Here is a 57,178-nt window from a genome sequence, read left to right as displayed (position 1 = left end):
CAGGCGCGGGCGTAGACGGCTACGGCGTCGTCGGCCGTCTCGTGCAGCGTGCCCTCGGACCGCATCAGGTGCGCCAGGGCGTGGTTCCGGTCGCCGAGCAGCTGCTCGGACTCGCTGACCTCGCGGTCGTAGTCGAGGGTGCGACCCGCGAAGGCACCGAGGCCGGCGACGATGCGTGCCGTCCGCTCGTCGCACGAGTCGCCCGCCACGAGGTTCGCGGTCAGCAGGGCGCCCGCGTTCACCATCGGGTTCGGCGGACGTCCGGTGCCGGCCTCGAGTTCGAGCGCGTCGAACGCCTCGCCGGTCGGTTCGATGCCCACCGCGTCCAGGGCGTCGCCGCCCGTGTCGGCGAGGGCCAGCGCGAAGACGAACGGCTTCACCGCCGACTGGATCGAGAACGCGTGGGCCGAGTCGCCGGCGGCGACCGTCTCGCCGGTGGGCCGCACCACGGCGACCCCGAACAGCTCGGGGTCGGCCGCGGCGAGCTGCGGGATGCTGTCGTCCACCGCGCCTCCCCGGGTCGAGAGGACGGAGGCGCGCAGGGCCTCGAGGGCAGCGCGCTCGGACGACGCGGTGGGGGACGACATGCCCCCACCCTGACAGGCGCGGGCCCGGACGTCCGGGCCGCGGGCCCGCGCGAGCTCGACCCGTCGGGGTACGCGCAGCACGCCGGGCCCCCGGCGTCAACCCCGCCCGCTGTCAGGTCGCGTGTCTACCGTGCACCTCGTCGGAGCGCACAGGGGCGTGCCGAGAGGGAGGCGGCCATGCTGATCGACGGTGGGAGCGGCCGGTCGGGCACGGCCTGGCCCGGACACGGTCCGGTCGCGAGCGCACTCGACCTCCGGCTCGACGTCGTCGGTCGGGGCCGCTGGCGCGTCGTAGACGTCCGACGCTCGGAACGCGGCGCCGTGGTCGTCGTCGGCTCGGTGGCGCAGACCGAGGCCGGCTACGAACTCACGCTCTCCGCCGCGCCCGAACGTCGCTGGTGGTGCACCGACCTCTCGAGCGCCCTCGACGCCGTCGTCCGCGCCTCGTGGAACCGCCGCTAGTCGCCGTAGGTCGTACCCGGCCTGGGTCGAGTGGTCCCGAATCGTCGTTGAGGGGCGGTTGGAGGACGATCCGCGACCACTCGACCGCTCGACCGCTCGACCGCTCGACCGCTCGCGCGAGACGTCAGGAGGCGCGGGTCGTCACCGCGACGCGGGCGGGCGTGAACGAGAGGCGCACCGGCGACCCGGGCTCGCGTCGCTCGTCGGCCCGGTGGTCGACCACGAGCAGCGTCTCGGGGTCGACGCGCACGCGGGTGCGGCACACGGCCCCCAGGAACGAGACCGACTCGACGATCCCGGCGAGCCCGCCCTGCTCGACGAACGACACGTCCTCGGGTCGGACGTACGCCCAGACCGGCCCCTCGGCGGGTGATCCCACGACCGGCACCTCGGGGCAGCCCGCCAGGCGCACGAGCGTGCCGACGACCTCGCCCGACACCCGGTTGCTCGTGCCGACGAACTCGGCGACGAACGCGGTCGCGGGCGCCGAGTAGAGCTCTTCCGGCGTGCCGACCTGCTCGATCGAGCCGGCCCGCATGACGGCGACGCGGTCGGCGACGGCGAGGGCTTCCTCCTGGTCGTGCGTGACGAAGAGGGTCGTGATCGACAGCTCGCGCTGGATGCGGCGGATCTCGTCGCGCAGCTGCACGCGCACCTTGGCGTCGAGGGCGCTGAGGGGCTCGTCGAGCAGCAGCACCCGGGGTCGGGTCACGAGCGCCCGGGCCAGGGCGACCCGCTGCTGCTGGCCCCCCGAGAGCTGGTGCGCGTAGCGCTCGCCGAGGTCGCCGAGGCCCACCAGGTCGAGCATCTCGCCCGCGCGGGTGGCCCGCGAGGCCTTGTCGACGCGACGCATGCGCAGCCCGAACTCGACGTTCTGCCGCACGGTCAGGTGGGGGAAGAGCGAGTAGGCCTGGAACACCATGCCCACGTCGCGGCGGTGCGTCGGGACGGCGACGACGTCGCGCCCGTCGATCGTGATGCGTCCGGTCGTGACGTCCTCGAGCCCGGCGAGGCTGCGCAGCGCGGTCGTCTTGCCGCAGCCCGACGGGCCGAGCACGGCGACGAGCTCGCCGGGCTGCAGCTCGAGGTCGAGCCCGGTGAGCGCCCGGTGCCCGGCGAACTGCTTCGTCACGTCCCGGAAGGTCACGGCGGCACCCGCGACGGCGTCGGTCGGGCTCGTGACGGTGGGGCGGGGCAGCGTGGCGGTCACGAGAGGGCCTTTCGAGAGGGGATCGGGCGGGCGGCGCCGAGGGCGCCCACGCGGCCGATGACGAGCAGCAGCACGAACGCGAAGCCCAGGGCGAGCAGCGCGAAGATCACGGCGGCGTAGGGGTCGGAGCGCGAGACCTGCACGAGGGCGGTCTGCAGGTTCACGCGGTTGAGCAGCGAGGCGATGGTGAACTCGCCGAGCACGACGGCGACCGTGATGAAGGCGGCCGCGAGCAGCCCCCGGCGCAGGCTCGGCACGACCACGAGGACCATCGTCCGCAGCCAGCCCGAGCCGAGCGTGCGGGCGGCCTCGGTCAGCGTGCGCAGGTCGGTCGCCGCGAGGTCGGACTGCACCGCGCGGTACGCGTAGGGCAGCACCGTCACGCCGTAGGCGAGCGCGAGCGTCCAGGCACCCGACCCGGCGACCCGCGAGACGACCGAGTACACCGGCGCGAGTCCGACCACGAGCACGATCGCCGGCACCGTGATCGGCACGAGGCAGACGAACTCGAGCGGGCGCGCGAGACGTGGGTGGCGCAGGTGCACGAGCACCATGGCCGGCACGAGCAGCACCAGGACGAGCAGGGCCGACACGACCGCGAGCAGCAGCGAGTTCGTGACTCCCTCGACCAGGTTGCGGTACATCCGCTCGTTCTCGGGGTCGACGATCGCCAGCCAGTGGCCCAGGTCGTGCCCCGTGCCGTCCGCGCTGCGCAGCGAGAACGCGACCATCGCCGCGATCGGCACCGCGAACAGGGCGCCCACGACGACCAGGGCGGTGCGGCGCGCGACCGTGCTCGCGCCTCCCGCGCTCGTCGACCGCGGCGCCCTCGTCGACCGCGGCGCGCTCTCCGACGGGCGGGCGGTCATCGCTGCCACCGCTCGGTGCGGCGCTGCAGCAGCGAATAGCCGGTCATCAGCACGGCCATCACGACGACCATGCCGAGGGCGAGCGCCCCGGCGACGTTCTCGCGGCCGAGCACGGTCTCGCTGATCAGCGCCGCCCGGATCTGCAGCGGGACGATCTGGGCTCCCTGGCTGATGAGGGCCGCCGCGGTCGCGTACGACGAGAACGCGTTGGCGAACAGCAGCAGCAGGCTGCCGACGAAGGCGGGGGCGAGCACCGGGACGACCACGCGGACGAGGTGCTGCCACCGGGTGCCGCCGAGGGTGGCGGCGGCCTCGCTCCACTGCGGGCGCAGGCCGCTGACGGCGGGCATGAACGTGATCACCATGAGCGGCACCTGGAAGTAGAGGTAGGGCAGCAGCAGGCCGGGCACCTGGTAGAACCAGACGCCGTCCGCGTAGAGGTCGACGCCGGCGACGTCGAGCAGCAGCCGGGTCACGACGCCCTGGATGCCGATGGTGGCGATGAACGCGAAGGCCAGCATCACCCCGCCGAACTGGGCGAGCACGCTCGAGGCGGCGTCGACGGCGCTGCGGACGGCTCCGTCGGGACGCAGCGAGGTGAGCCCCCAGCAGACGACCGCGCCCACGACGGCTCCGGCCAGCGCGGTGACGGCCGAGACCGCGGCCGAGCTGGCGAAGGCCCGCACGATCAGGGGGTCGCCCAGGGCGGCCAGGTTGTCGAGGGTGGGGGTGCCGTCGCCGTCGACGAAGCCCGTGCCGAGCGCGAGCAGGCACGGCACGATCAGGAAGGCGAGCACCCACACGGCGAACGGGGTCAGGGCCCACCACGCCGCCGGACGGCGCCGCCCCCGCGAGGGGCCGACGCCGTCCGAGGACGAGGAGGCGCGGTTCGGCAGGTCGCCGCGGTCCCGTCCGTGCGCCGACCGCGCGTCGGCGGTCGTGTCCGCCGCGCGGGTCGACGTCGTCACCATCAGCCGATCGCCGTGGCCCAGGTGTCGGCCAGCACCTTCGAGGCGGCCTCGGTCTGCTCGGCCGTGAACTGCACGGTGTCGGCGGGCTGTTCACCGACCGCCTCGAGGGCGTCCTGGTCGACCGTGCCGGCCTCGGTCATCGCCGCGAGGCGCACGGGGTACGCGCCGGCGGCGAGGTAGAGGTTCTGCGCGTCGTCGCCCAGGACGAACTCCTGCCACAGGCGGGCCGCGGCGGGGTGCGGCGCGTCGACGTTGATCGCCTGGTTGTAGTAGCTGGCGAGGGCGGTGCCGGGCAGCACGGCCGTCTTCCAGTCGCGTCCGCCGGCGTCGGCCGCCGCGGCGAGGTTGTTGTAGCTCCAGTCGAAGACGACCGGCGTCTCGCCCGAGGCGATCGTCGCCGGGGTCGGGTCGGTCGGCAGGAAGGCGCCCGCGTCGGCGAGCTGCGAGAAGTAGTCGACGCCGGTGCTGACGTCGTCGGCGCTGCCGCCGGTCTGCAGCGCGGCCCACTCGACGGCCGCCGCCGCGGCGCCGGCCTGGGTCGGGTCGCCGTTGATCGCGACCTTGCCCTCGTAGTCGCTGCCGAGCAGGTCGTCGAGGCTCGTCGGGGCCGGCACGGCGTCGGCGTCGTAGCCGATCGACATCAGGCCGGTGTAGTCGTAGACCCACTTGCCGTCGGCGTCCTTGTGGTCGTCGGCGATGTCGTCCCAGGTCGACACCTTGTAGGGCGCGAACTGGTCGAGGTTCGCCAGCGCGACGGCCGAGCCGAGGTCGAACACGTCGGGGGCGGTGTCCTGCCCCTTCAGGTTCTGCGCGGCCGTGATCTCCTCGGCGCTCGAGACGTCGGGGCTGTCCGAGTTGACGGTGATGCCGTACTCCTCCTCGAACGCGTCGATGATCTCGCCGTAGTTGGCCCAGGTGTCGGGCAGGGCGATCACGTTGAGCTCGCCCTCGGCCTTCGCGGCCTCGACGAGGGCGTCCATGCCGCCGAAGTCCTCGGCGCTGGTGGCGGTGGCGGCGTCGGTGCCGTTCGACGCGCCTCCTGCGGCGTCGGCGTCGGCGCTCGCCGAGCAACCGGTCAGGGCGAGGGCGGCGATGCTGAGGGTCGCGGCCGAGACGAGCAGGCGCTTGTCGATCATGCGGTGGGGGTCCTTCGGGTGCGGGGCCGGGGTTCGCCGGGGACGGCGACGGGGGACCGGACGGCCCGCTGGGCACGCTAAGGAGGCGCGGCGACGTCCCGGGGGAGGTCGCGTGAACGAGGGGCGAACAGGTGGTGGCGGGGTGTGCGGCGGGTGCGGGCGGTGGCGGCGGGTGCGGGCGGTGGGCTCGGGTCCGCGGACGGCACCGCCGAGTGGACTGGGCGCCGCCGTGTGACGTGGTGTCGTGTCCACTCGACGGTGTTCTGGTGCGTCGGGTGGGGCGCGGGGTGCGGGGTGCGGGGTTTGGGGCGCGGGTCAGCGGGCGGCGGACGCGGCGGCGAGGGCGATGCGGGCGGCCTCGGCGACGAGGGCGTCGTCGTAGGTCGCGGCGGGGTCGTTGCGGGCGGTGAGCACGGAGATCACCACGGGGTCGCCCGCCGGGGGCGTGACGATCGCGACGTCGTTGCGGATGCCGCCCGCGCCTCCTGACTTGTCGGCCACCTGCCAGCCGTCGGGGGCGCCGGCGCGGATCAGGGTGTCGCCGGTGGCGTTGCCCGACATCCAGTCGAGCAGGGTGGCGCGGTCGTCGGCGGCGAGCCAGTCGCCGTCCGTGATGCGGGCGAGGGTCGCCGTGAATGCGGCGGGCGTGGTCGTGTCGGCCGTGCTGCCCGGGGTGAGCGTGTTCAGGTCGGGCTCGGTGTGGACGACTTCGGTCACGTCGTCGCCCTGTGCGGCAAGGGCGGCGTCGAGGGCCGCGGGGCCGCCGAGCTCGGCGAGCACGAGGTTCAGCGCCGTGTTGTCGCTCTGCCTCACGGCCGCCTCGGCCAGCTGTTGCAGCGGGAGCCCGTCGGCGACGTGCTGGCTCGTGAGCGGTGAGTAGCCGGCGGCGTCGACGTCGGCCTGGGTCCAGGTGACGACGCGGTCGAGGCCGGTGTCGTCCGTCGCGTCGAGCAGGGCCGCCGCGGCGAACGCCTTGAGGCTCGACGCGTAGCCGAAACGCTCGTCGGCGCGATGGTCGAGGGTCGCGCCCGAGCCGGTGTCGAGCACGCTGAGGCCGATCCGGGCGTCGTACCGGGACTCGAGCTCGGCCAGGGCGGCCTCGACCTCGGGGGTCGCGAGGTCGGGCGCGGCGACCGGGCTGGGCAGCGGGACCGGGGTGTCGCTCGCGCTCGGCGCGGTAGACGGCGTCGACCCGCCGGGCGACGCGCAGGCGGTCAGGCCGAGGCCGAGGGTGGCGGCGATCGCGAGGGAGGTCGAGAGGGTCCGGCGTGACATGCGGCTCGTTTCGTCGTCGGGCGGAGGAGCGGTCACCACGATAGGCGAGCCGGTCGGGCCGGGCCTCGGGGCGGACCTCGGGGCGGGGGCGCGCGGGGACGGTGGTGGCGTACCCCGTCGGGCGGCGGCGAGCGATCCGCCTAGGCAGGGGGTTCGCGCCGGTTCGGGGGTGGCGTCGGCGTGCGGCGGCAGGCACCCTCTCGGGCGGCGGCGAGCGATTTGCCTAGGCAGGGGGTTCGCGTCGGTTCGGGGGGTGGCGTCGGCGTGCGGCGGCAGGCACCCTCTCGGGCGGCGGCGGACGATTTGCCTAGGCAGGGGGTTTGCGCCGGTTCGGGGGGTGGCGTCGGCGGGGGTGGCGTCGGCGGGGCGAGCGCGGGCGGGGGTGGCGGCGGCGGGGCGAGCGCGGGCGGGGGTGGCGTCGGCAGGAGGGACGAGGAGGCGCGGATCGGCTCGACGTCGAGAGGTCGGGTTGCGGCGCCGGGGTGAGGTTAGGCTAACCTAAGCGCGTGACCCCAGACCTGTCCGGCGACCTGCCCGCCACGGCCACCGCACCGGCTCGGACCGCCCTGCGCGCCGACGACGTCTCGGTCGCCTACGACGGCGTCGACGTCGTCCGAGGGGCCCGCCTCGAGCTGCGCCCCGGCTGCGTCACCGCCCTCGTCGGCCCGAACGGCAGCGGCAAGTCGACCCTGCTGCGCACCCTCGCCCGTCTGCAGGAGCCGCGCACGGGCTCCTTGACCCTCGCCGCGCCTCCTACGGGCGTCGAGTGGTCCGAGAACGTCCTCCGCCGCGGCGGGAAGGACGATCCGGGACCACTCGACCGGTCGGGCGAGGGCGAGGGCGAGGGCGACTCGGTCGACGGGTTCGAGCTGTCGCTGCGCGAGTTCGCCCGGCGGGTCGCGCTGCTGACGCAGGGGCGCCCCACCCCCGGCGGGTTGAGCGTCCGCGACGTGGTCGAGTTCGGCCGCTACCCGCACCGCGGCCGGTGGGGGCGCGCCGACCCCGACGGCCGAGCCGCCGTCGACCGCGCGCTGGGGCTGACCGGCGTGGCCGACCTCGCCGACCGCGGCGTCGACCAGCTCTCGGGCGGCCAGCTGCAGCGCGTCTGGCTCGCCAGCTGCCTCGCGCAGGACACGGGCGTGCTGCTGCTCGACGAGCCCACGACGTACCTCGACCTCCGCTACCAGGTCGAGCTGCTCGACCTGGTCCGCGACCTGGCCGACTCGGGCCGCATCGCGGTCGGCGTCGTCCTGCACGACCTCGACCAGGCCGCCGCGCTCGCCGACCGCATCGTCGTGCTGAGCGAGGGCCGCATCGTCGCCGAGGGCGACCCCGGGGACGTGCTGACGCCGCGCCTCCTGACCGACGTCTGGGGCATCCGCATCGACGTCGACACCGACCCCACCACCGGCCACCTGCGCACCCGCGCGATCGGCCGACACCACACCCGGGCCGAGACGCCCGTCCGATGAGAGAGACACCACCCGTGACCCAGCGCCTTCTGACGACGCCCCGCCACACCCCGACCTCCGGCGGTCCCGCCCGCCGTCCCGCGGCCCGCCGACTGCTGACGGTCACCGCCGTCGCGGCCGCCGCGGCCCTGACCCTCGCCGGCTGCGGCACCACCGAGTCGGCCGACGCCGGTGCGACCCCGGGCAGCGGCGAGCAGATCACCCTCACCGACGGCACGGGGGCCGAGATCACGCTCGACGGCCCGGCGACGAAGGTCGTCGGCACCGAGTGGAACGTCGTCGAGGACCTCGTCGCCCTCGGCGTGGAGCCCGTGGGCGTCGCCGACGTGAAGGGCTACGGCGAGTGGGACTCGGCCGTGCCGCTGACCGGCGAGCCGACCGACATCGGCACCCGTGGCGAGCCGAGCCTCGACACGATCGCCTCGCTCGCACCCGACCTGATCGTCGCGACCGACGGCCTGAGCGCCGACGCGGTGACGCAGCTGAAGGAGATCGCGCCCGTGCTGCAGGTCACCTCGGCCGACGCCTCGCGTCAGATCGAGCACAGCATGGACAACCTCGACCTCATCGCGAAGGCGACCGGCACCGAGGACAGGGCGACCCAGGTGAAGGAGGAGTTCACCGACGCCGTCGCCGCGGGCAAGCAGGCGCTCGCCGACGCCGGTCTCGCGGGCCAGCCCTTCGCCTTCGCCGACGGCTACGTCGACGCCGGCCAGGTGAGCATCCGCCCCTACGCGAAGGGCTCGCTCGTGTCGGACGTCACCGAGGAGCTCGGCCTCACCAACGCCTGGACCGTCGAGGGCGACGAGGCGTACGGCCTCGCCACGACCGACGTCGAGGGCCTCACGCAGCTGCCGACCGACGTGCAGTTCCTCTACATCGACAACACCGCCGCCGGTGCGGACGACCCGTTCGCGGTGTCGCTCGCGTCGAACGCCGTGTGGCAGTCGCTGCCGTTCGTGCAGTCCGGTGACGTGCACCGCCTCGACGACGGCATCTGGATGTTCGGCGGGCCCGCGGCGATGACCGCCTACGTCGACTCGCTGGTGTCGACCCTGACGAAGTAGTCCGCACCGTGAGCACGACCGTCACCCCCACCGACCCCGTGCCGCCCCGGCTCGGCGAGCCCGCCGCACCGGGCCGCGACGAGCGCGCGCGTCGCGCGGCCCGAGCCGAGGAGGCGCGGCTCGCCGCCCCCCGCCGGCTCACGGCCGGGTCGGTGGGCGTGACGGTCGCGCTGGTCGCCGTCGTCGTGGTGCTCGCCCTCGTCGACGTCACGCAGGGCACCGCGGACGTCGGCGCCCGGCAGGTCTGGCAGGCGCTCACCGGCACCGCGACGGCCGGTGACTCGTCCGTGGTGGTCGCCTCGCGCCTCCCGCGGATGGTCGCCGGGCTCCTGGTCGGCGTCGCCCTCGGAGCCGCCGGCGCGGCCCTGCAGCAGACGAGCCGCAACGTGCTCGCCGCACCCGACACCCTCGCCGTCAACGCCGGCGCCTACGTCGCGCTCGCGATCGCGGCCGTCACGGGCCTCAGCCTGCCGCTGCTGGCCTCGTCCGGGGTGGCGTTCGTCGGCGGCCTGCTCGCCGCCGGACTGGTGCTCGCCCTGTCGGGGCTCGGTGCCGGCACCGTGCGACTCGTGCTCGCCGGCAGCGCCTTGGCCCTCGGCCTGGCGTCGGTGACGAGCGCACTGCTGCTGCTCTTCCCGCAACGGACCGCGGGCCTTTACGCCTGGGGCCAGGGCAGCATCTCGCAGAACGGCTTCGACGGCGTCGTGCAGCTCGCCCCGGTGATCGTCGTCGGCCTGCTCGTGCTCGTCGCCGTGAACGTCCGCGTCGACGCCCTCGCCCTCGGGGACGACGCGGCCCGCAGCGTCGGCGTCGACGTCCGCACCACCCGCGTGGTGACCGTGCTGGCCGCCGTGCTGCTCTCGGCCGCCGCCGTCACCCTCGCGGGCCCGATCGGCTTCGTCGGGCTCTGCGCCCCCGCCCTCGTGCGGCTGCTGCGCCGGGTCGTGCCCGCCGTCCGCCGCTTCGTCGTCCTGCTGCCGCTCGCCGGCCTCGCCGGGGCCGCCCTCGTGTTGGGCGCCGACGTGCTGCTGCGCGCGCTCGTCGGCGCCGAGACGTCGGTGCAGGTGCCGACCGGCGTCGTGACGTCGCTGCTCGGCGCGGTCTTCCTGGTCGTGCTGGCGTTCCGTGCCCGCGACCACGGCGGCGTCAGCCCCACCGACCGTCACCCCGTGGTCTCACGGCTGCGCTTCGTGGTGGTCGTCGCGGTCGTCGTGGCCCTGCTCGTGGCCGTCGTGCTCGGGTCGGTGCTGCTCGGCGACGCCAAGCTGCTGCTCGGCGACGTCGCCAACTGGGCGACCGGCCGGTCGGGCCGGGTCGTCAGCTACGTGCTCGACACCCGCGTGCCCCGGGTCGTCGCGGCCCTCGCCGCCGGAGCAGCCCTGGCCCTGGCCGGCACGCTCGTGCAGGCCGTGACCCGCAACCCGCTCGCCGAACCGGGCCTGCTCGGCGTGACCGGAGGCGCGGGCCTCGGCGCCGTGCTGCTCGTCACCACCGTGCCGCTGGCCACCGGCTGGGGCGTCGCCGGGGCCGCGTTCGTCGGGGCCGTTGCGGCCTCGGTGCTCGTGTTCGGCCTCGCCTCACGGGGAGGGTTCCCGCAGAACCGCCTGGTGCTGATCGGCATCGGCGTCTCGACGGCGACCACGGCGGCGATCAGCCTGCTGATCGTCCTGACCGATCCGTTCGACGGGGCCAAGGCGCTCACCTGGCTGTCGGGGTCCACCTACGGCCGCACCCTGGACGACGTCGTGCCGGTGTCGCTGGTGCTGGCGGCGGCGCTCGTCGTCGTCGTGCTGCTGCGTCGCCGCCTCGACCTGCTCGCCGTGGACGACGACACGCCGCGCCTCCTCGGGGTGTCGCTCTCGCGGTCGCGCCTGGTCTTCCTGTCGCTCGCGGTGCTGCTGACGGCGACGGCCGTCGCCGCGGTCGGGGTGGTCGGGTTCGTCGGGCTCGTCGCCCCGCACGCGGCCCGCTCGCTCGTCGGGCGGCGCCACGCTCGCGTGCTGCCCGTCGCCGTGCTGCTCGGCGCCGTGCTGGTCTGCGCCGCCGACGTGCTCGGCCGCACCGTCATCGCCCCCGCCCAGCTCGGCGCCGGCTTGTTGACCGCCGTCATCGGGACGCCGTACTTCGTCTGGCTGCTCTGGCGCGGACGGGCCGCCGCGCGCTGACGCCCCCACCCGCCCGCCCCGCCCTCGTCCCGGCCGGGGTCGAGTGGTCCGAGATCGTGGTTCGCGCCTCGGCGAAGGACGTTTCGCGACCACTCGACCCGCGCCTCCTGGGGGAAGGGAGGGCGCGGGGGCGGGAGGCGCGGGTGGGGTCCGTCGGACGGCGGAGTCGGGTCGGCGGCGAGGATGAGATCGGGGTGCCGTGACCGCGCCCGGCCGACCCCCCGTGCCAGGCTGGTCGATCGGCGCCCGGTGCGGGCGGGTCGGTTCGTCGAAGGGGTCAGGCGTGGATCGTCGGTCGTTCCTGTCGGTCTCGGGGGCGTCGCTCGCCCTCGCCCTCGCGGGGTGTGCGTCGGCACCCGACGAGGTCGTCCCGTCGGCCCGGGCGAGCGCCACCGCGGGTCCGACGAGCCCCGCCGGCGCGATGCCGACGCCGACCCCGACCCCCACGCCGACCCCGACCCCGACGCCGACGCCGACGGCGCCCGTGCTGACGCGCGTGCCCCTCCCGTCCGGCACCCTGACCGGTCTGCCCGGCGACGGGAACCTGCTCGCCTGGACGGTCGACGACGGAGCCGACAGCGAGGTCGTGCGGCTCTACGCCGAGTTCGCGGCGGCGACGGGGACGAGGCTGACGTTCTTCGTCAACGGCTCTCAGCCCGGCTGGACCGACCACGCCGACCTGCTGCGCCCCCTCGTCACGTCGGGGCAGGTGCAGCTGGCGAACCACACCTGGAGCCACCCCGCCCTCACGAAGTGCAGCGACGCCGAGATCGTCTCGCAGCTGCAGCGCGACCACGACTTCGTGCAGCAGACCTACGGGGTCGACATGCGCCCCTACTTCAGGCCGCCCTTCGGCTACCACGACGCCCGGGTCGACGCGGCGGCCGCGAGCATCGGCTACACGTCACCGGTGCTCTGGTACGGCTCGCTGTCGGACTCGGGCCTCATCACACCCGAACAGGTCGTGCAGTTCGCGACCGAGTGGTTCCTGCCGCAGCACATCGTCATCGGCCACGCGAACCACCCGCCCGTGACGACGGTCTTCGACCAGCTGGCCGCACTGATCGCCGAGCGGGGCCTGCAGACGGTCACGCTCGACGACGTCTTCACGACCTGACCGCGTCGTCCCCTCCGGTCGAGGGGTCAGGAGGCGCGGGTCGCGCGACCGCCGTCGCCCCCCGCGCCTCCTTCACGGGAGGCACCTCGTCCGGACGCCGAACGACAAGCCCTCGGCCGTGCCCCGGATGCTCGCCGACTCGATGCCGTCGGAACGGCCCGGAGGCGCGGACCAGTGGTCGCGGCCCATCGCGCGATCGGTCTGACGGAATCCGTCGGCCGACCACCCGTCGACGACCGCGTCGAACGGCACCTGCGCGTCCTCCATGACGGTGAACACGGGCACGAGCACCGACCCGACCACCCGCGTGCCGTACTCGGTCTCGCACAGCTCGCTCCGGGTCTCGACCTCGGCCGGCACGCCCGTCGCCGCCACGGACGCCTCGACGTACGCGCGCACGGCGGCCTCCTGCTCGGGCAGCTCGGCGAGGGGGCCCTCGTTGACGAACGGGTCCTCACCGACGTCACCCGGCTGCGGCTCCGGGCCGTCGTCGGGTTCGGGTGCGCCGGGGGGCAGACCGACCCAGCCCGTCTGCGGCGTGGCCGCGTCGGGCCGTCCCACCGAGAACTCGGTGCGGCGGGCGATCCCGGCGTCGGCCTGCTCGTCCACCGCACCCTGCAGGGCGGCGACCACGGCGTCGGGGGCGGAGGTCGAGACGCGCAGCGACGGTCGGGTGCCGGCCGTGTCGTCACCGGGGACGGAGGCCAGCTCGGCGACGCCGTCGAGGGCGAGGACGGAGTCGATGGTCGCGAGCATCGTCGGTGCCGGCGAGGTCGGGGTCAGAGCCACGGACGGCGGGAGGGACGCCGCGGTCACGGCGTCGCCGAGGCGCACGACGAAGGGCGGGTCGGCCGTGCCGAGGTGGGGCTGGACGGCGGCTGCGGCATCAGCGAACGAGTAGCCGGGAGCCAGGATCCCCGTTAAGGCGTGGCGCGTCGTGTCGACGGAGGCGAGGGCCCCTTCGGCACGAAGGGCACCGGCCAGCTCGACGCGGATCGTCGACGTCGGGTCGACGGTCACGGCGGCGAGTCCCGGGCCGCCGGGGACGACGAGGTCGATTCCGAGGACGGCGCCCGTGACGCCCTCGCCCACCGCATCGTCGACGAGGGTGGCGACCGTCAGGTCGGGGTCGTGGGCCACGACGTCGACGTGGGCGTCCCAGGTGAACGGGTCGTCCTTCGCGTCACGCTGCTGCAGCCGGGTCTCGACCGAGGCCACGCCGTCGACGGCCGAGATCCGGTCGGCGAGCTCGGCCAGCGAGGCCTCGGAACCCTCGGGTGGCGGTTCGGCGAGGAAGCAGGACGTCAGCCCGCAGGCGACGACGGCAGCCACCACCGCTGCCGCGACGAGCCGTTGCAGGGGTCGACGGGCCATCCTTCGAGCGTACGAACCAGCCACCACCTGACGCGTCCCTCGCGGGGACCAGACGGTGGAACCAGAGGAGGACCCCTCCACGACCCGGCCACCAGGGGCCCGCGCCAGGGAGGCACCGTCGACGACGCGACCCGCGCCTCCTGGGTCCTGTGCCCCCTCGGGTTCGGGCTCAGGAGGCGCGGGTCGCGTCGAGCGGGTCAGGCCGCGTCGACGACGCGCGAGACGTCGGCCCCGACGCGCTCGCCCGCGACGGCGCCCGACAGCCCGGCACTCGCGAGGAAGCGGTCGGCGGTGCGGAGGCCGAGGGCCATGATCGTCAGCGCGGGGTTGGCGACGACGGCACTCGGGAAGACCGAGTTGTCGGCGATCCACAGGTTCGGCACGTCGAAGCTGCGCCCGTCGGGGTCGACCACGGCCGTCGCCGGGTCGGTGCCCATGCGGCAGGTGCCGATCGTGTGGGCGGTGCGCGCCAACACGCGGATGTCGCGGCCGCCGGCCGCCTCGACGATGGCCGTCATCGTCGCGACGGCGTGCTCGTCGATGGCCTTCTCGTTCTCGCCCGGGGTGAAGGTGACGACGACCTTGGGCATGCCGTTCTCGTCGAGTTCGTCCGACAGCGTGAGCCGGTTCTGTTCGCTCGGCAGGCACTCGGCGTTGATGCCGACGCCGGCCATGAAGCGGTAGTCGTCGAGGGCCTTCACCAACTCGGGACCCCAGAGGCCGGCGCCACGGGCGAGGGTCGTCGCCAGCGTCAGCGGCATCGCGCCCAGGCTCTGGATGAGGTAACCGCCGGCGAAGTCGACGCCGTCGGGTCGCATGGTGTCTTCGGTGATGATCGACGACGGGTAGCCGCGGTAGCCCCGCATCTCGGTGTCGAAGGTGCCCCAGACCTGGGTGGCGCCGTGGGCCATGAAGTTGCGGCCGACCTGATCGCTGCTGTTGGCGATGCCGGCGTGCAACAGCAGTCGCGGCGTCTCGACGCCGCCCGCGCAGAGGAACAGCGCGGCCGTGCGCTGGCGGTGCTCGACGCCGTCACGGACGTAGACGACGGCCGAGACCTCGCCGGCCTCGTCGAGCTCGATGCCCGTCACCATCGACTCGGGGCGGATCTCGGCCCCGTTCGCGACCGCCATGGGCAGGTAGCTGGTGTCCATGCTGACCTTGGCGCCGCTGCGGCAACCCTGGTGGCAGCTGCCGCAGCCGACGCAGGCGGGGCGCGTGCCGACGTGCTCTTGACGCCAGTCCCGACTGACGAGCGCGGCCGGGGCGTCGGTCGCCCGGATGCCGAGGGCCTCGCAACCGCGGATCATCATGTCGCTCGACGCGTTGCGTGCGGGCGGCGGCATGAGGTACGAGCGCTGAGGGTCCCACGGGTAGTCGGCGGGGCCCGAGACGCCGACGAAGTTCTCGACCTCCTCGATGTACCCGATCAACTCGGCGTGGTCGACGGGCCAGTCCTCGCCCTTGCCCGTGAGGGTCTTGAGCTTGAGGTCGCGCTCGTCGGGGCGCGGTGTGAAAGCACCCCAGTGCAGGGTCGAACCGCCGACGCCCTTGCCGCTGTTGTTCTGACCGAACGCGGTCGGGGTCTCGCCGCCGCTCAGGCGTTCGTCCATCCAGTTGATCTTGACGGCCTCGACCTCGTCCTGCGTGTACTCGTCGGGCTCGAAGTTCGGGCCGGCCTCGAGGGCGACGACCTTGAGCCCCTGCAGGGCCAGCTTGGCGAGGATCGGGGCGCCACCAGCACCGGTGCCGATCACGACCGCGTCGACGACCTCGGACTCGTCGTAGGTGCGCTGCGCGTCGAGCTTCATCGGGTGACCTCCATGGCTGGTTCCCAGCCCTCTCGTTGGCCGGCACCGAGCCGGCTGAATCCTTGCAGGGCGCGACCGGCACGGCCGTTCGCGAAACCGTCGAAGCCGATGCGCTCCATCGTCGCCGGGTGGGCGAGCCAGGCCTTCACCAGGTCGACCCGGCAGTCCTCGAACCACGCGGTGAGCTGCTCGACCGAGAACGGGTGGGCCTCGGCGTCGCTGGGCCGAGCGGTGTCGTCGGACGTGCCACCGGTGAGGCCCGCGTCACCCTGGTCGCCTCCGTGGTGCGAGTCGCCGCCACCGCTGTCGCCGACCGTCTCGAGGGTGTCGTCGGGGTCGCCCGCGACGATAGCGGCGAGACGTTCGTCTCGCTGCTCGGGCGTCAGGTCGGTGAAGTCGGCCAGGGCGTCCAGCCCGAGGGCGTAGGCCTCGGGGTCGCTCGGCAGGTCGGCGTTGCGCCACCCGTCGCCCTGACCCGCCGCGAGCTGGGCGTCGACGCGGGCGGCGAGGTCGACGGCGTGGTCGGGGTCGTCCTGGGGCACCACGCGGGCGGCGACGGCCCGCAGGGTGGCCAGCTGTGCCTCGGTCAGCACCTGCGGCGCGTAGCGCGGGTCGTCGGCCACGGCCCGCTTCGCGAGGATGCCACGGGTGTTCGACGCGGTGCGGCTCGAGGCGATGACCCGGGCGAAGTCGTCCGACATGACGGGTGCGCGCCCGGCGTCGTCGCGCCAGAACGAGGTGATCGCCTCGGCGACCTCGGTGGGGCGCTCGAGCGGCAGGAGGTGGCCGGCACCGTCGAGGGTCAGGTGCGTGGCGCGGGGGTACACGGCGCCGTTCAGGCGGCGTTGGGCCTCTTCGCCGAGCGGCCCGTCGGCACCGCCGGCGACGACGAGGGCGGGCAGGTCGAGGGTGCCGACCTCGGCCGACCAGTCCTCGCGGCTGCCGCGGTCGAACCAGGCCGTCCAGGCCTCGGGGGAGGTGCGGTGCAGGTCGGCGAGGGCCTGGTCGTCGAGCGCCGTCGGCAGCGGGGCCCCGACGTTGTCGTCGACGAACGCGCGCCGCGTGTCGGCGTCGAGCGGGCCGTCGACCGCCGCGGCGATCATCTGCTCGCGGTTCTCGTCGTCCATCGGCTCGGGCGACGGGGGCGACGCCGCGAGCAGCACGACGCCGGCCAGGCCGAACAGGCCGCCCTGCCCCGCGAGCGTGCGCGCGGCGACGATCGAGGCGATCTTGCCGCCCATGCTGTGGCCGACCAGCAGCCAGCGCGTGGCGCCGTGCCGGCGGATCTGTCGGGTGACCTGGCGCACCATGTCGTCGACGGTCACGCCGTCGGCCGTCGTGGCGTCGCCGAAGCCGGGCAGGTCGAGCGCGACGACCTCGAAGGCGTCGCCGAGCGCGTCGGCGACGGGGCCGTACTCGAGCCGACTCATGCCGAGGGCGTGCAGGCAGAACAGGGTGGGGCGTGTGGTGGTGGTGTCGCTGGTCACTCGGACTCCTCGGAGAAGACGGGGGCCGGGCGACGTCCCCCGTCGCACCGGCGACCTCGACGCTACGTCCGGCCACCGACATCGGGCCAGATGAGGGCGTGCGGACCGTGGCGGTGGTACGACTGTCTGCCCGCCCCCCGGTGCCCGGACGCTGGGAGGCGTACCCCGCCGCCCCGCGCCTCCTGGTCCGTGGCGGGCACCGAGGGGGCACGAGACGTGGTCCGGCCCCGTCGGGAGGAACGCCCCGAGCCAGGTCGCCGGACGGGGACCGGGGAGGCGCGGGCAGGGGATGCTCAGCGGTCGCGCCTTGTGCGCACCCCGCCCGCCCGGGAGGATGGGCGGATGGAAACCGTCATCATCGCCCTCATGGTCATCGGGTCGATCGTCGTCGTCTTCGGCATCGTCTTCTTCTTGGTCGCGGCGGTGCTGCCCTCGCGTGCGCCGCGTGCCGACCGTCGGGGCCGCGGCGGACGCCCCGCCGCCCGCACCCGCTAGGGCCGTTCCGTGGCACCGACGGACGAGGGCATCGCGGTCCACCTGCAGCGCTGCGCCGCGCAGCTGGTGACCCGCAACCAGCTCCGTGACCGGTTCGACCTGCCGCGGGCCGTCACGCACTCGGCCGACTTCCCGCGCAGGGCAGCCGCCGAACGGGCGGCCGACGAGCTGCGCACGTCGGGCTACGACGTGACGCTCACGCGCCGGGGCGTGCTCGGCGCCTCACTCGAGGCGGGTCGCGAGGACGCGCTCGACGACGACCGCGCCGTCACCTTCACCCGTGAGGTCTTCGACGTCGTGCAGCGGGCCGGTGGTCGGTACGACGGCTGGAGCGCCGAGGTCATCGCCGAAGCGCAGGCCTGAGCCGGGGGCTCCACGCCGCCGCGGGGAGGTCGCACCACCCGCGCGGGGGGGGGGGGCCCCCCCCCGGCGGGGGGGGGGGGCGCGCCGGGGGGGGGGCGCGGCCCCCCCCCCCCCCGCCGCGCCCCCCCCCCCCCCCCGGGGGGGGGGGCCCCCCCCCGGCGCGGGTGGTGCGACCGCGCGACGCGACGCGACGCGACGCGACGCGACGCGACGCGACGCGACGCGACGCGACGCGACGCGGCAGGTCCGCCACTCGGACGTCAGCGGCGGCGCGGCACGACCATCGGCGACCCCGTCACGGGGTCGGGCACGACGACGCAGGGCAGGTCGAACACGTCGGTGACGAGCTGCTCGGTCAGCACCTCGGCCGGGGTCCCCGTCGCCACCACGTCGCCGTCGGCCATCACGATCAGGTCGGTCGCGTACCGCGCGGCCTGGTTCAGGTCGTGCAGCACCGCCACCACGGTCGTGCCCTGCCCGTGCAGCCGCGCGAAGAGGTCGAGCAGGTCGTACTGGTGGGCGATGTCGAGGTAGGTCGTCGGTTCGTCGAGCAGCAGCACCGGCGTCTGCTGCGCGAGCGCCATCGCGACCCAGACCCGCTGCCGCTGTCCGCCCGACAGCTCGTCGACCGGCACGTCGACCAGGTCGGTCAGGTCGGTCTCGGCGAGGGCGGCGTCGACCGCCTCGCGGTCGTTCGCGGTCCACTGCCGGAACAGCCCCTGGTGCGGGTAGCGACCGCGAGCCACCAGTTCGGCGACCGTGATGCCGTCCGGAGCGGTCGACGTCTGGGGCAGCAGGCCCACGATGCGCGCCGCCTCCTTCGCCGGGACGCCCGCGAGCTCGCGTCCGTCGAGCAGCACCGACCCCGACCGGGGCTTCAGGAGGCGCGCGAAGGCCCTCAGCAGCGTCGACTTGCCACAGGCGTTCGGCCCGACGATCACCGTGAACGAGCCCTCGCGGACGTCCGCGTCGACGGCCTCGCTGACCGTGCGGCGGTCGTACGCGAGGTGGGCCCGCCGTGCCGACAGGCGGGAGGCGCGGGTCGCGTCGGCGGCACGGCTCGCGTCCGGTGCGGGCGGGCGGGTGGCGTCGGCGTTCACGCGGACCTCCGGGATTCCGAGACGAGCAACGTGATGAGGTAGACCCCGCCGATCACGAGGGTGACGAGGCCGACCGGCACGGGGGTGGGGGCCACGTGCTGGGCGACCAGGTCGGCGACGAGCAGCAGCACCGCGCCGACGAGACCGCCGCCGACGAGCGGCACCCCGGCCGAGCGCACGAGGCGCCGGGCGAGCTGGGGTGCGGCCAGGGCGACGAACGCGATGGGCCCGGTGCTCGCGGTCACCACGGCGGTCAGCGCGACGCCGACCACGACGAGCGCCAGCCGCGACCCCTCGGTGCGCAGCCCGTGCGACCGGGCGGTGTCGTCGCCGAGCTCGAGCTGCCGCAGGGGCCGGGACAGGGCCGTGACGAACGGGGTCAGCACGACGAGCAGCACGAGGGCCGGCACGAGCTGCTGCCACCCGACGAGCGCGAGCGACCCCGCGCCCCAGAACGACGCGGTCAGGGCGACCTCGGCCTGGGCGCGCAACAGCAGCCAGCTGTTGACCGAGTGCAGCAGGGCCGTGACGCCGATGCCCACGATGATCAGTCGCAGCCCGTGGACGCCGCGGCGGTAGGCCAGCAGGTAGACGACCAGCGCCGTCGCCAGCCCGCCGACCAGGGCGCCGGCCGCGGTGCCGATCGTCGACGCGGCGCCCGACACGATGACGACGATCGCCCCCGTGTAGGCCCCGGTCGAGAAGCCGATCACGTCGGGCGAACCCAACGGGTTGCGGGTCAGCGACTGGAAGATCGCGCCCGAGACTCCGAGGGCGGCGCCGAAGACGAGGGCGGCGAGCACGCGCGGCAGCCGCCAGTTCAGCACGATGGTCGACGCGAACCCGTCACCGCCGAACAGGGCCCGTACGACCTGGGGCGGGCTGAGCGGGTAGTCGCCGATGCCGAGGGCGACGATCGCGACGACGACGGCCACCACGACCAGCACGAGCGTCGCGGTGCGGCGCCGCCCGCCGGTCGAACGCCACGAGCGCAGGAGGCGCGGGCCGGCACCCGGCGCGGCGGTCGTCCTCGGCGTACCCGGCCGGGTGTCCGCCCGCGTCATGCGCCGCCCACCCGTCGGCGGCGGGCGATCGCGATGAGCACGGGTGCGCCGACGGCCGCCGTCACGAGTCCCGCCGCGAGTTCGCCGGGGGGAGCCACCACCCGTCCGAGAACGTCGGCGAGCAGCAGCAGCACGGGCCCGAGCACGGCCGACAGGCCGGTGACCCAGGGCTGGCTGGGGCCGACCAGGCCGCGGGCGGCGTGCGCGACCATGAGGCCCACGAAGGCGACGGGCCCGACCACCGCGGTCGCGCCTCCGGCCAGCAGGGTGACGACGACCAACGAGACGACCCGCACGGCGGGCACCGACACGCCGACCGACGCGGCGTGCTCGTCGCCGAGGGCGACGGCGTCGAGGGGGCGCGAGGCGACCATCGCGACGACGACCCCGGCCGCGACGAAGGGCAGCACCGTCAGCACGGGGTCCCAGCCGCGGTCGGCGAGGGAGCCGACCTCCCACGCGCGCACGGCGTCGAAGCGGCGGGGGTCGGCCAGCACGATCGACGAGGTGATGCCCGCGAGCACCGACCCGAGCGCGAGGCCGGCGAGGGTCAGGCGGGCCGGGCCACCGCCTCCTCGTCCGGCGCCGCCGATCAGGGCGACCGCCACGGTCGCGACGCCCGCGCCGACGAACGAGAACCAGACCCAGCCGCTCGCCGAGGTGACCCCGGCGAAGCCGACCGCGAGGGCGACGGCGAAGGCGCTGCCCGAGGTCACGCCGAGGATGCCCGGGTCGGCCAGCGGGTTGCGCGTGACGGCCTGCACGACGGCCCCGGCCACCCCGAGGCCGGCACCGGCGACGATCGCGGCGACGGTGCGTGGCAGGCGCAGGTCGAGCACGGCGGTGGCGTCGGCCGTGTCGCGGCTCGCGGCGCCGGTCAGGACGCGCAGCACCTCGTCGAAGGCGACCGGCCGCGCGCCGACGGCGAGACCCAGCACGACGGCGAGGGCCAGCAGGGCCAGCGCGGCCACGAGGGCGAGGAGGCGCGTGCGGGTGCGCCGGGAGCCTCGCGTCGGTCGCGGGGCACCGCCGACCGTGTGCGCTCGGGGCATCGCCATGATGATTAGCTTAGGCTACCCTCACTTGGAGTCGTGCCCGATGTCCCCGGCACCGACCCCTGCACCCCACCTTCCGCCCGACACCACGTCACAGCACCGACGTCACAGCCCTGAGGAACCCATGCGCACCACACTCTCGATCGCCGCCGCCGTCGCGGTCGCCACCCTCGCCCTGGCCGGCTGTTCGGCCGACTCCGGCTCCGGTTCCGACAGCCCCTCGGGCGCGGCCTCCGGCGGGTCGGGGGCGTTCCCGGTGTCGATCGACACGAAGTTCGGCGAGGTCACCATCGAGAAGAAGCCGACGCGGGTCGTCGCGCTCGGCTGGGGCGACGCCGAGGCGGCGCTGGCCCTGGGCGTGCAGCCCGTCGGGGCGTCCGACTGGCTGGCCTTCGGCGACGCGGCCGACGGCGTGGGCCCGTGGGCGCAGGGCCTCTACGACCAGGCCCCCGAGATCATCGGCACCCTCGAGCCCTCGTACGAGGCGATCGCGGCCCTCGAGCCCGACGTGATCCTCGACACGAAGAGCTCGGGCGACCAGGACCGCTACGACCGCCTGTCGAGCATCGCCCCGACCGTCGGCGCGCCCGAGGGCGGCGAGAACTACCTGACCGACTTCGACGACCAGATGGAGCTCGTGTCGGAGGCCCTCGGCGAAGAGGCGAAGGGCGAGCAGCTCGTCGACGAGAACGAGAAGGCGGTCGAGGCCGTCGCCGCCGCCCACCCCGAGTGGAAGGGCAAGACGGTCACCGCCGCCACGAAGACCAGCGAGGGCTGGGGCGCCTACGTCGAGGACAGCGAGCGGGTCGACCAGCTCGAGGCGCTCGGCTTCGAGCAGAACCCCGCCATCGCGGCGCTGGCGCCGAACGCCGGCGGCTTCTCGGTCTCGATCTCGAGCGAGCAGCTCGACGAGATCGACGCCGACGTCATCGTGGCGTTCCCGATCTACATCGACACCACCGAGATCACCGACGACGCGCAGTGGAAGGCCCTGCCGGCCGTGCAGGAGGGCCACGCGGTCGTCATCGACGGCGACGTCGCCGCGGCGTACTCGCTCGGTTCGGCGCTCTCGCGGCAGTACGCGCTCGAGAAGCTGGTGCCGCTGCTCGAGGACGCCACGAAGTAGTCGCGACGCTCGCGGTCTGCGCCGCGACGCCCGCGGTCTGCGCCGCGACGCCCGCGGACTGCGCCGCGACGCTCGCGGACTGCGCCGCGACGCTCAGGACGGGCGGGTCCGTGCGGTGCGGGCGTCTCCGGACGCCCGCGTCGCCCGGACCCGCCCGTTTCCGGTGCCCGTGTGCGCCGGATCGCTGCAGAGGGTGAAAGATGTTCTGGTGACCCACGAGCTGCACGACCTGATGACCCCCGAGAAAAACGTCCAACGCATCATGTGGACTGGCACGATCTGGTTCGTCGCCGCGGTCGGCAGCGTGGCGGTGGCCCTGGGGCTGCTGCTCTCGACCGGCTGGCGCCCGGCCCTGCTCTCGGCGGGGCTGGCGACGCTCTTCTGGGTCGGCGCGGCGCTGGTCGCCCTGAGCGTCGGGCTGATCGGCTGGTCGGGCTGCCCCATCCTCGAGGTCGACGTGCCGACGGCCGACCGCAACAAGACCCGCACGATGCAGGCCGGCACGATGCTGTTCATCGTCGGCGGTGCGGCCGCCCTGCTCGCGGTGCTGCTCGGCCCCGCGAGCTGAACGGGGGACGCGCTGCGCGGCCCCGCGAGCGGAACAGGGGGACGCCTCCCGACCGCCCGTCACTAGGGTGGCGCGAATGAGCGAACAGCAGCACCCCGTGACGCCTCCCGCCTGGCAGGGCCCGGCCTGGACCGAGCACGTCGTGTGGTGGCACGTGTACCCCCTCGGCTTCGTCGGGGCGGACACGACCGGAGCGGACCGCTCGCCGGCACCGCGCCTCCTCGACCTCGTCCCGTGGCTCGACCACCTGCTGGCGCTCGGGGCCAACGGCCTCGCGCTCGGCCCGGTGTTCGCGTCGTCGACGCACGGCTACGACACGATCGACTGGTTCACCGTCGACCCGCGACTCGGCACCGAGGCCGACCTCGTCACCCTGATCGAGGCCGCCCACGCCAAGGGCGTCAAGGTGATGCTCGACGGCGTCTTCAACCACGTCGGTCCCGAGTTCCCGGCGCTGGTCGAGGCCCGCCGCGATCCCGACTCCCGGGCGGCCGCCCTGTTCCGGCGCGAGGCCGACGGCAGCCTGGGCACCTTCGAGGGGCACGGAGGGCTCATCGCCCTCGACCACTCGTCGCCCGAGGTCGCCCGCACGGTGACCGACGTCCTCACGCACTGGGCCGACCGGGGTGCCGACGCCTGGCGCCTCGACGCCGCCTACTCGGTGCCGTCGGAGTTCTGGGCGACCGTGCTGCCGCCGCTGCGCGAACGGCACCCCGACGTGTACGTCGTCGGCGAGGTGCTGCACGGCGACTACGCGGCGGCCGTCCGTGACGGCGGACTCGACTCCGTCACCCAATACGAGCTGTGGCAGGGCATCTGGCACGGCGTCGACGAGGTCAACCTGTTCGAGCTCGAGTGGGCGCTGCGACGTCACCACGAGTTCTTGGCCGACTTCGTCCCGCTGACCTTCGTCGGCAACCACGACGTCACGCGCATCGCCAGCCAGATCGACGACGAGCGCCACCACGACCACGCGATCGCCCTGCTCTTCGTGCTGGGCGGCACCCCGTCGGTCTACTACGGCGACGAGTTCGGACTGCGGGCCGTCAAGGAGGCGCGGGTCGGCGGCGACGACGCCGTGCGCCCCGCGTTCCCCGCGACGCCTGCCGAGGCGCCGGGCGCCGGCGTCCCGGACGCCCTCCCCGACGTGCTCGCCCTCCACCAGCGGCTGATCGGCGTGCGGCGTCGGCACCCGTGGCTGCACACCGCCCGCAGCCGCACCGTCTCGGTCGCCAACGAGTCGCTCGTGCTCGAGGTGACCGGCGCCGGGCCCGGGGAGTCGCTGGTCGTCGCGCTCAACCTCGGCGACGACGAGCTGCGCGTGGCCGATCCCGCCCCGGGCGAGTGGCTGGCGGGTCGTGACGCCGGACTCGACGGGGACGTGCTCTCGGTCGGGCCGCACGGCTGGGCGGTGGTCGCGCGTGGCTGACCCGGCCCGCGCCTCCCGGCCTTCGTCTCGCGGCCTGCGCCTGCCGGCCTGCACCTGCCGGCCCGCGCCTCGCGGGGGTGGCGTGGCGCCGGGTCGCGGGTGAGTGGGCAGAAGGTGCTCGTCGGTTCGTGGCGAGCAGCACGTCCTGCCCGTTCGGGGTCGTCCGGCGTGCGTGGGCATACGCTGGGAGTCGCGACGAGCCCGTCCGGGCCCTCGCTACCGTGCCAGGCATGGCAAAGACACGAGAACTCCTCATGACCTCGACCCTCGCCGTCGGTGCGCTGGTCGCCGCCACCGGGTGCACGACCGACCCCTCCGTCACCGCCCCGACCGCGGCCGCGACGGGCTCGCCGAGTGCCACGTCCGCGACCCCCACCGACGCGGCCCCGGCCGACGCGGAGCCGGCTTCGGCCGAGCAGGCGATCGTCGGCCGCTACCTCGACGCGATCGCGACCGGCGACACGGCCGCCGCCTGGGCCCTGCTCAGCCCGGAGGCGCAGCAGTTCTACGGCGCCGAGCAGACCTTCGCCTCGGCCTCACCCGCCGACGGCACGGTCACCCCCGCCGAGGCCGACGCCCTGCGCGACGTCGAGCTCGCCTCGGCCGAGGGCCCCGAGGGTGCGTTCACCCTCGTGAGCGCGACGACCGACGAGCTCGCCGACGCGTGGGTCGTGCGTGAGACCGCCGACGGCCTCCGCGTCGACGACGCGGGTGTGCCGCCGACCGGCGACTCCCTCTACGAGTGGACGAACCCGGCCGTCGGTGCCGAGGACCAGACCGTAGGAGGCGCGGCGTACGACCCGACGGCCCCCGCGTCGATCTCGTTCGCCAGCCCGCTGAGCCAGGACCAGACCGAGCCGAGCGTCGTCGGCTACCCCGACACGCTGTGGGCGTTCGTCGACGGGCAGCCGCTCGGGTCGATCGACGCCGTCTCGGCCGGGTCGGGCAAGCGCTTCACGACCGAGGTCGGAGGGGAGGGCGGGGCCGGGCGCGGTCTCACGGTCGTCTGGCAGACGGGAGCCGACTCGCTCGGGTGGCGGAGCAGCACCGTCGCGCTCTGAGCTGCGCGGGCCGCGCCGGGGGCCGGGTGGCGGTCTCTCGTCCTCGCCGCCCTGGCCCGCCCCGCTCGCCCCGCCCCGGCCGGCCCGCCCCGCCCCGCCCGGCTCGCCCCGCCCCGCCCGGCTCGCCCCGGCTCGCCCGGCCCCGCCCCGGCTCGCCCGGCCCCGCCCCGGCTCGCCCGGCCCCGCCCCGGCTCGCCCGGCCCCGCCCCGGCTCGCCCCGCCCCGGCCGGCCCGCCCGGCCCCGTGAACCCGGTTTCGAACGACGAACCCGGGAGCACGTGGGTTCATCGTTCGAAACCGGGTTCATGAGCGCGTGGCGGTGGGGCGACGGCGGGCAACGGACGGCGGGCGGCGGACGGCGGGCGGCGCAGTTCAGCGGCGGCGGAGCAGCGCCATCGCCTCGAGGTGCGGCGTCTGCGGGAACATGTCGAACACGCGCGCGGCGACGACCTCGAACGAGGGCATGGCGTCGAGGTCGCTCGCCAACGTCACGGGGTTGCAGCTCGAGTACACGACGTGCTCGACGGCCGACTCCTCGAGCCAGCCGGCCAGCACCGCGCCGATGCCGCGTCGCGGCGGGTTGACGATCACGAGCTCGGGAGGCGCGGTGCCGGGTCCCGAGGACGTGGCCTCCGGAGGTGCGGTGCCAGGCCCCGAGGGCGCTGACCCCGACTCCGACGGCGCCGACCCCGAGGCCCCGGGCCCCGACGACGACCCCGGCCCCGACGACACCGACCCCGAGGTCCCAGGTCCCATGAACTCCGACCCCGACGACGTCGCGAACCGGGTCGCGTCGTCCGCCGCGAAGCGCACGTGCTCGAGGCCTGCGCGACGGGCGCTGCCCCGGGCGCTGGCCACCGCCTCCTCGCTGGTCTCGATGCCGACGACCTCGCGGTGGTGGTGGCGGCTCGTGCGTCCCGCGCCCGGGTGGGCGACGTGCAGGGCGAAGCCGCCGACGCCGCAGTAGAGGTCCCAGACGCGGGCGGGGTCGAGGTCGTCGACCCACTCGGCGGCCTGGGCGTAGAGGCCGGCGGCGATCGCCGTGTTCGTCTGGAAGAAGCTCTGCGGTCGCAGCTCGAGGTCGACCGCGCCGAGTCGCATGGTCAGCGTCTCGCGCTCGGTCAGCACGATCTCGTCGGCTCCCTCGAGGACGGCCTTGTGCTCGGGCAGCAGGTTGACCGAGACGACGGCGACCTGCGGGAGCTCGTCGAGCAGCCACGGCAGTTCGGTGCGGAGCCGCGGCAGGGCCTGCTCGCTGCGCAGCACGAAGCGCACCATCAGCTCGCCCGACGGCGACTCGGTCACGTGCACGTACTTCGCCTCGCCGCGTCGCCTCGGCACGTCGTAGGGCAGGAGGCGCGCGCGGGTCACGAACGCCGCCAGCGTCGGCAGCGCCGCCTGGATGCCCTCGGTGTGCAGGCCGCACCCGCGGAGGTCGACGCCCTGCCCGCGCCCGTCGAGGATGCCCAGCGTGGGTTCGTCGATCGTGCCGCCGACGACCATCTTCGCCTTGTTGCGGAACCCTGACTCGGGGCTGGTCAGCGTCGGCAGCCAGGTCGCGGGGGCGTGGCGTGCGCCGAGCAGGTCGAGGACGCGGGCCTCCTTGTCGGCGACCTGCACCGGGTAGGGGCGGTCGAGGAGCGTGCACGACCGGCACAGCCCCGCGTCGAAGTAGTCGCACTGCATGGCGGGCCGAGTCTAGGCGAGGTGCGCGGGGTGACGACCCGCGCCTCCTCGGTCCGGAGGGGGTGGCGGGAGGCTCGGCCGTGCGGTGCCGCGGGGTGGCGGGCGGCTGTGCCGGGCGGAGGCGGACGGCGGCGCCGGGCGGTGGCCGGCGGTGCCGGGCGTGGTGGGGCGGGTGGTCGGCGGGAGCGGGCGGCCTGGGTGCGGAGCGGCGAGTGGTCGGCAGGGGCGGGCGGCGGTGCCGGGCGGTGGCGGGCGGCGGAGCCGGGCGGGTGGCGCGGCTCAGAGCTGGGTGATGCCTCGGACGAGGGCGAGCGCGCTGCCGAGGGCGGCGAGCGTCAGCACGAGGATGCGTCCGACCCGCGCCGGGACGACCTTGCTGAGGTGGTGGCCGACGAAGGCGCCGACGAAGAGCAGGGCGAGGGCGCCCGCCCAGACGGGCAGCGGCTCGGATGGGATGCCCTTCGTCAGCACCGAGGTCAGGTTGATCGCCAGCAGGAAGACCTGACCCGTGCCCACGAAGACCTCGCGTGGCCACCGGTCGCTCGTCGCGTGGACGGTGAGGGCCGGACCGCCGACCCCGGCGGTGACGTTCATGAAGCCACCGAGGGCCCCCGCGGCGACGGCGCCGACGCGGCCGGGCAGGAGGCGCGCGCGGCTCGAGAACGCCATCACCAGCACTCCGACCAGCGCCAGGGCGCCCACCGCGATGGTCAGCGGGCCGGTCGGGGCGGTCTGGACGACCCACGCTCCGATCGGGATCGTCACGAGCGCCGGCAGGACGAGGAGGGCCGCCGTCCGCCACCGCACCGTCCGCCACGTGCTCGCCAACACGACCAGCGCGAGCACGGCGGCGAGGGCGTTGCCGACGGAGACCCCGGCCTCGGGACCGAGCACGACGACGAGCAGGGGCGCCGCGGTCAACGCGAAGCCGATGCCGGCCATGCGCTGCGTGAGCGCACCGACCACGATCGCCGCGGCGGCGAGGGCGAGCGTCAGCGGAGTCACCCGGCCACGCTACCGGGGTGGCGGGACCGGCCGGCGCCGCGCCTCCTGCCCTGCGACCTGCGGCGCGCTGCGCGCGAGCACGACGCCAGGCGACGGGCACCGCACCAGGACTAGCCGTTGTGCGGTGCCCATCTCGTGGTGCGGTGGGGATGGGGTGTGCTTCCTTCTGTGCGGCTCGACGCCGTTCGGGCGCCGCGGCCGCGCATCCCGCCACGATGTCGACATCCCGCCACGCGATGTCGTGGCGGGATGTCGAGTTCGTGGCGGGATGGCTGGCCGGGCAGGTGGCTGGTCGGCTGGGCCTCCGTGCAGCGTGCGGCGTGCGGCGTGGCGGCAAGCGGCATGCGACCTGCGCGCACGACGTCAGGCGATGGGCACCGCACCAGGACTAGTCGTGGTGCGGTGCCCGTCTCGTGGTGCGGCGCCCGTCTCGTGGTGTCGTTCGGGCGTCAGTAGGGTGGCGGGATGACCGACTCGTCGAAGACCGTCCAGCTGCGCCGCTACGAGCTCGTCGAGGGGGTGCTCGACGACTTCGTCGCCTGGTTCACGTCGACGCTCATCCCCGCACGCCTCTCGGAGGGGTTCGAGATCGAGTTCGCCTACGCCGACCGCGACGCGAACCAGTTCGTCTGGGCCGTCAGCACGCCGGGCGACGCCGCCCGGTTCGCCGAGGTCGAGGCCGCCTACCTCCAGTCAGAGGCGCGCGCGGCTGCCTTCGCCGGCCAGCCCGTGCGGGTGGCGACGCAGCACGTCTCGCTCGTCGAGCCGGTCGCGTAGCCCGCGTAGCCAGCTCCGCCGTACGACACCGCCGAGTGGACTGGACGCCGCCGAACGCCGCGGTGTCTCGTCCACTCGGCGGTGCCGCGTCGGCACGGCGAACCTCAGCGAGGCCGACGGCGGTGCGACGACGGCCCCCGGGGCCTGCCCGATCAGAGGGTGTCGACGAACGTCTTCGTCGCGAGCGGCACGTTCGTGGTGTTCGACGACGGGTCCGATTCGACGATCGCGTCGCCGTCGCCGTCGCCGTCGCCGCCGCCCCGGGCGGGCTGGCGGACATCGCACCACGGACTGAACGTCGCACCGCCGGATTCGGCGGTGCGACGTCTACGTGGCGGTGCGACGAGGGCCGATGGCGCGACGCCCGTCTCGGCGCAGGGGTGTCGGGCCACCCGGCTCAGGGCAAGAGACCTGAGCGGTAGGCCCAGACGACCGTCTGCAGCCGGTCGCGGGTGCCGAGCTTCGTCGTGATGCGGGTGAGGTGCGACTTGACCGTGCTCGTCTCGACGACCAGGCGTTCGCCGATCTCGTCGTTCGAGAGGCCCTCGCCGAGCAGGCGGACGAGTTCGCGCTCGCGTCCGGTGAGGACGTCGGGCGACGGCTCGACCGTCGACGCCCGCCGACGCCGCGTGAACTCGGCGATCACCCGACGCGTGGTGGCACCGTCGATGGCGGCCCGCCCCGACGCCAGGGCCCGGACGGCGCCGACGAACTCGTCCGGCTCGACGTCCTTGAGGACGAAGCCGCTCGCACCGGCCTCGAGGGCTCCGAACACGTACTCGTCGAGGTCGAAGGTCGTGGCGACGAGGACGGCGGGGGCGCTCGCCGACCCGACCCGCGCCTCCTGCCCGTCGGTGGCCTCGGTGCCGGGGGTCGGAGCGCCGCCGAGGCGCATGGTCCCGCCGCCGCCACCACCACCGGCCGCGTCGACGCCCGGAGTGCCGGCGCCGGCCGCGTCGACTCCCGGCGTGCCGGTGCCGTCTCGGGAGTCGACGATGGCACGCGTCGCCTCGATGCCGTCGCCGCCGGGCATGCGGACGTCCATCACGACGACGTCGGGGCGGGTGCGGCGGACGACCTCGACCGCCTCGCGCCCTCCGGAGGCCTCGCCGACGACCTCGATGCCCCCGGCCGTCTCGAGCACGACCCGGAACCCCGTGCGGACGATCGCCTGGTCGTCGACCAGCACCACGCGGATCACGGCACACGCCCGTCGTCGACCGCCGTCGGGTCAGGTGCCCCGGCTCCGGCTCCGGCTCCGGCTCCGGCCCCGGCCCCGGCTCCGGTTCCGGTTCCGGCCCCGGCTCCGGTTCCGGTTCCGGCCTCGCCCCCGCCCTCGCCCCCGCCCCCGGCGCTCGCCGCGGCTCCGCGGACGGCCTCGACCGGCAACTCGAGCCGCACGCGCCATCGCCCCTCGGGGGTCGGTCCGGTCTCGAGCCGTCCACCGACCAGGTCGGCCCGCTCGCGCATGCCCACCAGCCCGAAGCCACCACCGCCCGACGTGTCACGGGCGGCGGGCAGGTCGTTCTCGACGACGACCACGAGTGCCCCGGCACCGGCCCGTAGGTGCAGCTCGACCGTCGCCCCCGGCGCGTGCCGACGGGCGTTGACGAGCGCCTCTTGCACGGTGCGGTAGGCCGTCACGTCGGCGAGCGGTGCCAGCCTCGGCAGCGCCCCGTCGACGTGCGATTCGACGACGGCCCCGGAGGCGCGGGCCCGGTCGACGAGGTCGCCCACGTCGTCGAGGCCCGGCACCGGCACCGTGCCGGTCGGTTCGTCGCCCGTCTCGCGCAGGATGCCCACGATCGACCGCAGGGCGTCCAGGGTCTCGCGGCCCTGGGCGCGGACGCTGCGCAGGCTCTCCTTCGCACGCTCGGGGTCACCGTCGACGAGACGTTCGGCGGCGCCGGCCTGCACGACCAGCCCGGTGAGGTGGTGCGCGGCGACGTCGTGCAGCTCGCGGGCCATGCGCGTGCGCTCGGCGGCGACCGCGGCCCGGGTGAGCGTGGCCTGGTGCTCGACGGTCTCGGCGGCCCGGGCTCGGGCGTCGCGGTCGTGGTCCCGGCGCAGGGCGACCCACGAGCCGACGGCGGCGCTCACGCCGTTGATCAGCACGGCGCTCGCCACGAGGGCGAGCGCCTCGACGACCGCGCCGAGCTCGCCCAGGCCCGGCGTGGCCCCGAGCTGGTCCTTCACGATCGACGCCGCCCCGACGGCGGCACCGACGGCCTCGACGCCCACCGCCGCGAGCACGACCGCGACGACGGCCCGGGTCGGTCGGAGCGTGGCGACCGTGTAGGCGGTGACGACGGGCGCGGCCGTCCAGAGGGCGAGACCGGTCGGCAGCACCGCGAGCAGGCCGGCCTGCAGCACGGCGACGGCGAGCAGGGCGGGGACCGGTCGGACCCGCCGGAACGCGAGGGGCACGTGCTGCACGAGCGTCAGCACGACCACCGCCGCGACCTGGCCGCCCGGGATGCTGCGGTCGGCCCCGTAGAACTCGCCTGCCGCGAGCAGCGTCGCGAGGAAGGCGACGGTCACGAGTGCCCAGACGACGGCGAGGGCGACGTCCCGACCGAGCGTCGTGTGCACGCCCAGCCGCGCGAGGCCGTGACGCACCGCCGCGACGCCGGGCCCGGCGGGGCCGTCGGCGCCGTCGGTGCCGTCGGGCCAGGCGGGACGGGCCGCCTCGCCTGGACGGCCCGCCCCGGTGGGACGGCCAGCCCCGGTGTGCGGGGTGTCAGGGGTCGAGGTCACCGTCCGAGCATGCCAGGTGGTCCGCGCCTCCTGGCCCCGGGCCGACGACGGCTGTGCACCGTCGGCCCCGACGTCGTGCTGGGGGCGAGCCATCAGAAGCTCACGCTCGGAGCGATGAGTCGGAAGCCGAACGCGAACCCGGCGAGGGCCCCCAACGAGACGACGACGAGCACGCGTCCGGTCACGACGGCCCATCCCCGGCGGTCCCGCAGGGCCTGCACGGCGACCAGCGCGGCCGGCGCGATGGCGACGACGCCGAGCAGCTGTAGCCCCTGCAGCACGCGCAGGGTGACGGCCGACACCTCGGCGAACGACATGGCCTGCACCGCGACGACCGCCCAGCCGACGAGCGCCAGCAGCGTCGACGCCTGCCCGAGTCGGGACAGCAGCAGGGTGCGGTCGCGGCGACGAGGAGTGGTGACCACCGAGCCCGACACGCCCGCCCGGAGGTCCCGGCGCCGTCGTCCGACCCCGGCGAGGGCGGTCGCGGGCCAGACGATCATCGAGGCGAGCAGCACCACGACGGCCAGCGCGACGCTCGGCAGCACGGCCGACGCCACCTGCCAGGGCTGCGCCCGCAGCATGGTGAAGGAGGCGCCCCACGAGATCGCCTCGACGGTCGCGTCCCCGTCGGTGCCGGAGGCGTCACCGGCCGTCCGCGTCGCCAGCACGGCGTCCCCGCCGACCTCGCGCCACAGGTCCGTGCCGACCTTCTCGTAGACGCCGGTGGTCACGCCGAGCGGCTTCGGGGTCACGGCGACCGTGCCGTCCGACCGGGCCGCGACCGTGGTCTGGCCGGACAGGGCGAGCAGGGCGCCGGGGTTGGTGACGGGGGAGCGCGACGAGAGGTAGGTGCCGGCCAGGTCGGCCGCCACCGGTCCCTCGGTCGCGTCGCCGGCGCCGGTGGCGGCGCTGGCACTGGCGTCGGACCCGGGCCCGGTGCCCGAGGCGACCGCGTCGGCGGCGGGTGCTCCGTCGTCGACGGTGCCCGCGCCTCCTCGGCCGTCACCGTCGGTCGGGTCGCCCGAACCCGCGGCCGACCCGGCGGCCGACGCGTCGCGCAGGTAGCGGTCCGCGAAGCCCTGCAGCACCGTGGTGCGCAGGTCGAGCGAGGCCGTGGCCGAGCGTCCGCTGCCGTTCGTGCTGACGAAGATGCCGGTGTCGTGCTCGGGGAACATCCGCATCGCCGAGTGGAAGACCTGCGTGTCGCCGTCGTGGCCGAAGGCGGCCAGGCCGGGGGTGCTGTCGTCGAAGAAGGCGAGGTCCATGCGCTGGCCGGCGACGAGCGTGCCGAGGTCGTCGGCGTCGAGGGCGGGGCGGTGCATCTCGGCGAGCGTGTCGGGCCGGAGCAACGCCTGGTCGTCGGGCAGGTCGCCGAGGTGGGCCAGCATGAAGCGGGCCATGTCGGTCGCGGTCGCCGACATCGCACCGGCCGGGGCCGCGTTGACGACCTCGGTCGGCACGGCGGGCTCCGAGTCGTCGGGGTAGCCGTGCGCCAGGCGTGCGTCGAGCTCGTCGGGCAACGGCTGCGCGAACGACGACGAGGTCATGCCGACCCGGTCGAAGACCTGCCGCTGCAGCAGTTCGTCGAAGGGCACGCGGCTGACCCGCTGGGCGATGTAACCGGCCAGGGTGGCTCCGTAGTTGGAGTAGGCCGGGGTGGTGCCGGGCGTGAACACCTGGGCGGGTGGGGCGTCCGAGACGGCCTCGCGGAGCGTCTTCTCGCTGCCGGGCGTGCCGATGAGCCCCGAGATGACTTCTTCGAAGCCGGCGGTGTGGGTGAGCAGGTGCCGCAGGGTGACGGTGCCCTTCGGGGTGTCGAGGTCGAAGTCGAGGTACTGCTGCACGTCGGCGTCGAGGTCGAGGTCGCCGTCCTCGACGAGCTGCATGATCGCGGTGGCCGAGACCACCTTCGACACCGAGCCGACGCGGAACAGCGTGCGGTCGGGGTCGACGGCCTCGGCAGGCGTGTCGCCCGTGCCGGTGTCGGCCATGCCGTAGCCGCGCGCGGTCAGCAGCTCGCCGTCGGCGACGACCGACACGGTCGCCCCCGGGATGCCCGTGGTCTGCAGCGCCGACCCGACGGCACCGTCGAGCCACGAGTCGACGTCGTCGTGCGTGAGGGAGTGTCCGCCGGGCTGGTGCTGCGGAGGTGCGGGAGGCGCGGCGTCGGCGGTCGCGCCCGTCGCCCCGGACGCGCACCCGGTGAGCGTCACGCCCAGGGCGACGACGGCGGCAGCCGCGAGGCCCTTTCGGACGAGGAGGCGCGGGTGGCGCCGGCGGGACGGAGGGGCTTCTCGAGTCGGTGTCGTGGTCATGACTCCACGCTCGCGGGTGCACGGCGGCGCCACCGGGTGCAGGAGTCGGGACCTGCCCTGCGACTTTCGTCGTACGTCGACGTGACGCACGTCGACCCCGGACGTCGGTGGTCGCCCCTACGGTCGCCGACATGGGCGTGCAGACGAAGTTCGAGAACGCGCGGGCGGTGCTGCGCAAGCCTCCCGCCGAGCACCCGTGCGCGCACCCGCCGATCCCGGGTGGGCAAGGGCTGTGGCTGATCCGGCAGGGTGAGGCGGCGCCGCTCGGCTACGTCCGGCAGCGGCCCGTGACGGGCGGCTTCGCGTTCGACGTCTACGCCCACTGCCGCGACGAGGGCGGACGTCGGCCCTGGCTGCACACGGCGTCGTCGCTGAACTCCGCCGTCGCCTGGACGCTGCAGCACGACGCCGACGTCCGCGGGCTCATCGCCCGCAGCACGGCCGAGCCCGACCCGTGGCCACCGCCTGCGGGTCGGTCGTGATGCCCGCCCGAACCCCGTTCGCGAAGATGAACCCCGTTTTCTCGGGGTTCGTCTTCGTGAACGGGGTTCGGGGCTGAGGTGGCGTGCCCGGGGGGCCGTCGGCGGCGGGCTGGGTCCGCGGTGGTGGGTGCGTGGGGCGGGCGTGTGCGTGGGGCGGACGTGTGCGTCGGACGCGCGATGAACCCGGTTTCGAACGATGAACCCGAAAGGAACGGGGTTCGTCGTTCGAAACCGGGTTCGAGACTGGTCGGGGTGCGGGGTGCGGGGTGCGGGGTGCGGGGCGAGGGGTGAGGGGTGAGGGGTGAGGGGTGAGGGGTGTGGGGTGCCGGGCGCCCGGTGCCGGAAACGGGATGCGGGCGAGCGTGGGGACGTGCGATGAACCCGGTTTCGAACGATGAACCCGGAAGGAACGGGGTTCGTCGTTCGAAACCGGGTTCATGGCTGCGCGGGGGCGTGGGTTCCCGCGACGGCGCGTGGGGGGAACGGAAAAACCCCGCCTCGTGCGGGGCACGAGGCGGGGTCCACCGGGATCGCCGGCCCCGCCGAGCAGGGCGGGGCCGGTGCGTCGTCACGGAGACGACCCGGGTTCCGGGTTCACACTCTGCGGGCAGGGTGTGAACTGGGGGCCAGGCCGGCGGAGCCGGCCAGACGGGTACTACTCCGTGGCGGCGGTGATCTTCGCGACGCCGACGAGCATCTCGTCCTGGACGGCGTCGGTGTTGAAGGTCTGGTTCAGCAGGGCTGCGGCGTCGTGGCTGATGTGGACGGTGGTGCCCTCGAGGACGGCGTTGGTGCCTTCCATCTGGATGGGCTTCAAGGTGCCGCCCCAGAGGTTGAACAGGTAGGCGTCTTCGGCGGCGACCTGGCCGTTGGCGGTGACGGTGCCGTAGAGCTTGCTCTCGCCCGGGTCGATGCGGAAGTCGGTGAGTTCGACGACGGTGTCGCCGGCGGTCAGCGACAGGCCGGAGCCGTCGTGGTCGATCTCGCCCTGGACGTAGGGGCGGACGTCGCCGTTGGGGTCGTAGTAGTCGACGTTGCCGCCGGTGATGGGGAACGCGAACGTGCCCGTGGCCGAGTCGAAGGTCGCCGAGCCGACGACGCCGGGGGTGAGGCCGAGCGAGGTGAGGGCTTCGACGAAGGACGCGTCGACGGTGACCTGGGTGTCGACGCCGTTGCTGAGGTCGGCGATCGTGGCCAGGGGGGTGGCCTCGGCGGTGGGCTCGGCCGACGCGGAGGTCGAGGTCGAGGAGGTGTCGGTCGCGGTGCCCGAGTTGGACGAGCAGGCGGCGAGGGAGAAGATCAGGGCGCCCGAGGCGGCGATGCCGAAGGCGGCTTTCGTGATGCGCTTGCGAGTGAAGGCGTTCATGGTGAAGCTCCTTGTCTGTTGGTCCCGGTGGGGATGTACAGGGTTCGCCGCCGTGGCCCGGAACGATGGGTCGCACCCCGGGTTCGTTATCCGCTCGTGATCTTCACCCCCGAACGAGGGCCAACCCCACAGGCCCACCCGGCAGGCCCACGCGGGGCGCACGCGGGGCGTACGCGGTGCCCACGCGGGGCCCACGCACAGGAGGCGCGGTGCCGGCCTCGAGGACCCGCACCGCGCCTCCTGGGAGTCGCGTCAGGAGCGGCCGCGGCCGCCCCGGGTGAGCGCCTACTTCGCGAGGAACTCCAGCACCACGCGGTTGAACTCGTCGGCGTCGCTGACGTTGGCACCGTGCGGTGCGCCCTTGATGACGTGCAGCTCCGAGCCCGCGACGGCGGCGTGCGTGCGAGCGCCCGACCCCTCGAAGGGAACCGTCGCGTCGCCGTCACCGTGGATGACGAGCGTCGGCACGGTGACCTTGGTCAGGTCGTCGCGGAAGTCGGTGTTCGCGAACGAGGCCATGGCCTCGAGGGCGGCGGGCTTCGAGGCCTGCTTGGCGAGGCGCAGGGCGTCCTGGCGGTCGGCCTCGGACACCTTGAGCACGCCGTCGACCGAGAAGAAGCCGGTCGTGAAGTCGTCGTAGAACGAGTCCTCGTCCTTGGTCAGGCCGGCCGTCATGTCGGCGGCGGCCTCCTTCGTCAGGGGGCCGTCCGGGTTGTCGTCGGTCTTCATCAGGTACGGGGGCACGGCCGAGGCGAAGACCACGCTGTGCAGGCGCTCGGTGCCGTACTTCGTGAAGTAGCGGGCGACCTCGCCGCCACCCATGGAGAAGCCGACGAGCGTGACGTCCTGCAGGTCGAGCTCGGTGAGGACGGTGTGCAGGTCCTCGGTCAGGTGGTCGTAGTCGTAGCCGGTCTTGGGCTTGTCGCTGCGTCCGAAGCCGCGGCGGTCGTACGTGACGACGCGGTAGCCGGCGTCGACGAACGCGGGGACCTGCTTGCTCCAGGACTCGCCCGAGAGGGGCCAGCCGTGGATGAGGACGACGGTGCGGCCCGAGCCGCCGGTGTCGTCGACGTGGAGGTTCGTGTCCTTGAAGAGGCCGTGGTGGGCGGTGATCTCGGTCATGGTCGGGTGCCTTCTCTCTCCTGCCGTCCTGGCAGGTCCACCTCCGTTCGTAGTCCGGGCCGCCGGGAGCCGCCTCGACGCGGAGGCTTCTCGGAGGTGGGGGACAACCGACGGCGGGCCTGGCGTGATACCCCTAGGGGGTATAACCTGAGGGCCGATCGAGAGGACAGCGCATGACCGACTCCACCATCACCACCCTGCAGGTCGACGGCATGACCTGCGAGCACTGCGTCGCCAGCGTCACCGAAGAGCTCACCGAGGTCGACGGCGTCGACTCGGTCGAGGTCGACCTGAACCCGGGAGGCGCCTCCACCGTCTCGGTCTCGGCCGACGCCACCGTCGGGCACGACCAGCTCCGGGCCGCCGTCGAAGAGGCCGGCTACCAGCTGTCCGCACGATGACGACCGCAGGAGGCGCGGGTCGGTCGGGCGCGGGCGTCCCGCGGGCCACCGCGCCGCTCGACGCCGCGCCCCTCGACGCCGTGCAGCTCGACATCAGCGGCATGACCTGCGCCTCCTGCGCGAACCGCATCGAGCGGAAGCTCAACAAGCTGCCCGGCGTCGAGGCGTCGGTGAACTACGCGACCGAGAAGGCGCACGTGCGGGTCGTGGCCGGTGGCGCCGCGACCGGTGACGCCGGTGCGGACGCACCCGACGTCGACGCGCTGATCGCCACGGTGGTCGCGGCGGGGTACGGGGCCACCGTGCCCGCGCCTCCTGCGTCCTCGGCCGGTGCGGCCGGCGGCTCGGCCGACGACGCCCCGGACGCCCGGGCAGCCGAGGTCGACGCCCTCCGCCACCGCACCCTGGTCAGCGCCGCCCTCGCCCTGCCGGTGGCCCTGCTCTCGATGGTGCCGGCGCTGCAGTTCACGAACTGGCAGTGGCTCGCCCTGACCCTGGCCGCGCCGGTCGTCGTCTGGGGTGCCTGGCCGTTCCACCGCGCCGCCGCCGTGAACGCGCGGCACGGCGCCGCCACCATGGACACCCTCGTGAGCGTCGGTGTGATCGCCGCCTTCGCCTGGTCGCTCTGGGCGTTGTTCTTCGGCGACGCCGGTCGCCCCGGCATGCACATGTCGTTCAGCCTGGTCGCGACCCACGGTGGCCCGACCGAGATCTACCTCGAGGTCGCGGCGGCGGTGACGGTGTTCATCCTGCTCGGGCGCTGGCTCGAGGCCCGCGCCAAGCGCCGCTCGGGCGAGGCCCTGCGCGCCCTGCTCGAACTCGGCGCGAAGGAGGCCTCGGTGCTGCGCGACGGCCGGGAGGCGCGGGTCGCCACCGCGAGCCTGGTGCCCGGCGACCTCGTGGTCGTCCGTCCCGGAGAATCGATCGCCAGCGACGCCTTCGTGCGCGAGGGCACCTCGGCCGTCGACCTGAGCATGCTCACCGGCGAGTCCGTGCCGGTCGAGGTCGGCCCGGGCGACCGCGTCGTCGGGGCGACGCTCAACGTCGGCGGGCGCCTGCTCGTCGAGATCACCCGCGTCGGCGCGGACACCGAGCTCGCCCGCCTCGGGCGCCTCGTCGAGGAGGCCCAGAGCGGCAAGACCGAGGTGCAGCGGCTCGCCGACCGGGTCTCGGCCGTGTTCGTGCCCGTCGTCATCGGGCTGGCCGTGCTGACCTTCGTGGGCTGGCTGGCGTTCGGCGGGTCGCTGCAGACCGCGTTCACCGCGGCCGTGGCCACGCTGATCATCGCCTGCCCGTGCGCGCTGGGGCTCGCGACGCCGACCGCCCTGCTGGTCGGCACGGGCCGCGGCTCGCAGCTCGGCATCGTGATCCGCGGGCCGCAGGTGCTCGAGCGCACCCGGACGGTCGACACGATCGTGCTCGACAAGACCGGCACGGTCACGACCGGGCGCATGGGCGTGCGCGAGGTGGTCGTGGGCGAGCCGGCGGGAGGCGCGGGCACCGCCGAGAGCGTCGCCGCCGGTGCCGGTGCCGAGGTCGGCGTCGACGACGTCCTGGCCCGGGCAGCCGCCGTCGAGTCCGGCTCGGAGCACCCCGTCGCCCGCGCGATCGAAGCCGAGGCGGCCCGTCGCGGGCTCGACGTCCCGCCCGCCGAGCAGTTCGCCGCCCACGCGGGCGCCGGCGTGCAGGCCCTGGTCGACGGCACGGTCGTGCTGGTCGGCCGCCCCGGGTGGCTGGCCGACGAGTGGTCGGTCACCGCGCCTCCTGAACTCGAGGAGGCGTTCACCACGGCCGAGGCGACCGGCGCGACCCCCGTCGCCGTCGCCTGGGACGGCGTCGTGCGCGGCGTCGTGACCGTCGCCGACACCGTCAAGCCGGGTGCGCGCGAGGCCGTCGAGCGCTTCCGCCGCCTCGGCCTGACGCCGGTGCTGCTGACGGGCGACAACGAGGGCGCGGCCCGACACGTCGCGGCGCAGGTCGGCATCGACGTCGCCGACGTCGTCGCCCACGCGACCCCTCAGCAGAAGGTGGAGGCGGTGGCCCGGTTGCAGGCGGACGGTCGCGTCGTCGCGATGGTCGGCGACGGCGTCAACGACGCGGCCGCACTCGCCACGGCCGACCTCGGCATCGCGCTGGGCACCGGCACGGACGCCGCGATCGCGGCGGGCGACCTCACCGTCGTGAGCGGCGAGCTCGCGGGCGTGGCCGACGCGATCCGGCTGTCACGGGCGACCCTCGGCACCATCAAGGGCAACCTGTTCTGGGCCTTCGCCTACAACGTCGCGGCGATCCCGGTCGCGATGCTCGGCCTGCTCAACCCCGTGCTGGCGGGCGCGGCGATGGCGGCCTCGTCGGTGTTCGTCGTGACGAACAGCCTGCGCCTGCGGAGGTTCCGCGCCGGCTGAGCCGCGTCATGCGGTGCGTGCGGCGCGTGTGGCGGCGTGTGGCGCAAGCGGTCTCGTGTCGCATCGCCGGCTGGACGTCGCACCGCCTCATCCGGCGGTGCGATGCTCACCTCGAGGTGCGATGTGCGGTCTGCCGTGCGACCTGGCCAGGTCCGCCGGGCCGGCCGGACGGACCGGGCCCGCCTAGGGTGAGCGCATGATCATCTTCGGCACCAAGGGCACGAGTGCCCTGCTCGGCGTCCTCTTCTTCGTCTGCCGGGTCTGCGGCAACGAGGCCGCTCAGCGCCTGGTCAAACACCGTCGGTGGTTCACGTTGTTCTTCATCCCGGTGATCCCGTACTCGACGAAGCACGTCTACACCTGCGCCTACTGCGGGTCGGGCACCGAGCTCGACGCCGAGGCGGCGGTCCGGTTCCAGGCCGACGCCGAGCACGCGGCGGCGACCCGCGGCGGCCAGCAGCAGGGCTGAGGCCGCGACCCGGGACGACCGGGCGCGGGGCACGAGCGGAGCGCTGTGCCACGAGACGGACATCACGCCACGAAGTGGACACCGCGCCACGACATGACGTGGCGCGGTGTCCGCTTCGTGGCGTGGTGGCGGTCGGGTCGCCGAGCGCACGGACGCCGACCGCGCGGACGCCGGGCGCAGAGCGGGCGAGCGCGGGAGGCGCGACGACGAGGTCAGGGCAGCGCGCGGTACCAGCCGGCCACGCGGGCACGCAGGCCGACGCGGTGGGGCCGACGCCGCGCCTCCTCGGGGTCGTCGTCGTCCGGAGCCGGCCCGAAGCCGACGGTCGCACACGCCGTGCAGACGAGCACGTGACGGTGCACCGAGAGGGCCGTGCCGTAGAACGGGTTCGGCTCGCGACGGGTCGGTGCCGCGCAGAGGGTGCACGGGGGCAGCGCCTCGTCACCGGTCCGCATCGCCACACCTGATGTTCGGCCATCGGGGTCGGGTTCGTTGTCCCCCACTTCGGGTGCCGGGGTACGAGGCGGTGCGACACCGGTCCTGCCGCACGAGCCGGGGGATCGAGACGAGGAGGCGCGGGTCGGCTGCATAGGATCGTCGCGTGACGGACTCCCGCGACACGGACGCCGACGCCGGCCTGCCCGGGCCCGGTGACCGCGGGCCGTCCGACCCCCACCCCCGCCCCGGGGTCGACGGCTGGGCCCCGCTGGCCGGCAGCGCGCAGGCCGTGGTGCTCGAGATCCTCGTGCACGGCCCCCGCCCCCGGACGCAGCTCGCCGAGCGCCTCGGACTCTCGGGCCCGAGCCTCACACGCATCACCAAGCCCCTGCTCGAGAGCGGACTGCTGGTCGAACGGGCCGCGCTCGCGGTCTCGGGCTCGGGTCGGCCGTCGGTCCCGCTCGACCTCGACCCCGACGCGCACCACTTCGTCGGCGTGAAGCTGACCCACGACCGCCTCTTCGTCGTCGTCACCGACCAGCGGGGCGAGGTGCTGTCCGAACGCGACGAGCGCCTCCCCGACCGCTCGCCCGACGCCGTCGTCGAGCAGATCGCCCGGGTCGTCGGCGGTGCCCGCGACCGGGACGACCGCATCCGTGCGCTGGGCGTCACGGTCGGTGGGCAGGTCGTCGACCGGGCGGTCGTCCGGCACGCGCCCTTCCTCGGCTGGGACGACGTGCCGCTCGCCGGCCTGCTGACCAGCGCGTCCGGCCTGCCGACCTGGGTCGAGAACGACGTGCGCGCGCTCACCCGGGCCGAGCTCTGGTTCGGCGAGGGACGCGGGCTGCGCTCGTTCGCCCTCGTGACGATCGGCGCCGGGGTCGGCCTCGGCCTCGTCACCGCGGGCGAGGTGCTCGGCGGAGCGCACTCGTCGGCGGGGAGCGTCGGTCACCAGCGCGTCGTCGTGCCCGCGGCCGCCCTCATCGTGTCGGCGGCTGCCGCGCCGACGGCGGCCGTGCCGGCGGCTGCCGCGCCTGCCCCGAGCACGCCCGCCGCCGCTCCCGTCCCCGTTTCCGCCCCCGCCGCCGCTCCCGCTCCCGTCCCCGCCGCCGCGCCGCTTCCCACCTGCGACCTCGGCCACCACGACTGCGCCGGAGCCTTCCTCACGGTGACCGCCGTCGAGGCCGCCGCCGCCCGGGCCCTCGGTCGCCCCGTCGGCTACGACGACCTGCTCGACCTCGCCGCCGCCGGGGACGAGGAGGCGCGGGTCGTCGTCGACGCCGCAGCCGACGTCCTCGGGCAGCTGATCGCCGGCGTGCTCAACGTGCTCGACCCCGAGGCGGTCCTGCTGTCGGGTGAGGGCGTGCGACTCGCGACGGTCGCCGCCGCCGCGGTCGACCGCGCGATCGCGGGCGGCACGCATCCGTCGACGCCCGCGCCCCGGCTCGTCGTCCAGGAGTTCCGCTTCGACGAGTGGGCCCGGGGCGCCGCCGCCGTCGCCATCCAGATGCACGCGCTCGGCCGCTGAGGATTAGCTAATTTATCGCGTTTTATTTCAATTGGATAAAACGACATAAACAACCTACGATCGGACGATGGACAGTCTGGACAATCCATACACGCCCAATGCGGGAGCGTCTCCTGAGATCCTCATCGGGAGAGACGATCAGACCGAGGCATTCGAACTCCTCCTGAAGCGGCTCAGCCGGGGGCGTTCCGAGCAGTCCATGATCATCACGGGTTTACGAGGCGTCGGCAAGACCGTGTTGCTCAATCGATTCGTCGACATCGCGGCGGAGGCTCGATGGGAAGTCATCGAATTCGAGGCCAGGAAGCATGAGGACGGTTACTTCCGTCAGACCATGTTCTCGCAGCTCAAGGCGGCGCTCCTGAGGCTGTCCCCACGGGCCAGGTGGACCTCGAGAGGTCAGCGGGCGGCGGAGGTCCTGAGTTCGTTCGCCCTCTCTGTGGACAACCAGGGGGCCTGGTCGATGTCCTGGGACGTCCCACCGGCCGAGGGGTCGGCCGACCACGGCGACCTCGGGATGGACCTCACCGATGTCTTGCTCGCCGTCGGCGAGGCCGCGAAGGAACAAGGGCGAGGATTGGTGCTCGTCGTCGATGAGATCCAGTTCTTGCGGTCTTCACAGTTGGAAGCTCTCATCCAGTCCATCCACAAGACGGTCCAGAAGAAGCTACCCGTCACCTTCGTGGGAGCAGGGCTTCCTCAGATCGCGGAACTCGCCGGGGACGCCAAGTCATACGCCGAGCGCTTGTTCAAGTTCCCCAAGATCGACTCCCTCATCGGAGACGACGCCCGAAAGGCTCTGACCGAGCCCGCGCTGGCCGAGGGTGCCATCTACGCGGACGATGCTGTCGAACTCGCCATCGAGATCACTCGCGGCTATCCGTACTTCATCCAGGAGCTTGGCTACCAAGTCTGGACTGTCGCGACGGCGAATCGCATCTTCGTCGAAGACATCGAGCTTGCTCGTGACGCCTACGAGGCCAAGCTGGACAGCTCCTTCTTCCGGGTCCGACTCGATCGCGCGACGCCGCTGCAGACGGCTTACATGCGGGCCATGGCAGAACTCGGACCGGCAGCCCAGAAGGCCGCAGACGTCGCTCGTCTCCTCGGGAGGGATTCGACGCAACTCGGACCGACACGGGCAGAGCTCATAGAGATGGGGCTGCTCTACACGCCCGACCATGGTTTTGCAGCCTTCACCGTGCCTGACTTCGACAAGTTCATGCTGAGAGCCGTTCCTACTCTTGACGTTCCTCCCGTCCAGCGACGGTCGAAGAAGGACACTTCCCGAGCCTGAGTGGCGATGATCCTGAGACGGGGGTTCTCGAAGCCCCGCCCGCGCCTCCTGCGGCCCGCGCCCCCCTCACCCCTCGGCGGTCACCCGCAGCAGCACCACCCGGTCGGGGAACGACGCGGGCGCCTGCAGCCCGACCACGGCCAGGGCGCGCCCGTCGAGCACGACGCCCGGGTACGAGCCGTCCGCGTCCGCCGCTCCCCACCAGGGCGGCGGCGTCAGGCCGTGGTCCGGCGCCCCGACGAGCACGGGGGCGACCCGGTAGCGCCGCGCCGGGTCGAGGCCGGGCAGGGCCACGCGACCGAACGGCGCGACGTCCGAGCGTCCGACGTACGCGAGGAAGAACAGCGCCTCGCTCGCGTCGGCCGCGACCGTGCCGTAGACCAGCAGCGCCGGGTCGGCCGCGTCGACCCGCACGACGTCGCCCGTGTGCATCAGGTGGCGGTGGCGCTTGTAGAGGGCGATCCACTCGGCCAGGTCGCGGTTCTCGGCGTCGGTGGCGCGGGCGAGGTCCCACTCGATGCCGAGGTGGCCGAACAACGCCGTGCCCGCCCGGAACGACAGCTCGTGCCAACGGCCGGTCATGTGGCTGACGCCCGAGGCGATGTGCGAGCCCATCAGCTCGGGTGGCAGCAGCTGCATCGTCCACCGGTTCATCTGCTGGCGCTCGAGCGGGTCGATGCAGTCGCTCACCCAGACCCGGTCGGCCCGCTCGAGCACGCCCAGGTCGACGCGTGCGCCGCCCGACGAGCAGGCCTCGATCTCGAGGCCGACGAACCGCGCCTTCAGCTCGTCCATCAGCCGGTACGCCGCCAGGGTCTGCTCGTGGACGCCCGCGGCGCCGGTCGGCCAGGTGCCGGCGTCGACGAGGTCGCGGTTGTGGTCCCACTTGAGGTACGCGATGTCGTACTCGGTGAGGATCGCCGTCATCTGCCCGAGCACGTGCTCGAACGCCTCCGGGTTGCCGAGGTCGAGCACCTGCTGGTCGCGCGACCGCGGGGGGAGGCGGTCGCCGGTCTGCAGCATCCACTCGGGGTGGGCGCGGGCCAAGTCGCTGTCCTCGTTCACCATCTCGGGTTCGAACCACAGGCCGAACTCCATGCCGAGGCCGGTCACGTGGTCGATCAGCGGTGCCAGGCCGTCGGGCCAGACGTCGGCGTCGACCACCCAGTCGCCGAGGCCCGCGTGGTCGTCGCGTCGGCCGTGGAACCAGCCGTCGTCGAGCACGTACCGTTCGACGCCGAGGGCGGCGGCCCGGTCGGCCAGGTCACGCAGGCGGGCGAGGTCGTGGTCGAAGTAGACGGCCTCCCACACGTTGATCGTCGTCGGGCGCGGGCGGGTGGGGTGCTGCTCGCGCGACCGCAGCCAGCGGTGGAACCGGCGGGCCTGGTCGTCGAGGCCGTCGCCGTACGACGCGTACACCCACGGGCTGCGGTACGACTCGCCGACCTCGAGCCGCACCTCGCCCGGCAGCAGCAGTTCGCCGCCGCCCAGCACCTGCACGCCGGTCGACAGCCGCTCGGCGTAGTGCCGGTGTCCGCCGCTGAAGCCGACGTGCAGGCCCCAGACCTCGCCGGAGCCCGCCCCGAAGCCGAAGCCCGGCACGCCCACGCTCAGCACGGTCGCGGCGTCGGGGCCGGTGCGGCCCTTGCGACCCTCGCGCTCGTGGACGCCGACGACGAGCTCACGACGCTGCGGGGTGCGCTCCTTGCCCCAGCGGCCGGCGAAGTCGAGGATCTCGCGCGCCCGCGGCGGCACCGGCAGGGCCAGGTGCAGGTCGGTCACGGTGTAGACGTCGGCCGCCGCGCTCGCGGCGTGGCCCGCCGTGTCGCCCGCCCGGCCGGCCACGTTCGTCAGCTCGGCCCGGGTGCGGACGAGCCCGCTGTCGGTCAGCTCGACCTCGAGAACGAGCGCGAGCCCGGCGACCTCGTCGCGCGCCCCGACCGTCACGAGGGCGGCTCCCGCGTCGATCAGCCCGGGGCCCGAGGAGGCGCGGGTCGTCTCGGCCTCGCCCGTCACGTCGAGCGTGTCCACCGTGAACCGCGGCGACCAGTCGGCGCCGTCGGACCGGTGGCCGCCGACCCCCGGCTTGCCCGACCAGCCCGCGTGGTGCTCGGGCAGGATCGCCAGCCGCACGGGCTCGTCCATCAGGTTGTTGACGTACGGCGGCACGGCCGCGGACGCGAGCGACCGCACGTCGTCGAGGCCCGGACGCTCGAGGGCTGCGCCCCAGTGCACGACCGAGGGCAGCCGCCCGGCGGTCACGTCCAGCAGCAGGCTGACGCCCGCGCTGCTCAGGTGGACGAACGCGTCCGGTGTGCCGGAGGGCACGGCGACGGTGGGCGACGGGATGGGGTGCGACACGGTGGCTCCAGACGGCGAGACATACTTTCGTCCAGAAAGTATCTCCGACGTCGAGTCGGCGTCACAACCCCGCCGGGGTCAGGAGGCGCGGGGCGAGAAGAGCTCGTCGGTGACCGTGGTCGGCTGCTCGCGGAACCAGCGCAGCAGCGTGCGGACCTTGTACGCGGACGACGGGGACAGGCCGCTCGCCCCGTCGGCCAGGTCGTCGGCCGAGGCGCCGAAGACGTCGGCGTACCCCGGCAGGGACGAGGCCAGGTCGTCGGTGACGGCCCGGTAGCCCATCGTCCACCCGGGAAAGAGCCGGTCGGGCACGAGCTCGTCGACGATCGTGTTCACCCCGGTGTGCCGGGGGTCGCGCGCGATGACCGCGAGGCGCGCTCGCACCGCCTCCTCGGGCCCCTCGAGCACCTGGATGAAGCGGCCCTCGCGGTGCAACAGCATGCCGGTGATGCCCAGGCGGGCGTTGTTGGCGCGACTGGTCATCAACAGGTTCGCCAGATCGTCGTCGGTGAACGGGTACGACGATCGGCTGACGTACACGGTGGACAGCACGGTCGGGCCTCCTCGGGCTCAGGGCTCGACCGAGTCTGCCCGCCCGGCCGTCGCTCCGCCCTCCCCAGTTCTGGGCGCGGTCGTCCGGAGCGCCACCACGGCCGGCCCGGTGGTCAGCCGGCCCGGCGGTCGCCCGGCCGGGTCGGGTCGCACCACGCCCGCGTCGTCGAACCACCCCGGAGCGTGGTTCGACGACGCGACGGTGGTGCGTCCTCGCCCCGACCCGCTTCGGATCAGCTGCCCCGCGGCGCCGACCCCCGCGTCCGGCGCCCTTCGAGCACCCCGGCGAGCAGCACGACGGCCACGCCGACCACGGGCACGAGCAGCAGTCCGTACCGCAGCCCCTCCGAGTCCGCGACGAACCCGACGATCGGCGGCGACGCCAGGAAGCCGAGCCGCAGCAACCAGCTGACCAGCGTCAGCCCCGTGCCCGCGCGGAACCCGGGCAGGTTGTCCGCCGCGTGCATCGCCGCCGGGATCAACGTCGCGACGCCGAACCCCGCCGCCGCGAAGCCCACGATGGTGCCGATGACCGACGGGAACGCCAGGGCGACGCCCATGCCGACCGCGACGAACACGCCTCCGGCCCGGGCGACGGCCTTCTGCCCGAAGCGGTCGACCATGCCGTCGCCGAGCAGCCGCCCGACGAACTGGGCGCCCTGCAGCGCGACGAACCCGAGGGCGGCGACGGTGACGCCCGCGCCGAGCGAGCCGAGGTAGAGCGCCGCCCAGGTGCTGCCCGCGTCCTCGACGACCGCGCCCGACGACGCGATGACGACGAGGGCGAGCAGCACTCCCCACTTCGCGACGAGCCCGACCGGGACCGGGCGACCATCACGACCCGAGGAGGCGCGGGTCGCGTCGTCGGGACCGCCCGCCCCGGTCGTCGAGTCGGCCCGCGCCTCCGGTGCTCCGGTGCCGTCGGGCACCGTCGCCGAGCCCCCGACCGCCGCAGTCCCGACCGCCGCAGCCCCGTGCGCCGTGGCCCCGTGCGCTGCAGCCCGGTCCGCGGCGACGTCCGCCGCGGGTGCGACGCCCGGCCCGGCGCCCGCGGCGACGTCGAGGCCGGCGTCGACCGACCCGGCCGCACCCTCGGCCGAGCCCTCGACCGGTTCGGGCCCGGCCAGCAGCAGCGGGTACGACACGATCGCGACGACCGCGAAGACGAGCGCCGACGCGCCGAGGTGCCATGCCACCGGGACGCCGAGGCCCGCCGCGGCACCGCCCATGAGGCCGCCGAGGACGGCGCCGATGCTCCAGACCGCGTGGAACGAGTTGAGGATCGACCGCCGGTAGCGGTACTGCACCCGCAGCCCGTGCGAGTTCTGCGAGACGTCGACGATGGCGTCCATCGCCCCCGCGAGCAGGAAGCCCGCCGCGAGCAGGCCGCCGACCGGGGCGATGCCGGCCAGCAGCACGGCGACGCCGGTGATCACGGTGCCGATCACGGCGACGCGTGACGACCGGAAGCGCCGGATGAGCCAGCCGGCCCCGAGGCCCGCGACGAGCGCTCCGACCGGGAACGCGGCGACCGCCAGGCCGAAGTCGGCGTTCGAGAGGTCGAGGCCGTCCTTGATGGCGGGGTAGCGCGGCAGGATGTTCGCGAACAGGGCGCCGTTGGTGAAGAAGAGCAGGGCGACGCCGAGTCGGGCTCGGCGGTCCTCGCGCGTCGGCACGGTGCGGGCCGGGACGGCGGGAGAGGTCGTCGGTGACGTCATGGTGTACGAACGTACACTAAGGCCGGGCGGCCGTGGACCGCGTGCGGGGACGTGCCGCCGACGTGAGGAGCGAGGCGCCCACGACGACCACCAGGACGACGATCATCGCGCTGCGCAGCCCCACCTGCTCGCCGACGAAGCCGAGCAGCGGCGGCCCGACCAGGAACGCCACGTAGGCCATGGTCGCGACCGCTCCGACCGCCGACGTCGGGTCGTCGCCGTCCGCCGCGGCCGAGACCGTCACCGGGAACCCCAGGGCGGCGCCGAGCCCCCAGAGCACGACGGCGACGCCGGCGACGACCACCGAGTCCGAGAACACGACGAGGGCGATGCCGACCGCCGAGACCAGGGCGCTCGCCCGCAGCACGATCGCGCGGCCGAACCGGGCGAGCAACGGTTCGCCGGCGAACCGGCCGACCGTCATCGCCGCCGCGAACGCCGTGAAGACGACCGTGCCGGCGGTCGCCGAGACGCCGTGCCCGTCGACGAAGAGCAGCGGCAGCCAGTCGTTGGCCGAGCCCTCGGCCAGGGCGAGCGCGAGCACGATCAGGCCGAGCAGAACGAGCCGGCGGTCGCGCCAGACGGCGAGCGACCCGGCGAGGCGGTCCCGTACCCCGGAGGCGCGCTCGGCCGGCGCATCGGAGCGTCCCGTCGAGCGCGGCACCACCGGCACCGCCCAGGCCAGCGCGGCGCCGCCCGCCAGGGCGACCCCGAGCAGGTGCCACGGGACGGGCACGTGCGTCGCCGTGAGCAGGATGCCGGCGCCGGCGCCCGCGACCGTGCCGAGGCTGAAGCAGCCGTGCAGCACGGGCAGCACCGACCGCCCGGAGGCGGTCTCGATGGCGGCGCCCTCGATGTTGACCGCGATCTCGGCGAGCCCGACGCCGGCCCCGACCAGGGCCAGGCCGGCGAAGACGCCGGGCGTGAGCGAGAGCGCGGCCGCGAGGCCGACGAGCGCGACCCCGACGACCAGCGAGGTGCCGCCGATCGCCACGGCGCGGTGGGCTCCGTGGCGGCGCACGATCGGCGCAGACGACAGGATGCCGCCCATCGAGCCGACCGACAGGCCGAAGATGACCAGGCCCATCTCGCCGGTCGACGCCTGCAGCAGGTCGCGGATGGCCGGGGTGCGCACGACCCACGAGGCCAGCGAGACGCCGACGACGGCCATGAAGACGAACACCGCCGCCCGACGTCGGGCGAGCTCGGGGCTGAACGGCGGGCGGGTGCTCATGGGTCCAGTGTGTACGTTCGTACGCTCGTCGTCTAGGGTGTCGTGCATGACGACCACCGACCACTTCGCCGGCGACCCGCGCACCAACCACGAGCGCATGCTCGCGGGCGACCTCTATGTCTCGGACGATCCCGACATCGCCGTGCAGCAGCAGCGGGCGATCACGCTGCAGGCCCGCTTCGCCGCGGCGTACGCCGACGACGTCGACGCCGCGCAGGCGATCGCCCGCGAGCTGTTCGGCAGCCTGCACGAGACGGCGCACGTCCGGGCGCCCGTCTTCGTCGACTACGGCAGCCACGTCACCATCGGGGCCGGCACGTTCGTCAACTACGGGCTGACCGCGCTGGACGTCGCACCGATCACCATCGGGGCCGACTGCCAGATCGGCCCGAACGTGCAGCTGCTGACGCCGACGCACCCGGTCGAGCCGCAGCCGCGCCGCGACAAGCTCGAGGCGGCGAAGCCGATCACGATCGGCGACAACGTCTGGCTCGGCGGCGGCGTCGTCGTGCTGCCCGGCGTGACGATCGGCGAGAACAGCGTCGTGGGCGCCGGGGCGGTGGTGACGAAGGACGTCCCCGCGGACGTCGTCGCCGTCGGCAACCCGGCCCGAGTGGTGAGGAGCCTCTAGCCGTGGCCACCACCCGACGCACCGAGCCCGACCGTCGCGACCGCCTGATCGACGTGGCGCTCGACGTCGTGGCCGAGGTCGGCGTGGCCGGCGCCTCGCACCGCAAGATCGCGGCGCGTGCCGACGTGCCGCTCGGCTCGATGACCTACCACTTCGACGGCATGGACGAGCTGCTGCACGAGGCGTTCTCGCGCTTCGCCGAGACGATCATCGTGCGCTTCGAGGCGCGGCTCGGCGGCGCCACGAGCCGCGACGAGGCCAAGGAGGCGGTGGTCGCGTTGGTCCACGACGACCTGACCGGCCCTGCCGCGGTCCGCGACCAGGTGCTCAGCTACGAGCTCTACACGCTGGCCGCCCGCGAGCCGCGGTTCCGCGAGATCACCCGCGAGTGGATGCGGCGCAGCCGGGTCGAGCTCGAGCGCCACTTCGACCCCGAAACCGCCCGCCAGGTCGACGCGTTGATCGAGGGGCTGTCGATCCACCGGGCCCTCGACCCCTCGCCCCCCAGCCGGGCCCTGACCCGCGAGGCCGTGGAGCGCATCACGCGCGTCGCCTGACCGGCGCGACCCGCGCCTCCCGCATTGCTCGTGGCCGCATGGCCACAAACCGAACTGGGCTGTCCCCGAGGTGCGTAGGGAGATGCCTAGGCGGTCTAATGGAACCGGTGCAGAAGCTGCACGGCGGCCTTGATCACGCCGCACCCGGACGAGAGTCGAGAAGCCAGTGGACGCAGAGAGCGAGCTGTCGCGCCGCGTGCCCGGCCCGCCCGAGGTGCTCGACACGGCGTTCGGCGACTTCAACGCGGCCAGCGACTTCGGCCAGATCGGCGACGCGGCCCGCACCCCCGCGGCCGACCTGTTCTTCGGCGACTTCGCGCCGCCGCTCGACCCGGACCTGATCTTCGAGTGCTCGGCCTCGATGAACGGCGAGCACGGTGCCGTCGCCCTCTACGAGGACCGCGTCATCGTCGAGAGCCCCGACGAGCCCGACGGCGAGGCGGTCTTCGCGGCCGACACCGTGCGGGCGTGGTGGCTGGTCGAGGGCGAGGTCTTCTTCGCACTGGTCGTCGAGGCCGACGTGCTGCACCGCACGCGCCTGCCGTCGGGCTTCAAGGCCGTGCTGCGGGCCGCGTTCGCGAAGGCCTTCGGCCCCGCGGCGACCCCTCCGGTCGCGTGAGCGTCGAGCCCCACCGTCCCCGCTTCGGGGGTCCCGTCCCGTCCGGGCACCCCGTCGCCCTTGCCGGCATGGCAGGATCACTCTGATGGAACCCGAACAGACCCTGCCCCCGGTGCGCTCCGAGATGGGCGGCCGCGACATGGACCAGGCGCGCGCCCTGTTCGAGGACACCTACAACGGCGCCGGGTTCCGCACCGACACCCGGCAGGAGACCTTCGCCTACCGGTACACGACGGCCGGCGACCAGGAGATGACGCTGCGCTCGGCGATGTTCCTCGGCGACATCCGCGGGGCGATCCAGCCCGAGCGCGAGTACGTCGTCGCGTGGATCACCGCGGGCGAGGGCCGGGTCGACGTCGGGGCGGAAGAGGCCGCGTTCGAGATCGGCCGCCCGCTGATGTTCCCCACCGGCAAGGCGTTCGAGTTCGAGGTGCGCGAGTACCGCCAGAACCTCGTCCACTTCGACGCCGCCTACCTCGAGCGCATCGCCGCCGAGCACGAGGGCGCGCTCGCCGGGCCGCTGCAGTTCGACCACACCGCCGTGCCCGACCTGGGCGACCTGCGGCGCTGGCAGGCGACCATCACCAACGCCGCGAGGACCATCCTCGGCGGCGAGTCGACCGAGCTGCTGCGCTCCGAGCTCAACCGCCAGTCGGCGATCGCGCTGCTCGACACGTTCACGCACCGCTCGATCGACCTGCCGCCCGCGCTGCTCGTGCCCCGCAACGCCCGCCTGCGCGAGGCCGTCGAGTACCTGCACACCCACGCGCACCTGCCGGTCAACATGACGCAGGTCGCCGAGATCGTGCACCTCACGCCGCGTGGTCTGCAGCAGGCGTTCAGCCGGCAGCTCGGCGTCACGCCGACCGAGTACCTGCGCACCGTCCGCCTCGACCACGTGCGGGCCGAACTGCTCGAGCTGGCGCCGGGCGAGGCCACGATCTCCGCCGTCGCCCAGCGGTGGGGCTTCACGCACCTGAGCCGCTTCACGGCGTCGTACGTCCAGCGCTTCGGCGAGTACCCCAGCGCGACGCTGCAGCACTGACCCGCGGCGCGCCGTGCCGGCCCGGGCGGGTCTCACCGCGCCTCCTCGGCTACCCCGCCACGAGGTGAACACGCCGCCACGACATCGCGTGGCGGCGTGTTCACTTCGTGGCGTGGCGTGGCGTGGCGTGGCCAGCCTGCCGCCCACCGCACCAGGAGATGGGCACAGCACCACGACGAGGCCTGGTGCTGTGGCCACGTCCTGGCGCCGTGCCGCCACCCGCGGGCGTGCACACGGCGCGGGGCCGTGCCCGGGAGGCGCGGGTCGCGTCAGGGGCGCAGGGCGGCGGCGACGCGGTCCCACCACGCGGAGGACGCGGCCCGGGTCTCGTCGAGGCTCGCGGCCCATGCCGTCCGCACCTCGTCGCGTCCCGCCCAGGTTGCCAGCGCGACCTCCTCGGCCTCGCCCGCGAGCAGCTGGTCGACCGAGACGACGCTCGACTGGCCGAAGTTGCCGAGCGCTCCGGTCAGCTTGATCGTCGTGTAGTCGTCGACCGCGAGCCCCACGGTCGGCACGCCGCCCGCGACGGCGAAGACGGCCGGGTGGTAGCGGCTGGTCAGGTGCAGGGCCGCGCCCCGGGCGAAGCGCGCCGCCGCGGGGGAGTCGGTCGTCGGCTCGACCCGCGCCGGCACGGTCAGCCGGTCGAGGACGGCCCGGTGCAGCAGCGAGTCGCCGCGCTCCTCGGCCGGGTCGAGCGACGCCCAGTGCGCGAGGAACACCACCTCGAGTCCCGCCTCACCCGCGACCCGGTCGAGCAACCGGGCGACGGCGGCCGCGAACGCCTCGCGATCGGCATCGCCCACGTGCGCCGACAGGCTGACGGCGAGGTACGGCGCGGACGGCGCGGTCGATCCCTCGGCGTCGGGCGCGGTCGAACCGTCGGCGTCCGGCGCCGCCGAGCCGTCGGCCTCCGGCCGCCCCCGACCGACCGCAGGAGGCGCGGCGTCGACCCCGAGGAAGCTCGCGTCGTCCACCGTCCCCACGGTCTTCGCGGCGTCGACCCCGAGGAAGCTCGCGTCGTCCACCGTCCCCACCGTCTTCGCGGCGTCGACCCCGAGCGACCGCACGAGCTCGAGCGACGCGCCCTCGCGCAGCCCGACGAGGGCGGCGGCGTCGAGCAGCTCGGTGACGAGCTCGCGGTCCTCGCCGTCGAGGACGGGGCCGATGGTCTGCCCGCTGACCACGAGCGGCTTGCCGAAGCGGCGGGCGATCAGCCCGAGCGTGTTGCGTTCGTACACGTGCATCGGCCAGAGCGAGGCCATGTTGCCGCCACCGGCGACGAGCACGCCGTCGGCGGCCCGGACGGCCTCGACGAGCTGCCAGGCCGGGTCGTCCTGGGGGAGGTGACCCGCGCCTCCGTCGATCGCCGACAGCACGCGGGCCCGGCGCTCGCGCTGGCCGAGCCGGCCGCCGGTGGTCGCGGGGTGGAACCCGATCGCGGGCACGGCGTCGACGCCGTACCGCTCGGCGGTCTCGGCCGGGTTCGACGAGACGCCGGTGATGGTGGCGCCGCGGGCCCGCAGCTGCACGGTCGCCTCGTGGAACATCGCCTCGTCCCCGACGTGGACCATGCCGTCGAGCACGCCGACGTCTCCGATGGTGACGATTCGCACGGGTGGGGCCTCTCGCTGCGGGACTCGGCAGCGGGATCGATGCCGCCCACGACGGTACCGGACGCCCACGGCGCCGAGCGCACCGGCGAGTACACCGCCGAGTGGACACCGCACCGCGCCTTGCCGTGGTGCCGTGTCCACTCGGCGGCGTCATGGCGCGAACCGGCCCGCACCGGCCCCGCGCCGATCCCGCACCGACCGGCCACCGGGCGGCGATAGGCTCCCTCAGGCCCGGGCTCCGGGGCCGACCCCGCGCGCCGGCCCGAGACCCCACCGCACCGCACGGGACCCCACCGCACGACACCGCACCGCACCGCACCGCACCACCGAGAGGCACCGTCATGGGCATCCAGACCTCGCTCGACGCGATCCACGAGGCCGACCGCCTGGTCGACTCGATGCGCCTGGCCGACGACCTCGCCCTCGACGCGGCCCGCACGGGCGGGGCCCGAACGATCCGGGTGCTGCGCGGCGCCCTCGAGAGCGACGACCAGCTCGTCGCCATCGCCGCCACGAACGCCCTCGCCCAGGTCTTCGACGAGCAGGCCGACGTCGTGCTGAGCGACCTGCTGTCGAGCGACCGCACCTTCCTGCGCGAGCACGCGGCGTCGGCGCTCAGCCAGCGCCTGCCCCGCCACGACACGGTGGGCCGCCTGATCGGCCTCGTCGTCGCGGGCGGGTTCACGGGCATGGTCGCGCAGCGCACGCTCGAGCAGTGGTCGTCGTCCGCCCCGGCCGTGGTCGGCGTCGCGCTCGAGGGCACGCTCATCGGCGTCCGCGAACCCGACGCCCGGTACCGCCTGGTCGAGACGCTCGGCCTCGTCCGGGCCCGCATCGCCTCGCGTCCGCTGCTGACGATCGCCCGCGACGAGGGCGAGGACGAGCACGTCCGCGTCGCCGCCGTGTCCGCCCTCGGGCAGCGTCGAGGCGACCAGGGCGTGGCGGCCGCGGTCCACGAGCTCGCCCGCCACGACGGCTACCTGGGCGACGTCGCCCGCCTCTCGGTGATCGACCTGTCGGCCCCCGACGAGGTGCCCGACGGCGACCGCCGCCGCGACCGCGGACTCGACCCCGAGCTCGACGGCACCGATCCGGCCGGACGCGAGGGCCTCACCGTCGCCCAGCTCTTCCTGCACGCCGACATCGACGCCGGGCTCACCCATGCCGGCAGCGGCGACAACGGCGGCATCGCGACGCTGCTCGTCCGACTCGGCGACGCCCTCGCCGTGGCGCCCTCCGCGGCCGACGGTCCGGGCGCCTCCTCGGTGTCGGCCGGCCCCGGTGACGCGGTCGCCGCGCGGGGAGCCCGCGCCGCGCTCGCCGGCCCCGGCGCAGGAGGCGCGGCCGACGTCCCCGGCGGACGCAGCGTCGATCGCGTCGTCACCCTCTCGCGCGGTTCGGCCGGAGCGGCCGTCGCGAGCGTCCACGACCTGGCGACCCGCGCCTCCGGACACGTGTACGGGCGGGTGCCGCTGCTCAGCGACCCCGTCTCGTCGGCGACCGCGTGGCCGTTGCGGGTCGCGGCCCGCCGGGGCATCCGCCGGGTGCTGCGCGCCGCGGGCGGCGTCGACCTGCTGCACCTGCGGATGGCCGACGTGGGCAGCCTCGCGGCGGCCGACGTGGCGCGCGAGCTCGACATCCCCGTCGTGTTCACGGTCGCGCCCGACCCGCACGCCGTCATCCAGTCGCTCGACCTGTCGGGCGCCTTGACCCGCGAGACCTTCGGCGACGTCGACGAGGTCGAGCACTTCTGGTTCCGCACGCGACTCGTGCAACAGCTCGCCTCGAACGCCTCGCACACCGTGCTCTTCCCCCGGCCCGAACTGGAGCGCGACATGCGCGAACTGGTCGGCATCGACGTCACCTCGCACCCCGAGCGGCACACGATCGTGCCCGAGGGCATCGACCTCGACGTGGTCGACCGCTCGGTCGCCGAGGCCGCCGAGCACGCCGCCGGACGCCCGGCGACCCCGCCGATCGCCGAGCTGTGCGCCCTGCTCGAGACGCTGCCGCCCGAGCGCCGCGGCCTGCCGCTGCTCGTCAGCGTCGGCCGCCTGCACCGGGTGAAGGGCATGGCCACGATCGTCGAGGCCTGGGCCGGCGGCGAGACCGGCGAGACCGGCGGGGTCGGAGGAGCCGGCGAAGCCGGCGGACCCGGCGGAAGCGGGGCGTCGGATGCCGCGGGCGCAGGCGGCGGGGGCGGGGCGTCGGACGCCGCGGGCGGCGCCGCAGCCGATCTCCCTCCACTGCGCGACCGCGCGAACCTGCTGCTGATCGGCGGCGACCTCGAGCACCCCAGCGCCGACGAGCGTGAACAGCTCGACCTGATCGACGCGATCGTCCCGGCGGGCCGGCACCGCGCCTCCGGACTGCTGCTGCCCGGCCACCGACCGAACGACACCGTCGCCCGCTGGGTCGCCGCGGCCCGTTTCGGCCTGCCCGGACTGGTGGCCCCCCGCGGCGTCTACGTCTGCGGCAGCCTGAAGGAGGAGTTCGGCATCGCCCTGCTCGAGGCCATGGGCACCGGCCTGCTCGTCGTCGCGCCGCAGGGCGGCGGCCCGTCGACCTACGTGCGCCAGGGCGACACCGGCTGGCTCACCCGCACCTGGGACGTCGACGCCCTCCGCCAGGCCATGGGTGAGGCCCTGACCGCGGCAGCGGCCGAGACCACGGAGGCGCGCGCGGCCCGGTCGCGCGACACCGTCGAGCGGTCCTTCACGATCCAGGCCATGGCGCGGTCGCTGACCGGCGTCTACGACACGGTGCACCACGACGAGCTCGAGCAGCGCGAGTGGAGCGTGAGCGCCCGATGACCCTGCTCGTGATCAGCCCCGACTACGCCTCGCACCTGCTGCCGCTCGCCACCCTCGCCACCGAGTGGCGCGACCGTGGCGAGCGCGTCGTCGTCGCGACCGGGCCCGCGACCGCCGCCATCGTCGAGTCGTTCGGCTTCGAGCGCGTCCACCTGCAGCTCGGGCGCGGCTCGAACCCCGGGGTGATCCGGGCGGAGGAGCAGGTGGCCGACGAGGACGCGTCGCTGCGCGGCTTCTTCGACGCCACCCGCCTCGGCATGGTCGAGACGCTCTCGTACCAGGCGCGCGAACGCCTCACCGACCTCATGTGGCAGCCCGTCACGACGGCCCGCGCGGTGCTCGACGTGGTCGCCTCGGTGCAGCCCGACCAGATCGTCGTGGACCACCTCGCGTTCAGTGCCCGGCTCGCCCTCGTGGCCGGCGGCGTGCCCTTCGCCGACGTCGTGCTCGGGCACCCGACCGCGCTGCCCGTGGGCGACGAGGTCTACGGTTGCCCGCCCGAGTGGCCGGTCGCGTTCGGCGCCGGTGCCGGTGCCGGTGCCGGCGCCGGTGCTGCGGGTGCTGCGGGCCCGGGTGCCCCGCCCGCCGGAGGTGGCCCCCCCCGCGCCGGGGGGGGGCCCCCCCCCGCGGGGGGGGGGGCGCCCCCGCGGGGGGGGGGCCCCCCCGCCCGGGGGGCGGCGGGGCCGCGGCGCGGGGGGCGGGCGCGCCGCGGGCCGGCCG

The 57,178-nt window shown here is 74.5% G+C and carries 48 protein-coding genes and 1 pseudogene (1 of these 49 cut by a window edge); 24 read left to right on the top strand and 25 right to left on the bottom strand.

Annotated features, from left to right (window positions below; all coding sequences use genetic code 11):
- A protein-coding gene (gene glsA / locus ABID81_RS05820) for a glutaminase A (RefSeq protein WP_354593876.1) crosses the window boundary here: on the bottom strand, positions 1 to 587 show its 5' portion. Its footprint begins 352 nt before the window's first position; the window shows 587 of its 939 coding nt (coding positions 1-587); the start codon lies at positions 585 to 587; the stop codon falls past the left edge of the window.
- A 177-nt stretch (positions 588 to 764) separates the two neighbouring features.
- Here glsA and ABID81_RS05815 point away from each other — a divergent pair, with 177 nt between their 5' ends.
- Complete coding sequence (locus tag ABID81_RS05815) at positions 765 to 1,049, top strand: hypothetical protein (RefSeq protein ID WP_354593875.1); 285 nt, start codon at positions 765 to 767, stop codon at positions 1,047 to 1,049.
- A gap of 124 nt (positions 1,050 to 1,173) precedes the next feature.
- Here the strand turns inward: ABID81_RS05815 and ABID81_RS05810 are convergent, their stop codons facing one another.
- The 5 genes from ABID81_RS05810 to bla form a co-directional block, all read right to left on the bottom strand.
- The gene (locus ABID81_RS05810; RefSeq protein ID WP_502915184.1) at positions 1,174 to 2,259 is read right to left on the bottom strand and encodes an ABC transporter ATP-binding protein; all 1,086 of its coding nucleotides are present in this window, start codon (positions 2,257 to 2,259) and stop codon (positions 1,174 to 1,176) included.
- A complete protein-coding gene (locus ABID81_RS05805; RefSeq protein ID WP_354593874.1) occupies positions 2,256 to 3,128 on the bottom strand; it encodes an ABC transporter permease subunit in 873 nt (290 codons plus the stop codon). Before ABID81_RS05805 ends, ABID81_RS05810 begins: the two co-directional genes overlap by 4 nt.
- Positions 3,125 to 4,099, bottom strand: a complete 975-nt coding sequence (locus tag ABID81_RS05800; RefSeq protein WP_354593873.1) for an ABC transporter permease — start codon at positions 4,097 to 4,099, stop codon at positions 3,125 to 3,127. Before ABID81_RS05800 ends, ABID81_RS05805 begins: the two co-directional genes overlap by 4 nt.
- Positions 4,099 to 5,235 (bottom strand): ABC transporter substrate-binding protein, encoded by a 1,137-nt coding sequence (locus tag ABID81_RS05795; RefSeq protein ID WP_354593872.1) that lies wholly within the window; start codon positions 5,233 to 5,235, stop codon positions 4,099 to 4,101. Before ABID81_RS05795 ends, ABID81_RS05800 begins: the two co-directional genes overlap by 1 nt.
- Positions 5,236 to 5,550: 315 nt before the next feature.
- Positions 5,551 to 6,510 (bottom strand): class A beta-lactamase, encoded by a 960-nt coding sequence (gene bla, locus ABID81_RS05790; RefSeq protein ID WP_354593871.1) that lies wholly within the window; start codon positions 6,508 to 6,510, stop codon positions 5,551 to 5,553.
- A 506-nt stretch (positions 6,511 to 7,016) separates the two neighbouring features.
- Here bla and ABID81_RS05785 point away from each other — a divergent pair.
- The 4 genes from ABID81_RS05785 to ABID81_RS05770 all read left to right on the top strand — a co-directional run bounded on the left by ABID81_RS05785 (position 7,017) and on the right by ABID81_RS05770 (position 12,331).
- Positions 7,017 to 7,982, top strand: coding sequence for an ABC transporter ATP-binding protein (locus ABID81_RS05785; RefSeq protein WP_354593870.1), 966 nt, complete (start codon positions 7,017 to 7,019; stop codon positions 7,980 to 7,982).
- 92 nt (positions 7,983 to 8,074) lie between these two features.
- Complete coding sequence (locus ABID81_RS05780; protein WP_354594091.1) at positions 8,075 to 9,049, top strand: iron-siderophore ABC transporter substrate-binding protein; 975 nt, start codon at positions 8,075 to 8,077, stop codon at positions 9,047 to 9,049.
- A gap of 8 nt (positions 9,050 to 9,057) precedes the next feature.
- On the top strand, positions 9,058 to 11,214 hold the full coding sequence (locus tag ABID81_RS05775; protein ID WP_354593869.1) for an iron ABC transporter permease: 2,157 nt from the start codon (positions 9,058 to 9,060) through the stop codon (positions 11,212 to 11,214).
- Between the two features lie 283 nt (positions 11,215 to 11,497).
- Positions 11,498 to 12,331 (top strand): polysaccharide deacetylase family protein, encoded by an 834-nt coding sequence (locus ABID81_RS05770; protein ID WP_354593868.1) that lies wholly within the window; start codon positions 11,498 to 11,500, stop codon positions 12,329 to 12,331.
- 72 nt (positions 12,332 to 12,403) lie between these two features.
- Here the strand turns inward: ABID81_RS05770 and ABID81_RS05765 are convergent, their stop codons facing one another.
- From ABID81_RS05765 to ABID81_RS05755, 3 genes are all read right to left on the bottom strand, one after another.
- Entirely contained in the window at positions 12,404 to 13,705 is a 1,302-nt protein-coding gene (locus ABID81_RS05765) for a hypothetical protein (RefSeq protein ID WP_354593867.1), read from the bottom strand.
- Positions 13,706 to 13,902: 197 nt separating this feature from the next.
- On the bottom strand, positions 13,903 to 15,516 hold the full coding sequence (locus tag ABID81_RS05760) for a GMC family oxidoreductase (protein ID WP_354593866.1): 1,614 nt from the start codon (positions 15,514 to 15,516) through the stop codon (positions 13,903 to 13,905).
- Positions 15,513 to 17,003, bottom strand: coding sequence for an alpha/beta hydrolase (locus ABID81_RS05755; protein WP_354593865.1), 1,491 nt, complete (start codon positions 17,001 to 17,003; stop codon positions 15,513 to 15,515). Before ABID81_RS05755 ends, ABID81_RS05760 begins: the two co-directional genes overlap by 4 nt.
- 342 nt (positions 17,004 to 17,345) lie before the next feature.
- Between ABID81_RS05755 and ABID81_RS05750 the strand changes: the two genes are divergently transcribed.
- Together ABID81_RS05750 and ABID81_RS05745 are read left to right on the top strand one after the other, a co-directional pair.
- Positions 17,346 to 17,498, top strand: coding sequence for a hypothetical protein (locus ABID81_RS05750; protein ID WP_354593864.1), 153 nt, complete (start codon positions 17,346 to 17,348; stop codon positions 17,496 to 17,498).
- Positions 17,499 to 17,507: 9 nt separating this feature from the next.
- The gene (locus ABID81_RS05745) at positions 17,508 to 17,861 is read left to right on the top strand and encodes a ribonuclease E inhibitor RraB (RefSeq protein WP_354593863.1); all 354 of its coding nucleotides are present in this window, start codon (positions 17,508 to 17,510) and stop codon (positions 17,859 to 17,861) included.
- Between the two features lie 260 nt (positions 17,862 to 18,121).
- On the opposite strand, the gene ABID81_RS05740 is transcribed toward ABID81_RS05745, so the two are convergent.
- From ABID81_RS05740 to ABID81_RS05730, 3 genes are read right to left on the bottom strand one after another with little or no spacing between them, the layout of a single operon-like run.
- On the bottom strand, positions 18,122 to 18,961 hold the full coding sequence (locus ABID81_RS05740) for an ABC transporter ATP-binding protein (protein ID WP_502915183.1): 840 nt from the start codon (positions 18,959 to 18,961) through the stop codon (positions 18,122 to 18,124).
- Positions 18,958 to 20,025, bottom strand: a complete 1,068-nt coding sequence (locus tag ABID81_RS05735) for a FecCD family ABC transporter permease (protein ID WP_354593862.1) — start codon at positions 20,023 to 20,025, stop codon at positions 18,958 to 18,960. Before ABID81_RS05735 ends, ABID81_RS05740 begins: the two co-directional genes overlap by 4 nt.
- A complete protein-coding gene (locus tag ABID81_RS05730; protein ID WP_354593861.1) occupies positions 20,022 to 21,083 on the bottom strand; it encodes a FecCD family ABC transporter permease in 1,062 nt (353 codons plus the stop codon). The genes ABID81_RS05735 and ABID81_RS05730 overlap by 4 nt, the downstream gene beginning before the upstream one ends.
- 121 nt (positions 21,084 to 21,204) lie before the next feature.
- Between ABID81_RS05730 and ABID81_RS05725 the strand changes: the two genes are divergently transcribed.
- From ABID81_RS05725 to ABID81_RS05710, 4 genes are all read left to right on the top strand, one after another.
- Positions 21,205 to 22,206, top strand: a complete 1,002-nt coding sequence (locus tag ABID81_RS05725; RefSeq protein WP_354593860.1) for an iron-siderophore ABC transporter substrate-binding protein — start codon at positions 21,205 to 21,207, stop codon at positions 22,204 to 22,206.
- A gap of 208 nt (positions 22,207 to 22,414) precedes the next feature.
- The gene (locus ABID81_RS05720; protein WP_157490182.1) at positions 22,415 to 22,774 is read left to right on the top strand and encodes a hypothetical protein; all 360 of its coding nucleotides are present in this window, start codon (positions 22,415 to 22,417) and stop codon (positions 22,772 to 22,774) included.
- A 76-nt stretch (positions 22,775 to 22,850) separates the two neighbouring features.
- Positions 22,851 to 24,203: an alpha-amylase family glycosyl hydrolase gene (locus tag ABID81_RS05715; RefSeq protein WP_354593859.1), complete on the top strand. Its 1,353-nt coding sequence runs from the start codon at positions 22,851 to 22,853 to the stop codon at positions 24,201 to 24,203.
- 230 nt (positions 24,204 to 24,433) lie between these two features.
- Positions 24,434 to 25,264, top strand: a complete 831-nt coding sequence (locus ABID81_RS05710; RefSeq protein WP_354593858.1) for a hypothetical protein — start codon at positions 24,434 to 24,436, stop codon at positions 25,262 to 25,264.
- A gap of 372 nt (positions 25,265 to 25,636) precedes the next feature.
- Here the strand turns inward: ABID81_RS05710 and ABID81_RS05705 are convergent, their stop codons facing one another.
- A complete protein-coding gene (locus ABID81_RS05705) occupies positions 25,637 to 26,950 on the bottom strand; it encodes a methyltransferase domain-containing protein (protein WP_354593857.1) in 1,314 nt (437 codons plus the stop codon).
- Between the two features lie 279 nt (positions 26,951 to 27,229).
- Positions 27,230 to 27,955, bottom strand: a complete 726-nt coding sequence (locus tag ABID81_RS05700; protein ID WP_354593856.1) for a TSUP family transporter — start codon at positions 27,953 to 27,955, stop codon at positions 27,230 to 27,232.
- Between the two features lie 465 nt (positions 27,956 to 28,420).
- On the opposite strand from ABID81_RS05700, the gene ABID81_RS05695 reads away from it, so the two are divergent.
- Positions 28,421 to 28,732, top strand: coding sequence for a hypothetical protein (locus tag ABID81_RS05695; protein ID WP_354593855.1), 312 nt, complete (start codon positions 28,421 to 28,423; stop codon positions 28,730 to 28,732).
- Between the two features lie 397 nt (positions 28,733 to 29,129).
- Here the strand turns inward: ABID81_RS05695 and ABID81_RS05690 are convergent, their stop codons facing one another.
- The 3 genes from ABID81_RS05690 to ABID81_RS05680 all read right to left on the bottom strand — a co-directional run bounded on the left by ABID81_RS05690 (position 29,130) and on the right by ABID81_RS05680 (position 33,807).
- Positions 29,130 to 29,933 carry a response regulator gene (locus ABID81_RS05690; RefSeq protein WP_354593854.1) on the bottom strand — a complete coding sequence of 268 codons (804 nt, stop codon included), beginning with the start codon at positions 29,931 to 29,933 and terminating at the stop codon, positions 29,130 to 29,132.
- The gene (locus ABID81_RS05685) at positions 29,930 to 31,489 is read right to left on the bottom strand and encodes a sensor histidine kinase (protein WP_354593853.1); all 1,560 of its coding nucleotides are present in this window, start codon (positions 31,487 to 31,489) and stop codon (positions 29,930 to 29,932) included. Before ABID81_RS05685 ends, ABID81_RS05690 begins: the two co-directional genes overlap by 4 nt.
- Positions 31,490 to 31,581: 92 nt before the next feature.
- A complete protein-coding gene (locus ABID81_RS05680; RefSeq protein WP_354593852.1) occupies positions 31,582 to 33,807 on the bottom strand; it encodes a serine hydrolase domain-containing protein in 2,226 nt (741 codons plus the stop codon).
- A 131-nt stretch (positions 33,808 to 33,938) separates the two neighbouring features.
- On the opposite strand from ABID81_RS05680, the gene ABID81_RS05675 reads away from it, so the two are divergent.
- Entirely contained in the window at positions 33,939 to 34,289 is a 351-nt protein-coding gene (locus tag ABID81_RS05675) for a hypothetical protein (protein WP_354593851.1), read from the top strand.
- Between the two features lie 655 nt (positions 34,290 to 34,944).
- Here the strand turns inward: ABID81_RS05675 and ABID81_RS05670 are convergent.
- Positions 34,945 to 35,655, bottom strand: coding sequence for a hypothetical protein (locus ABID81_RS05670; RefSeq protein ID WP_354593850.1), 711 nt, complete (start codon positions 35,653 to 35,655; stop codon positions 34,945 to 34,947).
- Positions 35,656 to 35,940: 285 nt separating this feature from the next.
- Positions 35,941 to 36,777 carry an alpha/beta fold hydrolase gene (locus ABID81_RS05665; protein ID WP_354593849.1) on the bottom strand — a complete coding sequence of 279 codons (837 nt, stop codon included), beginning with the start codon at positions 36,775 to 36,777 and terminating at the stop codon, positions 35,941 to 35,943.
- 173 nt (positions 36,778 to 36,950) lie between these two features.
- Between ABID81_RS05665 and ABID81_RS05660 the strand changes: the two genes are divergently transcribed.
- The 3 genes from ABID81_RS05660 to ABID81_RS05650 all read left to right on the top strand — a co-directional run bounded on the left by ABID81_RS05660 (position 36,951) and on the right by ABID81_RS05650 (position 40,052).
- Positions 36,951 to 37,178, top strand: coding sequence for a heavy-metal-associated domain-containing protein (locus ABID81_RS05660; RefSeq protein ID WP_354593848.1), 228 nt, complete (start codon positions 36,951 to 36,953; stop codon positions 37,176 to 37,178).
- Positions 37,175 to 39,583 carry a heavy metal translocating P-type ATPase gene (locus ABID81_RS05655; RefSeq protein WP_354593847.1) on the top strand — a complete coding sequence of 803 codons (2,409 nt, stop codon included), beginning with the start codon at positions 37,175 to 37,177 and terminating at the stop codon, positions 39,581 to 39,583. The genes ABID81_RS05660 and ABID81_RS05655 overlap by 4 nt, the downstream gene beginning before the upstream one ends.
- A gap of 196 nt (positions 39,584 to 39,779) precedes the next feature.
- Positions 39,780 to 40,052 carry a zinc-ribbon domain-containing protein gene (locus tag ABID81_RS05650; RefSeq protein WP_354593846.1) on the top strand — a complete coding sequence of 91 codons (273 nt, stop codon included), beginning with the start codon at positions 39,780 to 39,782 and terminating at the stop codon, positions 40,050 to 40,052.
- 212 nt (positions 40,053 to 40,264) lie between these two features.
- Here the strand turns inward: ABID81_RS05650 and ABID81_RS05645 are convergent, their stop codons facing one another.
- Positions 40,265 to 40,507, bottom strand: a complete 243-nt coding sequence (locus ABID81_RS05645) for a hypothetical protein (protein ID WP_354593845.1) — start codon at positions 40,505 to 40,507, stop codon at positions 40,265 to 40,267.
- A 146-nt stretch (positions 40,508 to 40,653) separates the two neighbouring features.
- Here ABID81_RS05645 and ABID81_RS05640 point away from each other — a divergent pair, with 146 nt between their 5' ends.
- On the top strand, positions 40,654 to 42,018 hold the full coding sequence (locus ABID81_RS05640; protein ID WP_354593844.1) for an ROK family protein: 1,365 nt from the start codon (positions 40,654 to 40,656) through the stop codon (positions 42,016 to 42,018).
- Positions 42,019 to 42,085: 67 nt separating this feature from the next.
- A complete protein-coding gene (locus tag ABID81_RS05635) occupies positions 42,086 to 43,315 on the top strand; it encodes a DUF8462 domain-containing protein (RefSeq protein WP_354593843.1) in 1,230 nt (409 codons plus the stop codon).
- Positions 43,316 to 43,381: 66 nt separating this feature from the next.
- On the opposite strand, the gene ABID81_RS05630 is transcribed toward ABID81_RS05635, so the two are convergent.
- The 4 genes from ABID81_RS05630 to ABID81_RS05615 form a co-directional block, all read right to left on the bottom strand.
- Positions 43,382 to 45,676, bottom strand: a complete 2,295-nt coding sequence (locus tag ABID81_RS05630; RefSeq protein ID WP_354593842.1) for an alpha-galactosidase — start codon at positions 45,674 to 45,676, stop codon at positions 43,382 to 43,384.
- Between the two features lie 78 nt (positions 45,677 to 45,754).
- Positions 45,755 to 46,228 carry a BLUF domain-containing protein gene (locus ABID81_RS05625; RefSeq protein WP_354593841.1) on the bottom strand — a complete coding sequence of 158 codons (474 nt, stop codon included), beginning with the start codon at positions 46,226 to 46,228 and terminating at the stop codon, positions 45,755 to 45,757.
- A gap of 233 nt (positions 46,229 to 46,461) precedes the next feature.
- Positions 46,462 to 47,946 (bottom strand): MFS transporter, encoded by a 1,485-nt coding sequence (locus tag ABID81_RS05620; protein WP_354593840.1) that lies wholly within the window; start codon positions 47,944 to 47,946, stop codon positions 46,462 to 46,464.
- Between the two features lie 16 nt (positions 47,947 to 47,962).
- Complete coding sequence (locus ABID81_RS05615) at positions 47,963 to 49,180, bottom strand: MFS transporter (protein WP_354593839.1); 1,218 nt, start codon at positions 49,178 to 49,180, stop codon at positions 47,963 to 47,965.
- Between the two features lie 46 nt (positions 49,181 to 49,226).
- Between ABID81_RS05615 and ABID81_RS05610 the strand changes: the two genes are divergently transcribed.
- The 4 genes from ABID81_RS05610 (at position 49,227) to ABID81_RS05595 (ending at position 52,032) form a co-directional block, all read left to right on the top strand.
- A complete protein-coding gene (locus ABID81_RS05610) occupies positions 49,227 to 49,811 on the top strand; it encodes a sugar O-acetyltransferase (RefSeq protein ID WP_354593838.1) in 585 nt (194 codons plus the stop codon).
- A gap of 2 nt (positions 49,812 to 49,813) precedes the next feature.
- A complete protein-coding gene (locus tag ABID81_RS05605; RefSeq protein WP_354593837.1) occupies positions 49,814 to 50,368 on the top strand; it encodes a TetR/AcrR family transcriptional regulator in 555 nt (184 codons plus the stop codon).
- Positions 50,369 to 50,534: 166 nt separating this feature from the next.
- On the top strand, positions 50,535 to 50,987 hold the full coding sequence (locus ABID81_RS05600) for a hypothetical protein (protein ID WP_354593836.1): 453 nt from the start codon (positions 50,535 to 50,537) through the stop codon (positions 50,985 to 50,987).
- An 85-nt stretch (positions 50,988 to 51,072) separates the two neighbouring features.
- Positions 51,073 to 52,032: a helix-turn-helix transcriptional regulator gene (locus ABID81_RS05595; protein ID WP_354593835.1), complete on the top strand. Its 960-nt coding sequence runs from the start codon at positions 51,073 to 51,075 to the stop codon at positions 52,030 to 52,032.
- 269 nt (positions 52,033 to 52,301) lie between these two features.
- Here ABID81_RS05595 and ABID81_RS05590 read toward each other — a convergent pair whose 3' ends face one another.
- Complete coding sequence (locus ABID81_RS05590) at positions 52,302 to 53,645, bottom strand: polysaccharide pyruvyl transferase family protein (protein WP_354593834.1); 1,344 nt, start codon at positions 53,643 to 53,645, stop codon at positions 52,302 to 52,304.
- Positions 53,646 to 53,986: 341 nt separating this feature from the next.
- Between ABID81_RS05590 and ABID81_RS05585 the strand changes: the two genes are divergently transcribed.
- Positions 53,987 to 56,458, top strand: coding sequence for a glycosyltransferase (locus ABID81_RS05585; protein ID WP_354593833.1), 2,472 nt, complete (start codon positions 53,987 to 53,989; stop codon positions 56,456 to 56,458).
- Positions 56,455 to 57,178: pseudogene (locus tag ABID81_RS05580) on the top strand (hypothetical protein); the annotation flags it as partial. The gene ABID81_RS05585 and the pseudogene ABID81_RS05580, both read left to right, overlap by 4 nt.

Origin of the sequence: Frigoribacterium sp. PvP054 (genome assembly GCF_040547465.1) — a bacterium.
In the GTDB taxonomy this organism is placed as follows: Bacteria; Actinomycetota; Actinomycetes; order Actinomycetales; family Microbacteriaceae; genus Frigoribacterium.
Note: the sequence above shows the minus strand (reverse complement) of the source record. Positions and strands in the feature narration are given on the sequence as shown.

Bases quoted from the DNA above. Each gene is read 5' to 3' on its own strand.
- ABID81_RS05705 (WP_354593857.1), bottom strand. From the start codon at position 26,950: ATGCAGTGCGACTACTTCGACGCGGGGCTGTGCCGGTCGTGCACGCTC.
- ABID81_RS05765 (WP_354593867.1), bottom strand. From the start codon at position 13,705: ATGGCCCGTCGACCCCTGCAACGGCTCGTCGCGGCAGCGGTGGTGGCT.
- ABID81_RS05730 (WP_354593861.1), bottom strand. From the start codon at position 21,083: ATGGCGATGCCCCGAGCGCACACGGTCGGCGGTGCCCCGCGACCGACG.
- ABID81_RS05695 (WP_354593855.1), top strand. From the start codon at position 28,421: ATGACCGACTCGTCGAAGACCGTCCAGCTGCGCCGCTACGAGCTCGTC.
- ABID81_RS05735 (WP_354593862.1), bottom strand. From the start codon at position 20,025: ATGACGCGGGCGGACACCCGGCCGGGTACGCCGAGGACGACCGCCGCG.
- ABID81_RS05585 (WP_354593833.1), top strand. From the start codon at position 53,987: ATGGGCATCCAGACCTCGCTCGACGCGATCCACGAGGCCGACCGCCTG.
- ABID81_RS05645 (WP_354593845.1), bottom strand. From the start codon at position 40,507: ATGCGGACCGGTGACGAGGCGCTGCCCCCGTGCACCCTCTGCGCGGCA.
- ABID81_RS05680 (WP_354593852.1), bottom strand. From the start codon at position 33,807: ATGACCACGACACCGACTCGAGAAGCCCCTCCGTCCCGCCGGCGCCAC.
- ABID81_RS05665 (WP_354593849.1), bottom strand. From the start codon at position 36,777: ATGACCGAGATCACCGCCCACCACGGCCTCTTCAAGGACACGAACCTC.
- ABID81_RS05650 (WP_354593846.1), top strand. From the start codon at position 39,780: ATGATCATCTTCGGCACCAAGGGCACGAGTGCCCTGCTCGGCGTCCTC.
- ABID81_RS05620 (WP_354593840.1), bottom strand. From the start codon at position 47,946: ATGACGTCACCGACGACCTCTCCCGCCGTCCCGGCCCGCACCGTGCCG.
- ABID81_RS05615 (WP_354593839.1), bottom strand. From the start codon at position 49,180: ATGAGCACCCGCCCGCCGTTCAGCCCCGAGCTCGCCCGACGTCGGGCG.
- ABID81_RS05725 (WP_354593860.1), top strand. From the start codon at position 21,205: ATGCGCACCACACTCTCGATCGCCGCCGCCGTCGCGGTCGCCACCCTC.
- ABID81_RS05660 (WP_354593848.1), top strand. From the start codon at position 36,951: ATGACCGACTCCACCATCACCACCCTGCAGGTCGACGGCATGACCTGC.
- ABID81_RS05795 (WP_354593872.1), bottom strand. From the start codon at position 5,235: ATGATCGACAAGCGCCTGCTCGTCTCGGCCGCGACCCTCAGCATCGCC.
- ABID81_RS05670 (WP_354593850.1), bottom strand. From the start codon at position 35,655: ATGAACGCCTTCACTCGCAAGCGCATCACGAAAGCCGCCTTCGGCATC.
- bla (WP_354593871.1), bottom strand. From the start codon at position 6,510: ATGTCACGCCGGACCCTCTCGACCTCCCTCGCGATCGCCGCCACCCTC.
- ABID81_RS05635 (WP_354593843.1), top strand. From the start codon at position 42,086: ATGGACAGTCTGGACAATCCATACACGCCCAATGCGGGAGCGTCTCCT.
- ABID81_RS05710 (WP_354593858.1), top strand. From the start codon at position 24,434: ATGGCAAAGACACGAGAACTCCTCATGACCTCGACCCTCGCCGTCGGT.
- ABID81_RS05675 (WP_354593851.1), top strand. From the start codon at position 33,939: ATGGGCGTGCAGACGAAGTTCGAGAACGCGCGGGCGGTGCTGCGCAAG.
- ABID81_RS05805 (WP_354593874.1), bottom strand. From the start codon at position 3,128: ATGACCGCCCGCCCGTCGGAGAGCGCGCCGCGGTCGACGAGGGCGCCG.
- ABID81_RS05610 (WP_354593838.1), top strand. From the start codon at position 49,227: ATGACGACCACCGACCACTTCGCCGGCGACCCGCGCACCAACCACGAG.
- ABID81_RS05715 (WP_354593859.1), top strand. From the start codon at position 22,851: ATGAGCGAACAGCAGCACCCCGTGACGCCTCCCGCCTGGCAGGGCCCG.
- ABID81_RS05655 (WP_354593847.1), top strand. From the start codon at position 37,175: ATGACGACCGCAGGAGGCGCGGGTCGGTCGGGCGCGGGCGTCCCGCGG.
- ABID81_RS05760 (WP_354593866.1), bottom strand. From the start codon at position 15,516: ATGAAGCTCGACGCGCAGCGCACCTACGACGAGTCCGAGGTCGTCGAC.
- ABID81_RS05800 (WP_354593873.1), bottom strand. From the start codon at position 4,099: ATGGTGACGACGTCGACCCGCGCGGCGGACACGACCGCCGACGCGCGG.
- ABID81_RS05815 (WP_354593875.1), top strand. From the start codon at position 765: ATGCTGATCGACGGTGGGAGCGGCCGGTCGGGCACGGCCTGGCCCGGA.
- ABID81_RS05595 (WP_354593835.1), top strand. From the start codon at position 51,073: ATGGAACCCGAACAGACCCTGCCCCCGGTGCGCTCCGAGATGGGCGGC.
- ABID81_RS05750 (WP_354593864.1), top strand. From the start codon at position 17,346: ATGGAAACCGTCATCATCGCCCTCATGGTCATCGGGTCGATCGTCGTC.